The sequence below is a fragment of the Ruminococcus sp. AF31-8BH genome (genome assembly GCF_003460605.1).
Lineage (GTDB): Bacteria > Bacillota > Clostridia > Lachnospirales > Lachnospiraceae > Blautia_A > Blautia_A acetigignens.
The window spans coordinates 115344-173014 of record NZ_QTVN01000006.1 but is presented as its reverse complement, the minus strand read 5'-3'; the positions used below and the strand labels follow the sequence as shown (position 1 = coordinate 173014).

The 57671-nt window shown below is 46.8% G+C and carries 51 protein-coding genes and 1 tRNA gene (2 of these 52 cut by a window edge); 39 read left to right on the top strand and 13 right to left on the bottom strand.

The window, feature by feature from the left end:
- Positions 1–410, bottom strand: partial view of an NAD-dependent epimerase/dehydratase family protein gene (locus DWZ38_RS09525; RefSeq protein ID WP_021925998.1) — the 5' portion only. It extends 676 nt beyond the left edge of the window; 410 of the gene's 1086 nt are visible here — the first part of the coding sequence; the start codon lies at positions 408–410; its stop codon lies off the left edge, out of view.
- A 32-nt stretch (positions 411–442) separates the two neighbouring features.
- Between DWZ38_RS09525 and DWZ38_RS09520 the strand changes: the two genes are divergently transcribed.
- The 5 genes from DWZ38_RS09520 (at position 443) to selB (ending at position 7268) form a co-directional block, all read left to right on the top strand.
- The gene (locus tag DWZ38_RS09520) at positions 443–1210 is read left to right on the top strand and encodes a galactokinase (RefSeq protein WP_117852050.1); all 768 of its coding nucleotides are present in this window, start codon (positions 443–445) and stop codon (positions 1208–1210) included.
- 124 nt (positions 1211–1334) lie between these two features.
- Positions 1335–2069 carry a nucleotidyltransferase family protein gene (locus DWZ38_RS09515; RefSeq protein WP_117852047.1) on the top strand — a complete coding sequence of 245 codons (735 nt, stop codon included), beginning with the start codon at positions 1335–1337 and terminating at the stop codon, positions 2067–2069.
- 53 nt (positions 2070–2122) lie between these two features.
- Positions 2123–3508: an exopolysaccharide biosynthesis polyprenyl glycosylphosphotransferase gene (locus tag DWZ38_RS09510; RefSeq protein WP_117852044.1), complete on the top strand. Its 1386-nt coding sequence runs from the start codon at positions 2123–2125 to the stop codon at positions 3506–3508.
- A gap of 91 nt (positions 3509–3599) precedes the next feature.
- The gene (gene glmS, locus DWZ38_RS09505; protein ID WP_117852039.1) at positions 3600–5438 is read left to right on the top strand and encodes a glutamine--fructose-6-phosphate transaminase (isomerizing); all 1839 of its coding nucleotides are present in this window, start codon (positions 3600–3602) and stop codon (positions 5436–5438) included.
- Between the two features lie 171 nt (positions 5439–5609).
- Positions 5610–7268, top strand: coding sequence for a selenocysteine-specific translation elongation factor (gene selB, locus DWZ38_RS09500; RefSeq protein ID WP_178105309.1), 1659 nt, complete (start codon positions 5610–5612; stop codon positions 7266–7268).
- Positions 7269–7398: 130 nt separating this feature from the next.
- Here selB and DWZ38_RS22225 read toward each other — a convergent pair.
- Positions 7399–7495: transfer RNA gene (locus tag DWZ38_RS22225), tRNA-Sec, on the bottom strand.
- 239 nt (positions 7496–7734) lie between these two features.
- On the opposite strand from DWZ38_RS22225, the gene plsX reads away from it, so the two are divergent.
- The 13 genes from plsX (at position 7735) to queA (ending at position 21469) form a co-directional block, all read left to right on the top strand.
- On the top strand, positions 7735–8778 hold the full coding sequence (plsX, locus tag DWZ38_RS09495; protein ID WP_021925991.1) for a phosphate acyltransferase PlsX: 1044 nt from the start codon (positions 7735–7737) through the stop codon (positions 8776–8778).
- 213 nt (positions 8779–8991) lie between these two features.
- Positions 8992–9675: a ribonuclease III gene (gene rnc / locus DWZ38_RS09490; protein WP_021925990.1), complete on the top strand. Its 684-nt coding sequence runs from the start codon at positions 8992–8994 to the stop codon at positions 9673–9675.
- A 41-nt stretch (positions 9676–9716) separates the two neighbouring features.
- Entirely contained in the window at positions 9717–13277 is a 3561-nt protein-coding gene (smc, locus tag DWZ38_RS09485) for a chromosome segregation protein SMC (protein ID WP_117852033.1), read from the top strand.
- Between the two features lie 14 nt (positions 13278–13291).
- The gene (gene ftsY, locus DWZ38_RS09480) at positions 13292–14233 is read left to right on the top strand and encodes a signal recognition particle-docking protein FtsY (RefSeq protein WP_021925988.1); all 942 of its coding nucleotides are present in this window, start codon (positions 13292–13294) and stop codon (positions 14231–14233) included.
- Positions 14234–14258: 25 nt separating this feature from the next.
- On the top strand, positions 14259–15470 hold the full coding sequence (ilvA, locus tag DWZ38_RS09475; protein WP_117852029.1) for a threonine ammonia-lyase: 1212 nt from the start codon (positions 14259–14261) through the stop codon (positions 15468–15470).
- 20 nt (positions 15471–15490) lie between these two features.
- Positions 15491–16552 carry a tryptophan--tRNA ligase gene (gene trpS / locus DWZ38_RS09470; RefSeq protein ID WP_117852024.1) on the top strand — a complete coding sequence of 354 codons (1062 nt, stop codon included), beginning with the start codon at positions 15491–15493 and terminating at the stop codon, positions 16550–16552.
- Positions 16553–16778: 226 nt separating this feature from the next.
- The gene (gene ylxM, locus DWZ38_RS09465; protein ID WP_117852021.1) at positions 16779–17102 is read left to right on the top strand and encodes a YlxM family DNA-binding protein; all 324 of its coding nucleotides are present in this window, start codon (positions 16779–16781) and stop codon (positions 17100–17102) included.
- A gap of 3 nt (positions 17103–17105) precedes the next feature.
- The gene (ffh, locus tag DWZ38_RS09460) at positions 17106–18455 is read left to right on the top strand and encodes a signal recognition particle protein (protein WP_117852018.1); all 1350 of its coding nucleotides are present in this window, start codon (positions 17106–17108) and stop codon (positions 18453–18455) included.
- Positions 18456–18508: 53 nt separating this feature from the next.
- Entirely contained in the window at positions 18509–18754 is a 246-nt protein-coding gene (rpsP, locus tag DWZ38_RS09455) for a 30S ribosomal protein S16 (RefSeq protein ID WP_117852013.1), read from the top strand.
- Between the two features lie 82 nt (positions 18755–18836).
- Positions 18837–19067 (top strand): KH domain-containing protein, encoded by a 231-nt coding sequence (locus DWZ38_RS09450; RefSeq protein WP_021926512.1) that lies wholly within the window; start codon positions 18837–18839, stop codon positions 19065–19067.
- Between the two features lie 121 nt (positions 19068–19188).
- On the top strand, positions 19189–19692 hold the full coding sequence (gene rimM, locus DWZ38_RS09445) for a ribosome maturation factor RimM (protein WP_021926511.1): 504 nt from the start codon (positions 19189–19191) through the stop codon (positions 19690–19692).
- Positions 19693–19725: 33 nt separating this feature from the next.
- A complete protein-coding gene (gene trmD / locus DWZ38_RS09440; RefSeq protein WP_347519308.1) occupies positions 19726–20457 on the top strand; it encodes a tRNA (guanosine(37)-N1)-methyltransferase TrmD in 732 nt (243 codons plus the stop codon).
- Complete coding sequence (gene queA / locus DWZ38_RS09435; protein WP_021926509.1) at positions 20444–21469, top strand: tRNA preQ1(34) S-adenosylmethionine ribosyltransferase-isomerase QueA; 1026 nt, start codon at positions 20444–20446, stop codon at positions 21467–21469. The genes trmD and queA overlap by 14 nt, the downstream gene beginning before the upstream one ends.
- Before the next feature lie 117 nt (positions 21470–21586).
- Here queA and DWZ38_RS09430 read toward each other — a convergent pair whose 3' ends face one another.
- Entirely contained in the window at positions 21587–22825 is a 1239-nt protein-coding gene (locus tag DWZ38_RS09430; RefSeq protein WP_117852002.1) for a CapA family protein, read from the bottom strand.
- A 144-nt stretch (positions 22826–22969) separates the two neighbouring features.
- A complete protein-coding gene (locus DWZ38_RS09425) occupies positions 22970–24343 on the bottom strand; it encodes a sodium-dependent transporter (RefSeq protein ID WP_021926507.1) in 1374 nt (457 codons plus the stop codon).
- A 391-nt stretch (positions 24344–24734) separates the two neighbouring features.
- Between DWZ38_RS09425 and DWZ38_RS09420 the strand changes: the two genes are divergently transcribed.
- The 3 genes from DWZ38_RS09420 (at position 24735) to DWZ38_RS09410 (ending at position 26263) form a co-directional block, all read left to right on the top strand.
- On the top strand, positions 24735–25568 hold the full coding sequence (locus tag DWZ38_RS09420) for a deoxyribonuclease IV (RefSeq protein ID WP_117852255.1): 834 nt from the start codon (positions 24735–24737) through the stop codon (positions 25566–25568).
- 110 nt (positions 25569–25678) lie between these two features.
- Entirely contained in the window at positions 25679–25945 is a 267-nt protein-coding gene (locus tag DWZ38_RS09415) for a type II toxin-antitoxin system Phd/YefM family antitoxin (RefSeq protein WP_021926505.1), read from the top strand.
- Between the two features lie 3 nt (positions 25946–25948).
- Complete coding sequence (locus DWZ38_RS09410; RefSeq protein ID WP_021926504.1) at positions 25949–26263, top strand: type II toxin-antitoxin system RelE/ParE family toxin; 315 nt, start codon at positions 25949–25951, stop codon at positions 26261–26263.
- A 134-nt stretch (positions 26264–26397) separates the two neighbouring features.
- Here DWZ38_RS09410 and DWZ38_RS09405 read toward each other — a convergent pair whose 3' ends face one another.
- The 3 genes from DWZ38_RS09405 to DWZ38_RS09395 form a co-directional block, all read right to left on the bottom strand.
- Positions 26398–27387, bottom strand: a complete 990-nt coding sequence (locus DWZ38_RS09405) for a 2-hydroxyacid dehydrogenase (protein ID WP_021926503.1) — start codon at positions 27385–27387, stop codon at positions 26398–26400.
- Positions 27388–27950: 563 nt separating this feature from the next.
- Positions 27951–29225: a 3-phosphoshikimate 1-carboxyvinyltransferase gene (aroA, locus tag DWZ38_RS09400; protein ID WP_117851999.1), complete on the bottom strand. Its 1275-nt coding sequence runs from the start codon at positions 29223–29225 to the stop codon at positions 27951–27953.
- A 168-nt stretch (positions 29226–29393) separates the two neighbouring features.
- On the bottom strand, positions 29394–30503 hold the full coding sequence (locus DWZ38_RS09395; protein WP_117851995.1) for a prephenate dehydrogenase: 1110 nt from the start codon (positions 30501–30503) through the stop codon (positions 29394–29396).
- Between the two features lie 356 nt (positions 30504–30859).
- On the opposite strand from DWZ38_RS09395, the gene DWZ38_RS09390 reads away from it, so the two are divergent.
- Positions 30860–32950, top strand: coding sequence for an elongation factor G (locus DWZ38_RS09390; RefSeq protein WP_021926500.1), 2091 nt, complete (start codon positions 30860–30862; stop codon positions 32948–32950).
- Positions 32951–33327: 377 nt separating this feature from the next.
- Here DWZ38_RS09390 and DWZ38_RS09385 read toward each other — a convergent pair whose 3' ends face one another.
- Both DWZ38_RS09385 and DWZ38_RS09380 read right to left on the bottom strand, forming a co-directional pair.
- A complete protein-coding gene (locus DWZ38_RS09385) occupies positions 33328–34884 on the bottom strand; it encodes an ABC-F family ATP-binding cassette domain-containing protein (RefSeq protein WP_117851991.1) in 1557 nt (518 codons plus the stop codon).
- Positions 34885–34966: 82 nt separating this feature from the next.
- Entirely contained in the window at positions 34967–36715 is a 1749-nt protein-coding gene (locus DWZ38_RS09380; protein ID WP_117851987.1) for an NFACT RNA binding domain-containing protein, read from the bottom strand.
- A gap of 367 nt (positions 36716–37082) precedes the next feature.
- Here DWZ38_RS09380 and DWZ38_RS09375 point away from each other — a divergent pair, with 367 nt between their 5' ends.
- From DWZ38_RS09375 to DWZ38_RS09345, 7 genes are all read left to right on the top strand, one after another.
- Positions 37083–37961, top strand: a complete 879-nt coding sequence (locus DWZ38_RS09375) for a YicC/YloC family endoribonuclease (protein WP_021924698.1) — start codon at positions 37083–37085, stop codon at positions 37959–37961.
- A gap of 299 nt (positions 37962–38260) precedes the next feature.
- Positions 38261–38533, top strand: coding sequence for an extracellular matrix/biofilm biosynthesis regulator RemA family protein (locus DWZ38_RS09370; RefSeq protein ID WP_021924697.1), 273 nt, complete (start codon positions 38261–38263; stop codon positions 38531–38533).
- Positions 38526–39152 carry a guanylate kinase gene (gmk, locus tag DWZ38_RS09365; protein ID WP_021924696.1) on the top strand — a complete coding sequence of 209 codons (627 nt, stop codon included), beginning with the start codon at positions 38526–38528 and terminating at the stop codon, positions 39150–39152. The genes DWZ38_RS09370 and gmk overlap by 8 nt, the downstream gene beginning before the upstream one ends.
- Before the next feature lie 228 nt (positions 39153–39380).
- Positions 39381–39728, top strand: coding sequence for a DNA-directed RNA polymerase subunit omega (rpoZ, locus tag DWZ38_RS09360; RefSeq protein ID WP_021924695.1), 348 nt, complete (start codon positions 39381–39383; stop codon positions 39726–39728).
- A gap of 1 nt (position 39729) precedes the next feature.
- Positions 39730–41067, top strand: a complete 1338-nt coding sequence (gene rimO, locus DWZ38_RS09355; RefSeq protein ID WP_021924694.1) for a 30S ribosomal protein S12 methylthiotransferase RimO — start codon at positions 39730–39732, stop codon at positions 41065–41067.
- Positions 41051–41590 carry a CDP-diacylglycerol--glycerol-3-phosphate 3-phosphatidyltransferase gene (gene pgsA, locus DWZ38_RS09350; RefSeq protein WP_021924693.1) on the top strand — a complete coding sequence of 180 codons (540 nt, stop codon included), beginning with the start codon at positions 41051–41053 and terminating at the stop codon, positions 41588–41590. Before rimO ends, pgsA begins: the two co-directional genes overlap by 17 nt.
- 202 nt (positions 41591–41792) lie before the next feature.
- The gene (locus DWZ38_RS09345) at positions 41793–43061 is read left to right on the top strand and encodes a competence/damage-inducible protein A (RefSeq protein ID WP_117851984.1); all 1269 of its coding nucleotides are present in this window, start codon (positions 41793–41795) and stop codon (positions 43059–43061) included.
- Between the two features lie 182 nt (positions 43062–43243).
- Here DWZ38_RS09345 and DWZ38_RS09340 read toward each other — a convergent pair whose 3' ends face one another.
- From DWZ38_RS09340 to DWZ38_RS23450, 3 genes are all read right to left on the bottom strand, one after another.
- A complete protein-coding gene (locus DWZ38_RS09340; RefSeq protein ID WP_021924691.1) occupies positions 43244–43516 on the bottom strand; it encodes a hypothetical protein in 273 nt (90 codons plus the stop codon).
- 138 nt (positions 43517–43654) lie between these two features.
- A complete protein-coding gene (locus DWZ38_RS09335; RefSeq protein ID WP_117851981.1) occupies positions 43655–44017 on the bottom strand; it encodes a hypothetical protein in 363 nt (120 codons plus the stop codon).
- A gap of 32 nt (positions 44018–44049) precedes the next feature.
- The gene (locus DWZ38_RS23450; protein ID WP_334298226.1) at positions 44050–44190 is read right to left on the bottom strand and encodes a DUF6783 domain-containing protein; all 141 of its coding nucleotides are present in this window, start codon (positions 44188–44190) and stop codon (positions 44050–44052) included.
- A gap of 25 nt (positions 44191–44215) precedes the next feature.
- Between DWZ38_RS23450 and DWZ38_RS22220 the strand changes: the two genes are divergently transcribed.
- Positions 44216–44368 carry a hypothetical protein gene (locus DWZ38_RS22220; RefSeq protein ID WP_173767532.1) on the top strand — a complete coding sequence of 51 codons (153 nt, stop codon included), beginning with the start codon at positions 44216–44218 and terminating at the stop codon, positions 44366–44368.
- A gap of 143 nt (positions 44369–44511) precedes the next feature.
- On the opposite strand, the gene DWZ38_RS09330 is transcribed toward DWZ38_RS22220, so the two are convergent.
- Complete coding sequence (locus DWZ38_RS09330) at positions 44512–44802, bottom strand: hypothetical protein (RefSeq protein ID WP_021924689.1); 291 nt, start codon at positions 44800–44802, stop codon at positions 44512–44514.
- Between the two features lie 289 nt (positions 44803–45091).
- On the opposite strand from DWZ38_RS09330, the gene DWZ38_RS09325 reads away from it, so the two are divergent.
- From DWZ38_RS09325 to DWZ38_RS09285, 9 genes are all read left to right on the top strand, one after another.
- Positions 45092–46453: a cell wall hydrolase gene (locus DWZ38_RS09325; RefSeq protein ID WP_021924688.1), complete on the top strand. Its 1362-nt coding sequence runs from the start codon at positions 45092–45094 to the stop codon at positions 46451–46453.
- Positions 46454–46466: 13 nt separating this feature from the next.
- On the top strand, positions 46467–48272 hold the full coding sequence (locus DWZ38_RS22745; RefSeq protein WP_243000216.1) for a DNA mismatch repair protein MutS: 1806 nt from the start codon (positions 46467–46469) through the stop codon (positions 48270–48272).
- Between the two features lie 436 nt (positions 48273–48708).
- Positions 48709–49938 (top strand): tyrosine--tRNA ligase, encoded by a 1230-nt coding sequence (gene tyrS, locus DWZ38_RS09315; RefSeq protein WP_117851978.1) that lies wholly within the window; start codon positions 48709–48711, stop codon positions 49936–49938.
- 122 nt (positions 49939–50060) lie between these two features.
- Entirely contained in the window at positions 50061–52700 is a 2640-nt protein-coding gene (gene alaS, locus DWZ38_RS09310; RefSeq protein WP_117851973.1) for an alanine--tRNA ligase, read from the top strand.
- A gap of 182 nt (positions 52701–52882) precedes the next feature.
- Positions 52883–53059 carry a 30S ribosomal protein S21 gene (gene rpsU / locus DWZ38_RS09305; RefSeq protein ID WP_004222305.1) on the top strand — a complete coding sequence of 59 codons (177 nt, stop codon included), beginning with the start codon at positions 52883–52885 and terminating at the stop codon, positions 53057–53059.
- 63 nt (positions 53060–53122) lie between these two features.
- Entirely contained in the window at positions 53123–54673 is a 1551-nt protein-coding gene (gene cls / locus DWZ38_RS09300; protein WP_117851969.1) for a cardiolipin synthase, read from the top strand.
- Positions 54674–54760: 87 nt separating this feature from the next.
- Positions 54761–55951, top strand: coding sequence for a cysteine desulfurase family protein (locus DWZ38_RS09295; RefSeq protein WP_117851966.1), 1191 nt, complete (start codon positions 54761–54763; stop codon positions 55949–55951).
- 159 nt (positions 55952–56110) lie between these two features.
- On the top strand, positions 56111–57196 hold the full coding sequence (gene mnmA, locus DWZ38_RS09290) for a tRNA 2-thiouridine(34) synthase MnmA (RefSeq protein WP_021924682.1): 1086 nt from the start codon (positions 56111–56113) through the stop codon (positions 57194–57196).
- Positions 57197–57414: 218 nt separating this feature from the next.
- Positions 57415–57671, top strand: the start of a protein-coding gene (locus DWZ38_RS09285; RefSeq protein ID WP_347519288.1) for a DUF1538 domain-containing protein. Its footprint extends 1357 nt past the window's final position; only the first 257 of its 1614 coding nucleotides appear in the window; its start codon is at positions 57415–57417; its stop codon lies off the right edge, out of view.

Below are 57671 nucleotides of genomic sequence, written 5' to 3'. Positions count from 1 at the left end.
CCGTTGTCATAAGAATGACGGCAGGCTTCCAGGATATTGTAGAAACCGATCATGTTGGATTGGATATAGGCGTCCGGGTTTGTGATGGAATAGCGGACGCCAGCTTGAGCACCAAGGTTTACTACAACTGCAGGCTTGTGCTTTGCGAAAATCTGATCGATCATTGCTTTGTCAGCAAGGTCGCCTTTGTAAAACTGGTAAGTAGACTCCGGATGTTCTGCTGCGCATTTCTCAATTTCAGAAAGTCTCCACTCTTTGATGGAAACATCGTAATAGTGGTTCATGTTGTCCAGTCCCACAATGTTGATAGGGGACTGGGTTCTCAAAAGCTCCAGTACCAGGTTGCTGCCGATGAAGCCGGCGGATCCTGTTACAAAAACGGTCTTATTTTTTAAATCAATTTTCTGCATGGTTTCTCTCCTTTCTCAGTGTGCTTTGCAGAGTGAACCAGATTCAGTTGTCTGATCTGGATGTCATTTCCATTGCCAAGCGTGCGGAAAATGAATATGTGGGCGTCTCCTCCGGAAAACTGGATCAGTCCTGTGAGGTGTACTGCAGGAAAGATCACCTTCTTTATTTAGATACAGCAGATGACAGCTATGAGCGGATTTCCGCCAGCGGTGCTATGAAGCCCTACAAAATTGCCATTTTCTTTTCAGGTGTAGAGCGGACACTGGCTGGATCCGGATACAATTTGCGTGTGGATGAGTGTAAGTCTGCGGCTTATGATCTTATGGCTTTTTCGGGCATGGAGTATGGAAAGTATGCGGATGCTGTGCTGAGACAGGTGCCGGCAGAGGTATTTGAGCAGTATAAGGACCGTCTGCCGGAGAATTTCAGAAAGCGTGCGGAGCATTTTTATGGGGAATCCGCCCGTGTGGAGGCCGGGGTAAAAGCGTGGAGAGAAGGCGATATTGAGACCTTTGGCCAGCTGATATCCCAGAGCGGTCATTCTTCCATCCATCTATATGAGAGCGGTTCCGATGAGCTGCGCACAATGTATGAGATTATGAATCGGACGAAGGGAATCTATGGCGGCAGATTCAGCGGTGCTGGATTTAAAGGCTGCTGTATGGCGCTGATCGACCCGGATTATGAGGAAGAAGTCCTTCATCAGGTGACAAGAGAATACTTATCTGCGTTCCCCAAGATGGAGGGAAAATATTCCGCTTATATCTGTGAAAGTGCAGATGGAGTTGTCATGAAATAGATATGAAAATTTAGAGTATGGTTGAAAAAGATTTTTTGCAAGATGTGTGTCACAATTTGTGGGACATTGCAGAAATGATTTTTCAAATATGCCCATAGTAAATAGGAAGAAAGTGAGAAGAAAAATGATTTGTATTGTATTAGCAGCAGGATATGCCACAAGGCTGTATCCTCTTACTGAAAATTTTCCGAAGCCATTGCTATCGGTTGGAGAGAAGCCCCTTTTGAACTGGCTTCTGGAGGACATTGACCAGATTCCGGAGGTGACGGAGTTTGTGGTGATCAGCAATCACAAATTTATCAACCATTTTGAAAGCTGGGCAGCAGAGCAGAAATTTACCAGGCCGATCAGAGTGCTGGATGATGGCTCCACAGACAATGAGAACCGCCTTGGGGCTGTGAAGGATATTTTGTTTGCAGTAGAGACTTTGCAGATTCAGGATGATATTCTGGTGGTGGCAGGAGACAATCTGGTGAATTTTTCTTTTTCCGGTTTCCTGTCTTTCATGCGGGAAAAACAGGCGTCCTGTGTCATGTGCCATGAGGAAAACGACCTGAAGAAGCAGCAGAGGACTGCCATCATTGTGAAAGATGAAAATGACAAAATTCTTTCTTATGAAGAGAAGCCGCAGGTGCCAAAGGGAAATCTTGCAGTGCCGCCATTTTACTGCTATCTTGCAAAGGACGCGGCAAGACTTTCGGAAGCTCTTGATGCGGGCTGCAAGCCTGATGCGCCGGGAAGCTTTGCTGCCTGGCTTAGCAGGAACACCGATGTGTATGCGTGGAATATGCCGGGAAAACGCTATGATATTGGCGACAGAGCCAGCTATGAGGCTGTGAAAGAATTAAAAGTCAGATGATTTGACTGGAGCATGTTTTTTCAGACAGGCTCTAATACTTACCGGAGGAAAAAATGGAAAATCGCGAACGATACAAGAGAATTATTATGTTTTTGTCATCGGTAGTGATTGTTGCTATCGAGACAGCGTTGTTTGCTTATATTTGGTATAATTTTTATTTGTCCAAAGAGGTGATCGGCAGGCTTTTTGTCAGAGGAAATCAGGTGGTGATCGGTTTGTATGTGCTGATGCTGTATTTCTTCTATAAAATCTATGGCGGCTTTAAGGTTGGATATCTGAGAGTATTTGAGGTGATTTATTCCCAGATCCTGTCTGTAGTATGCGTGAATTTTATTACGTATTTGCAGCTGTGCCTGATCGGACGCTGGAGACTGGGGGAGCATCTCACTCCAATGCTGGCTATGACGGGGATTGACCTTATAATCGTGGTGATCTGGGTTGTTGGCATGCGGTTTGTGTACACCCGGCTGTATCCGCCCAGACAAATGCTGATGGTTTACGGCGAGCATAATCCAGGTGACCTGCGAAGCAAACTGGAAACCAGAGAGGACAAATATGCAATTAAGGAAATGGTTCCCATTTCCCTGGGACTTGATGCGATTAAGGAGAAGATTTGCGGATATAAGGCTGTAGTAATAGGGGATATCCCGTCCCATGAGCGAAATGTGCTTTTGAAATATTGCTTTGAGAAGGATATCCGGTGTTATTCTATTCCCAAGCTTTCCGATATTATGCTTAGAAATGCAGATGATATCCACTTATTTGACACAACACTTCTTCTTTCCCGTAATTTGAGACTGACGGCAGAGCAGCTGTTTTGCAAGCGTCTTGTGGATATTGTATTTTCTTTGCTGATGCTGGTGATCGCATCTCCATTTATGCTGGTGATCGCGCTTGCGATTAAGCTTTATGATGGTGGCCCTGTGCTTTATAAGCAGCCTCGTCTTACCAGGGATAAACAGATTTTTATGATTCTGAAATTCCGCAGCATGAAGATGGATTCTGAGGTCAAAGGGGCACAGCTGGCGAAAAAAGAGGATGACAGAATTACCCCTGTGGGCAAAATCATTCGGCGCATTCATTTTGATGAACTGCCGCAGATCTTTAATATTCTCAAAGGGGATATGTCTCTGGTTGGCCCAAGACCGGAGCGGCCGGAGATCGCGGCTGTTTACTGTGAGAAAATTCCGGAGTTTGACTATCGTCTGAAGGTAAAAGCCGGACTTACCGGCTATGCCCAGGTTTATGGCAAATATAATACAACGCCATATGATAAATTGAAACTGGATCTTACTTATATCGAAACCTATTCTCTGAAACTGGATGTGAAGCTTCTTATGCTGACCTTTAAAATCCTTTTCCAGAAGGAAAATACAGAAGGGGTTGAAGCATGGCAGAAGACTGCGGGACAGGAGAAAGAAGAGGAAGACAGGAAGTAAGGAAAAAAATATTTCCTAATTTCTCCATTTTGTGTTATACTTACCCCGATTATAAGTTTTTAGAGGAGATTTTACTGGAGGGAAAAAATTTATGTGTGGAATTGTAGGTTATGTAGGAGATGAGCAGGCGGCACCGATTTTGCTGATGGGACTTTCCAAGCTGGAGTACAGAGGCTATGACTCAGCAGGTATTGCGGTGCGCAATGAAGTGACAGACAAGATCGCCATTGTGAAGGCCAAAGGACGCCTGAAAACTCTGGTGGAAAAGACGGACGGCGGTTCCGCTGTGCCGGGTACCTGCGGTATTGGACATACCCGCTGGGCAACTCACGGGGAGCCTTCTGAGACCAATGCCCATCCTCACTGCACAGATGACAGATCTGTGGTTCTTGTTCATAATGGAATTATTGAGAACTATCAGGAACTGAAGGCGAAGCTCCTTCGTTCCGGCTATACATTTTATTCACAGACCGATACAGAAGTGGCTGTGAAGCTGGTAGATTATTACTATAAGAAAACAGGAACGCCTCTGGAGGCAATTTCCAGAGCCATGCTGCGTATCCGCGGTTCCTATGCTTTTGGCGTGATGTTTAAGGATTATCCGGGCAAACTGTTTGCTGCCCGTAAGGATAGTCCGCTGATCATTGGCCAGAAGGATTCCGGATGCCTGATCGCATCGGATGTTCCGGCTATTCTGGATCAGACAAGAAGAGTTTATTATATTGGCAATCTTGAGATTGCAGAGCTTTCCCGTGATGAGATCCATTTCTATAATATCGACCGCGAGGAGATCCAGAAGGATGTTGTGGAGATCCAGTGGGATGCGGCAGCAGCAGAAAAAGGCGGATATGAGCACTTTATGCTCAAAGAGATCCATGAGCAGCCGAAGGCAGTTCAGGATACTATTGGTGCTTATGTGAAAGACGGACATGTGGATCTGTCTGAGACAGGCCTTACCGATGAGAAGCTGGCTTCTCTTAAGAGAATTTACATTGTTGCCTGCGGTTCCGCTTATCACGTTGGAATGGTTGGCAAATATGTGATCGAGTCCATGGCAGGAATTCCGGTTGAGGTGGATGTGGCTTCTGAGTTCCGTTACCGCAATCCAATCCTGGCAGAGGATTCCATGGTTGTGATCATTTCCCAGTCCGGTGAGACTGCAGACAGTCTGGCTGCTCTTCGCCTTGCCAAGGAGAGAAATGTGCCGGTACTTAGCGTTGTCAATGTGGTTGGCTCCAGCATTGCAAGAGAGAGCGATTATACGCTGTATACTTATGCAGGACCGGAGATTTCCGTTGCGACTACCAAGGCATATAGCACACAGCTGATCGCTATGTATCTGCTGTCTATCCAGAGTGCTTTTGTCCAGGGAAAACTGGAGGAGAGCTGTGTGTCTGAGCTTCTTGCTGAGATGGAGACACTGCCGGATAAGATCAGCAAGGTGCTGGATGACAAAGAGCGTATTCAGTGGTTTGCAAGTAAATATGCAAATGCTCATGATATTTTCTTTATTGGAAGAGGCATCGACTATGCCATCAGCATGGAGGGAAGCCTGAAAATGAAGGAGATCAGCTACATTCATTCTGAGGCGTATGCAGCTGGCGAGCTGAAGCATGGAACCATCAGCCTTGTGGAGGATGGTACTCTGGTAATCGGCGTGATGACCCAGAAGGATCTGTTTGAGAAAACTCTGAGCAACATGGTTGAGGTTAAGAGCCGTGGAGCTTATCTGATGGGACTGACCAGCTACGGCAACTACAGCATTGAGGATACTGCTGATTTCTCAGTCTATGTTCCGAAAACAGAGAAATACTTTACAACCAGCCTTGCGATTGTGCCGCTGCAGCTGATGGGATACTATGTCAGCGTTGCCAAAGGTCTGGATGTGGATAAGCCGAGAAACCTGGCGAAGTCGGTGACGGTAGAATAATATGATGTTAGGGGGCCAAGTTCAAACGCCTTATCATGCAAGCATGAACGGCTTTTTAATCTTTTGCCCCTGATATCATAATATAATATTTGAGCGAAATTTGGTTTCATGGTATCATTATTTGAGATAGTTGATACCATGGGACCATTTTTATTATGGAAGTTGAGCAGTATGAAAAGACATATTATAATCGGCACGGCGGGGCATATTGATCATGGGAAAACTTGGCTGGTGAAGGCCTTGACAGGGACAGATACGGATCGGCTTGCGGAGGAGAAAAAGCGGGGGATTACCATTGAGAATGGATTTGCCTTTTTGAAGCTTCCGAATGGGGAAGAGGCCGGGATCATTGATGTGCCGGGACATGAGAAATTTATAAAAAATATGCTGGCAGGAGCTGGCGGAATCCACATTGCCATGATGGTGATTGCGGCGGATGAAGGGGTGATGCCTCAGACACGGGAACATCTGGATATTCTTTCATTGCTGGGAATTCGAAGAGGCGTAGTGGTGATTACCAAGGGAGATCTGGAATGGAAGCCGGGACTGAGAGAAGAAATTCAGATGTTCGTGGCGGGAACTTTTCTGGAGAAAGCGGCAGTGGTAGTGACCAGTGCAGTGGACGGAAGAGGGATTGAGGACCTTCAGCGAATTCTGTGGCAGATGTGTCTGGAAGAGACGCAAGGAGGAGATTATGCGCAGAGAAATGCTTCTGTGAACAGTTTTCGGCTTCCAATTGACCGTGTGTTCTCCTTAAAGGGTTTTGGCACGATTGGGACGGGGACGTTATTGGATGGGGCACTGGATATGGATTCAAGCGCCATGTTGTATCCAAAGGCCCAGCTGGTGAAAGTTCGAGGAATCCAGGTTCATGGGCAGAATGTAAGCCGTGCTTTTCCGGGACAGCGTGTGGCGGTGAATTTGGCAGGAATTGGGAAAGAGGAGATTTCCAGAGGAGAAATCCTGGCGGCCGCAGATAGCATGGAGAGTACGATGATGGCGGATGTCAAACTGAGATTGTTGAAAAGCGGACATCGGTCTTTAAAAAGCGGCGCGAGGGTACATTTGTACCACGGAGCGGCAGAATTGATCTGCAAGGTGATTTTGCTTGACAGAGAAGTGATGAAACCAGGGGAAGAAGCTGTGGTGCAGCTTCGCATGGAACAGCAGACTGCGATGAAAGCTGGTGATCATTTTGTGATTCGGTTTTATTCGCCGGTGGAAACTATCGGCGGAGGCGTGGTGGAAAATCCAAATGCGTTGAAACGGAAGAGAAGGCGAAAGCTGGGAGCAGAACGTCGTTTTCAAACAAGTTCTGACACCGATTTGAGTAAAGAGATGTCCGGGAATGGAGCAAAGCTTGTTCCGGCACAAATCAATAAAACAAACAGTATAGAAACTGCAGGGAAAAATTACGATCTAAATGATAACAATATTAACAAAAACAAAGAGAATGAATTGGAAAGTACGCCCATATTTATCAAAATTCAGAATCTATATTTAAATTCGGGTTTTATCCCGCCTTTGACAGATGAGGTGAAGTCCGATTTTTCCAGGGAGAAAGAATTTTCAGCAGTTTTTTTCAAAATGGTGCGAAGCGGTGTGCTGGTGCGATATGATGAGAAACATTATATGCATCGGGATATTCGAAAGAAAGCATTGGATATGGCGGTTACATTATATAAGGAAAAGGGCGTGATCAAAACCGGAGAATTTCGTGATCAGCTGGGGATATCCAGAAAATGTGCAATCACGCTGCTGGAAGGCTTTGACAGGGACAGAATTACCAGGATGACAAATGGGGAACGAATATTAATTACTCGTATATAATTTTCAGCTGTTGTCGTTAGTTTGGAATATATTTAATTTTATATTGTGAAAAGACAGCGCAGTTATAATAACAAAAATGTGTTGTGCGACATACAGAAGATCTTTGTGAATGCTTTTTTGCATTTTTATTTGGCGGGAACATATGGGAATCGAACCCATCCGGGACGGGATTAGCGCCCCACACTGGTTTTGAAGACCAGGAGGCACACCGGCACCTATCTGCTCCCGAAGTGAGTATAACCAAGTTAGCCCGCTCAGTCAAGTCACGAAGTGAAGAGTAATCCAAAGTTTGGCATTGACTTACCGGGGGCAGTACAGTAGAATAGTATTATTCGGGATAGTGTAAGATTCTGTGATTTTGCGTGTCCCGATTATAATGGATATTTTCACATTAACGAAGTACAGTGCTGAAGAGATGTTGCTGCCTGGAAAAGATGCAGTAACTGAAATCCAAGAGGAGAAGAATATGGCAGAGACAGTTAGAGTAGTAGTAGATGCCATGGGCGGGGATAACGCCCCGGCAGAGCCTGTGAAGGCAGCTGTAGAAGCTGTTACAGAGAGAGATGATATTGTAGTGATCCTCACTGGTAAGCAGGAAGTAATTGAGAGTGAGCTGAGTAAATTTCAGAATTACCCCAAAGAAAGAATTCAGGTGGTAAATGCCACAGAGGTGATCGAGACTGCAGAACCTCCGGTGGTTGCAATCCGTAAGAAGAAGGATTCTTCCATTGTGGTAGGCCTGAACCTTGTGAAGAAGCAGGAAGCAGATGCTTTTGTTTCCTCCGGAAGCTCAGGAGCGATTCTGGTAGGCGGCCAGGTGATCGTAGGCAGAAGCAAGGGCGTGCAGCGTCCGCCTTTGGCACCGCTGATTCCCACAGAGAAAGGCGTTTCTCTTCTGATCGACTGCGGCGCCAATGTAGATGCAAGACCAGACCATCTGGTGCAGTTTGCCAAGATGGGATCTATCTACATGGAAGACGTTGTGGGAATCAAGAATCCCCGGGTAGCCATTGTAAATAACGGCGCAGAGGAAGAGAAAGGCAACGCCCTTGTAAAGGAGACATTCCCTCTTCTGAAAGAGTGTCCGGGAATCAATTTCATCGGAAGCATTGAGGCAAGGGATATTCCAGCTGGTTATGCAGATGTAATTGTCTGCGAGGCCTTTGTGGGAAATGTGATCCTGAAGTTGTATGAGGGACTTGGAAGTACTTTCATGAAGATGATCAAGAGCGGTCTTATGAAGGATACCCGCAGCAAAGTAGGTGCACTTCTGGTGAAGCCGGCCATCAAGGAGACCATGAAGGCATTTGACGCAAGCGAGTACGGCGGAGCTCCGCTTCTGGGACTAAAGGGACTGGTTGTGAAGACACACGGCAGTGCCAAGGCTGTAGAAATCCGCCACGCCATTTTCCAGTGCGTACAGTTCAGACAGCAGAAGATCAACGAGAAGATCGCAGCGCACATGGTAGAAGAAACACAAAAAGCAGAGACACCAAAAGAAGAGGCATAAAAGCTTTATATGCTGCCAGTGCGCAGTGCATAAGGCAGAAAGTAAAGAGATACTGGCAGCCTGAATATGATACATGATTTTTTTCTGACATCAATTTCACAGCAAAGACCTGCTGTGAGATAGTAAGGAAGTGGCTGCTGGAAACTTTTTTGAGTTTTCCAGACAGCACTGCATCAGAACATATTCGGATTGCCAGAGGGAAGGAAGTTAATTATGGAAAAAAAGTTAAAAGCATTGGAAGCACGGATCGGTTATGAGTTTAAGAACAGGAATCTTCTGATTCTGGCGCTGACACACAGCTCCTATGCAAATGAGAAGAAGCTTGGCAAGGTAGGCTGCAACGAGCGTCTGGAGTTTCTTGGAGATGCAGTTCTTGAACTGATCAGCAGTGATTTCCTTTATAAGAAATACATTCAGATCCCGGAAGGAGAGCTGACCAAGAAGAGAGCCAGCCTGGTATGTGAGCCAAGTCTTGCTTACTGTGCAAGGGATTTTGGACTGCCCCAGTACCTGCTTCTTGGCAAAGGTGAGGATATGACTGGCGGAAGAAACCGTGACTCTATCGTTTCCGATGCAACAGAGGCTCTGCTTGGAGCTATTTATCTGGACGGTGGTTTTGCTAGCGCAAAGGAGTTCGTTCTGAAATTTATCCTGAACGATCTTGAGAACAAGCAGCTCTTTTATGATAGCAAGACCATCCTGCAGGAAATCGTACAGGAGAAGGGAACCCATCTTGTGGAGTACCGCCTTATGAAAGAGGAAGGACCGGATCACAACAAGAGCTTTACTGTGGATGTTCTGGTCAGCGGCCAGGTGATGGGGACAGGCGTTGGCCATACCAAGAAAGCTGCCGAGCAGGAAGCTGCTTATCAGGCAATCCGCAAAATGAAAGCATAAAAGCGGATTTCCTATAACAATAATGACAAGGATTCGAATACATGTATTTAAAAAACATTGAAGTGCAGGGGTTTAAGTCCTTTGCACAGAAAATCAATTTCGAATTTCATAACGGAATTACCGGAATCGTAGGACCTAACGGAAGCGGAAAAAGCAACGTAGGCGATGCGGTCCGCTGGGTTCTTGGCGAGCAGAGTGCCAAGCAGCTGCGAGGCGGGAACATGCAGGACGTTATTTTTTCCGGAACAGAGACCAGAAAGCCCTTAAGCTTTGCCTCTGTGGCCATCACCCTTGACAACAGCGATCACAAGCTTCCGGTTGATTTTAACGAAGTCACAGTTACCAGGCGGCTTTACCGTTCCGGGGAAAGCGAGTACCTGATCAACGGAAGTGCCTGTCGTCTGAAGGACATCAATGAGATGTTTTATGACACCGGTATTGGAAAAGAAGGCTATTCCATTATCGGTCAGGGGCAGATCGACAAGATCCTAAGCGGCAAGCCGGAGGAGCGCCGGGAGCTGTTTGATGAGGCTGCCGGAATCGTAAAGTTTAAGCGCCGCAAGAATACCACCATCAAGAAGCTGCAGGACGAGCAGGCCAACCTGGTGCGTGTAACCGATATTTTAAGCGAGCTGACCAGACAGTTAGGTCCATTGGAGCGCCAGTCTGAGACTGCCAGAATTTATCTTGCCAAACGAGATACCCTCCGGGAACTGGATGTAAACTGTTTCCTTGTGGAAAACGAGAAAACCAGCCAGGAACTGAAGGAACTGGACGGAAAGAACACCCGGGCGGCAGAAGAACTGGAAGAGAACCAGAAAGCCTACGACCAGACCAAGGTGGAGTACGACCGTCTGGAAGAGGAACTGGAGAAGCTTACCAGCCAGATGGACCAGCTTCGGGAGGATACCCAGAATAAGGCAATCCGCAGGCAGCAGCTGGATGGCGAGATTAAGGTTTTAAGAGAGCAGATCCTTGCAGGCGTGCAAAATGAAGAGCACTACAAGAATCGTCTGCAGACCATTGAAGCAGATTTAAAGGAGCGCCAGACTTCTTTAGAGAGCCAGGAGCAGGAGAAATCCCAGCTCCATGCAGCCCTTCTTCAGGCAAAGAAGCGCCAGGGAGATGAGGAGGAGCGCCTTTCCAATATTCAGGCGCAGATTGAAGAGTGCACCCAGGCAGTGGAGAACGGCAAGAATGAGATCATTGAACTTCTCAATTCCCGTGCCACCACAAAAGGAAAAGCCCAGCGTTTCGATACCATGATGGAGCAGATCGATATCCGAAGAGCCGGAATCAGCCAGAGACAGCTTCATTTGAAAACTGAAGAGGCAGAGCAGCACACCGAGATGGAGAAGGCCCGGGAGAAATTCCAGGGAATCACCTCTCTTATTGAAGAAATGAATGCAGAGTGCCAGCGCCTGGATGATGAAGTACATAAGCTGACCAGTGAATTAAAGCAGCAGAACAGCCAGATGGAGATCGGCCAGAGTGCCTATCACCGGGAAGCATCCAGACTGGAATCTTTGAAGAATATTACAGAGCGGTATGATGGATACGGAAACAGTATCCGCCGCGTCATGGAGCAGAAGGACCGTGCACCTGGAATCAAAGGTGTTGTGGCGGATCTGATTCAGGTAAATAAGGAATACGAGATTGCGATTGAGACAGCTCTTGGAGGAAGCATCCAGAACATTGTCACAGACAACGAGCAGACTGCCAAGCAGATGATCGAGTTTCTGAAAAAGAACCGTTTCGGACGCGCTACGTTCCTTCCTTTAAATAGTATTAATACCAAGAGCAGTTTTACCCAGAGAGAAGCGCTGAGAGAGCCGGGAGTGATTGGCCTTGCCAGTGAACTGGTGTCAACAGGGCCGGAATACACTGGTCTTGCAACCTATCTTCTAGGAAGAGTTCTGGTGGTGGATCATATTGACCACGCCATTGCCATTGCAAGAAAATACAGGCACAGCCTGCGCATGGTAACGGTAGAGGGAGAATCCTTCAATCCAGGCGGTTCCATGTCTGGTGGTTCTTTTAAGAACAACAGCAACCTTCTGGGACGCCGCCGTGAGATTGAGGAACTGGAATCCAGCGTCAAAGCATTGAAAAAAGACATGGATGACATGCAGAAATCCATCAATGACAACAGAAGCAAGCGCAATGTAATCCGTGATACCATCGCAGATCTGCAGGAAAAGCTGCGCCAGCAGTACGTTGCTCAGAACACTGCGAAAATGAATATGAACCAGGTGGAAGCCAAGACAAAGGAAATCCAGGCTGGCTATGGCGAGATCCAGAGAGAACAGATGGAGATCCGCCGCCAGATCGAGGAGGCCAAGGCAGACCACAATAAAATTGCAGAAGAATTGAAGGCTTCCGAGCAGGATGAAAAAGAGCTGGAAGCTTTTATCCAGACCAGGCAGAAAGAATTGGAAGAGTGGAAAACAGAGGAGCAGGAGGTTTCAAAGAAACTGGAATCCCTTCGTCTGGAAGCCAGCACCGCACAGCAGAAAGAAAGCTTTGCATCTGAGACTCTGGATCGTCTGAATCATGAGATGGAGGCTCTTCGTCAGGAGGAAGGGGATATTCATGAGACTCTTACCCTTGGCAGCGAGGAGAACCAGAAGAAGCGCCAGTCTGTGGAAGACCTGGAAGCTGTGATCAAAACTTTAGGGGAAGAGGAGACGAAGGCGAGAGCCCAGCTGGAGAGCTGGCAGGCTGTAAAGGATGAGAAGAACACCAGTCACAAAGCCTTTTTCGAAAAGCGTGATGAACTTTCCGGCAAGATTTCCCTTCTAGATAAGGAGTGCTACCGTCTGAAAAGCCAGATGGAGAAGCTGGAAGAGCACAGGGAAGCCCAGATTTCCTATATGTGGAACGAATATGAAATCACGCCAAACAATGCCCTTCAGTACAAAAAGGAAGAGCTTACAGACCTGAACGCCATGAAGCGGGACATTGCCCAGGTAAAGGACGAGATCCGGAAGCTTGGAAATGTAAATGTAAATGCCATTGAAGAATATAAGGAAATTTCCGAGCGTCACGCGTTCCTTTCCGGACAGTATGAGGATCTGAAAACAGCAGAAGCCCAGCTGGAAAACATTATCCAGGAGCTGGATGAGGGAATGCGCAGGCAGTTTACCGAGAAATTCCAGGATATCCAGAAGGAATTTGACAAGGCATTTAAGGAGCTGTTTGGCGGAGGAAAGGGTACTCTGGAGCTTGAGGAGGATGTGGACATTCTGGAAGCTGGAATCCGTATTATTTCCCAGCCTCCGGGCAAAAAGCTCCAGAATATGATGCAGCTTTCCGGTGGAGAGAAGGCGCTGACTGCCATTGCCCTTCTTTTTGCCATCCAGAACCTGAAGCCATCTCCCTTCTGTCTTCTGGACGAGATCGAGGCAGCTCTTGATGATTCCAACGTAGGTCGTTTTGCGGGTTATCTTCAGAAGTTGACGAAGAACACCCAATTTATTATAATAACACATAGGCGTGGTACTATGAATGCCGCAGACCGGCTTTATGGTATTACCATGCAGGAGAAAGGCGTATCTGCACTGGTTTCCGTAGATTTAGTAGAGAACCAGCTTACGCAGTAAAAGGAGGAGAGCAAATGGCAGAGGAAAAGAAAGGCTTTTTTAAAAGACTTGTCAGCGGCTTGACAAAAACAAGGGACAACATTGTGGCAGGATTTGATTCTCTTTTCACAGGCTATTCTACCATAGACGATGATTTTTATGAGGAACTGGAAGAGATCCTGATCATGGGAGACATTGGAATCAATGCCACCACAGCGATTCTGGAGCGGTTGAAGGAACAGGTGAAAATCCGCAATATCAAGGATCCAAGAGAGTGCAAGGAGCTTCTCATTGATACCATCAAGGACCAAATGACGGTGGACAGCACCGAGTATGAATTTGAGAACCGCAAATCCGTGATCCTTGTGATTGGAGTAAACGGCGTTGGTAAAACAACTTCCGTTGGAAAACTTGCAGGCATGCTGAAGGATCAGGGCAAGAAAGTCATTCTTGGCGCAGCGGATACCTTCCGTGCGGCAGCAGGGGAGCAGCTGACTCAGTGGGCAAACCGTGCAGGCGTGGAAATCATCGGCGGCCAGGACGGCGCAGATCCGGCATCTGTTGTTTATGATGCAGTGGCAGCAGCCAAGGCACGAAATGCGGATATTCTGATCTGTGATACTGCAGGAAGACTTCATAATAAGAAGAACCTGATGGAAGAGCTTCGCAAGATTTACCGTATTCTGGAAAAAGAGTACCCGGAGGCTTATCTGGAAACTCTGGTTGTTCTGGATGGAACTACCGGACAGAATGCGCTTGTGCAGGCAAGACAGTTTGCGGAAGTGGCAAATGTAACCGGAATCATTCTTACCAAGCTGGACGGTACAGCCAAGGGCGGTATTGCAGTTGCAATCCAGTCTGAGCTGGATATTCCGGTGAAGTATATCGGAGTGGGCGAGAGCATTGACGATCTGCAGAAGTTTGATGCGAATTCTTTTGTGGACGCGCTGTTTGATATCCACCCGGAGGAAAATTAAGAAATCATTGAGAGGAAAATAAAAAATGCTTACATTAGAGAGTTTTGAAGAAGCGGCAGAAATTGTTAAGCAGGTAACCCAGGAGACCAAGCTGGTGAAAAGCAGCTATTTCTCTGAACTGACCGGAAACAAGGTATTTTTTAAACCGGAGAACATGCAGAGAACAGGCGCATACAAGGTGCGCGGAGCTTATTACAAGATCAGTACTCTTTCCGATGAGGAGAGAAGCAAAGGGCTGATTACAGCTTCCGCAGGAAACCATGCACAGGGTGTTGCCTATGCCGCACATAAATATGGTGTGAAAGCAGTGATCGTAATGCCGACCACCACACCGCTTATTAAAGTAGAGCGCACCAAAGGATACGGCGCAGAGGTAATCCTTCACGGTGATGTTTACGATGAAGCCTGTGCTTATGCACTGGACCTGGCAGAGGAAAAAGGCTATACCTTCATCCATCCTTTTGATGATCCGGCTGTTGCAACCGGTCAGGGAACCATCGCAATGGAGATCATTCAGGAGCTTCCTCTTGTAGACTATATCCTGGTACCAATCGGTGGAGGCGGACTTGCAACAGGTGTTTCCACACTTGCCAAGCTGCTCAATCCTCACATTAAAGTTATCGGTGTTGAGCCAGCCGGAGCAGCCTGCATGAAAGCTTCCCTGGAAAAGGGCGAGGTTGTAACCCTTCCTCACGTAAATACCATTGCAGACGGTACTGCAGTTCAGACTCCGGGATCCCATATTTTCCCATATATCCAGGAGAACCTGGATGGAATCATTACCATCGAGGATGATGAGCTGATCGTTGCTTTCCTTGATATGGTTGAGAATCACAAGATGATCGTGGAGAACTCCGGTCTTCTGACAGTTGCAGCTCTTCGTCATCTTGATTTCAAGAACAAGAAAGTCGTTTCCATCTTAAGCGGCGGAAATATGGATGTGATCACCATGTCTTCCGTTGTACAGCATGGTCTGATCCAGCGTGACAGAATCTTTACCGTATCTGTTCTGATCCCGGATAAGCCAGGTGAGCTGGTACGTGTGGCTTCCATTATCGCAGAGAATCAGGGAAATGTTATCAAGCTGGATCACAACCAGTTTGTAAGCACCAACCGTAATGCGGCTGTGGAGCTGAAGATCACTCTGGAGGCATTTGGTACAGACCATAAGAATCAGATCGTGAAGGCACTTGAGACTGCAGGCTGCAGACCGAAGGTGATCCGCGCAAGCTTATAAAAATAAGGAGTATACCCACTATGAAAAAAGTAATTTTGACAGGTGACCGTCCAACAGGACGTCTTCATGTCGGACATTATGTAGGCTCATTATCTGAGCGTGTAAAACTGCAGAATTCCGGCAATTATGATGAGATTTATATTATGATCGCAGATGCCCAGGCTCTTACAGACAATGCAGAGCATCCGGAGAAAGTACGCCAGAACATTATCCAGGTTGCACTGGATTACCTGGCTTGCGGCATTGACCCGGACAAATCCACTATTTTTATCCAGTCCATGGTTCCGGAACTTACAGAGCTTACCTTCTATTATATGAATCTGGTTACAGTAGCCCGTGTTCAGCGTAACCCAACTGTAAAATCTGAGATCCAGCAGCGTAATTTTGAAGCCAGCATTCCGGTAGGATTTTTCTGCTATCCGATCAGCCAGGCAGCAGATATTACCGCTTTCCGCGCAACGGCAGTTCCGGTTGGGGAGGATCAGCTTCCAATGCTGGAGCAGTGCAAGGAAATCGTGCACAAATTCAACACCGTATACGGTGAGACTCTTACAGAGCCTGAGATCGTGCTTCCTTCCAACAAGGCATGCCTGCGTCTGCCAGGTATTGACGGCAAAGCCAAAATGAGCAAATCCCTTGGAAACTGCATCTACCTTTCTGACGAGGCAGATGAGGTGAAGAAAAAAGTTATGTCCATGTTCACAGACCCGAACCATCTTCGTGTTCAGGATCCTGGAAATGTAGACGGCAACCCGGTATTCATTTATCTGGATGCGTTCTGCAAGCCAGAGTATTTCCCGGAATTCCTTCCAGATTATCAGAACCTGGATGAGCTGAAGGATCATTACAAGAGAGGCGGACTTGGAGATGTGAAGGTTAAGAAGTTCCTGAACAATGTTCTCCAGGCAGAGCTTGGACCGATCCGCGAGCGCCGTAAAATGTGGGAGCAGCGAATCCCGGATATTTACGACATCTTAAGAGAGGGCAGCAAGGTAGCAGAGGCGAAAGCCGCTGAGACTCTGAAGGATGTAAAGGCGTCCATGAGAATCAATTACTTTGATGACGACAATCTGATTCACTGATCATTCGATTACTATTTGGCTGGGAATTGTGCCGGGATGCTATTCCTGAAGAAATCTGGAATGCATTTTGGTTCACAACTGTAAGGTATGAAACAGTTACAATTCCCGGCTTTTTACATGCTGCAGAAAAATTATTTTTGCATGGAAAGTAAAATAATTCAACTTGTAAAGAAAAAACACTTGACACACACCGCGAAATAAGGTATGATACCCAAGGTGATAACGAATGGAAAAGTTTGTAGAACGTACTTTGCTCTATGATTTTTACGGAGAGCTTCTTACGAAGAGACAGCAGCAGATCTACGAGAGTGTAGTTCTGGAGGATTATTCCTTAAGTGAGGTTGCAGAAGAACTGAATATCAGCCGTCAGGGCGTACATGATATGGTCAGACGCTGCGACAGGGCGCTGGAGGGATATGAAGAGAAGCTGCATCTGGTTGAGAAGTTTGTGAATATCCGGGGACAGGTACAGAAGATCCATGAGCTTGCATCCGGGTATCACGCGGATGATATCGTGGCAATATCCAATGTGATTTTAGAGGAGTTATAATTCATGGCATTTGAAAGCTTGACAGATAAACTTCAGAATGTATTCAAGAAGCTTAGAAGCAAAGGCCGTCTGACAGAAGAGGATGTTAAGATTGCTCTTAAGGAAGTTAAGATGGCACTCCTTGAAGCGGACGTTAACTTCAGAGTGGTGAAGCAGTTCACCAAATCTGTACAGGAACGTGCGGTTGGACAGGACGTTATGAACGGACTGAATCCAGGCCAGATGGTCATCAAGATTGTAAATGAAGAGCTGGTTAATCTTATGGGAAGCGAGACTACAGAACTTCCGATCAAGCCTGGCAATGACCTTACCGTGCTTATGATGGCAGGTCTCCAGGGTGCTGGTAAGACCACCACCGCAGCCAAGCTTGCAGGTAAGATCAAGTCCAAGGGTAAGAGACCTCTTCTGGTAGCCTGTGATGTATACAGACCCGCAGCGATCACACAGCTGCAGGTGAATGGTGAGAAGCAGGGCGTAGAAGTCTTTACCATGGGTGATAAGCAGAGCCCGGTGGACATTGCCAAGGCAGCCATTGCACATGCCAAGGCCAATCAGCAGAATGTAGTGATCATTGATACAGCGGGCCGTCTTCATATTGATGAGGATATGATGCAGGAACTTGCTGATATTAAGTCTAATATTGAGGTGGATGCTACAATCCTTGTAGTTGATGCCATGACCGGACAGGACGCAGTCAATGTAGCCCAGACTTTCACAGAGAAGGTTGGAATCGACGGCGTGATCCTGACCAAGATGGATGGTGACACCCGAGGCGGTGCAGCCCTTTCCATCAAAGCCGTAACCGGCAAGCCGATCCTGTATGTAGGTATGGGAGAGAAGCTTTCCGATCTGGAGCAGTTTTATCCGGAACGAATGGCATCCCGTATCCTTGGTATGGGAGATGTAATGAGCCTGATCGAGAAGGCGGAGGCAGCTGTTGATCAGGAAGCAGCCCAGGAAATGTCCAAGAAGCTGAAGAAGATGGACTTTGATTTCAATGACTATCTTACCAGCCTTGAGCAGATGAATAAGATGGGCGGCATTTCCAGTATCCTGAACATGCTCCCTGGTATGGGAAGCAAGATGAAGGATGTGGAGAGTATGATCGATGAGAAAGCAATGGACAGAACCAAGTCCATTATCCTTTCCATGACTCCGCAGGAGCGCTCCAATCCGGGAATCCTCAATGTTTCCCGCAAGAACCGCATTGCAAGAGGCGCTGGTGTGGATGTTGCAGAAGTCAATCGCCTTGTGAAGCAGTTCGAGCAGAGCAAGAAGATGATGAAGCAGATGCCGGGCATGATGAACGGCAAAATGGGTGGTAAAAGAGGCGGCTTTAAGCTTCCCTTTTAGATAAACAAACTAAATTAAACTAATAAAGAGAAATCAACTGGAGGAAAATTAAAATGGCAGTAAAGATCAGATTAAGAAGAATGGGACAGAAGAAAGCACCTTACTATAGAATCGTTGTTGCAGATTCCCGCAGCAAACGTGACGGAAGATGTATCGAGGAGATCGGAACATACGATCCAAACCAGGAGCCAAGCGTATGCAAGGTTGACGAAGAAGCAGCTAAGAAATGGCTTGCAAACGGTGCTCAGCCTACAGAAGTTGTTGCTAAGATCCTCAAACAGGCCGGAATCGAGAAATAAGAAGTATCTCTCAGGGGGTATTTCTGTAACGTCCAGATTAGAGCCTTTTGATATGCTCTAGGACAGATCAGGGAGGTGTGTAATGAAGGAATTAGTAGAAGTAATTGCAAAATCTCTTGTTGAAAATCCGGACGAAGTAGTCGTTACCGAAACAGAAAAGGATGACGCAGTTGTCATTGAGCTGAAGGTAGGACCATCTGATATGGGTAAGGTGATCGGACGTCAGGGCAGAATCGCCAAGGCAATCCGTACCGTAGTAAAAGCGGCTTCTTCCAAAAGCAGCAAAAAAGTGATTGTAGATATTCTGCAATGATAAGCAAGATATAATGGTGCAGGAGCTGTGGAAACATGGCTCCTGTTTTTACATTGGAAGTCTGTTACAGCAATTAAGAAGAACTGGCTTTCCATTATTCAGTTATGCAGAGGAGTTTTGAATGGAAGATTTATTAAAGGTTGGAGTAATTACAACCACTCATGGCGTAAGAGGGGAAGTGAAGGTATTTCCTACCACTGATCCGGAGCGCTTCCTGGATCTTGAATATGTGCTTCTGGATGCCGGCAGAGAGATGAAGAAGCTGGAAATCCGGAATGTGAAGTTTTTTAAGAATCTTGTGATCCTGAAATTTAACGGGATCGATAACATAAATGATATTGAAATGTACAAAGGCAGAGACCTGTGGGTTCCCCGTGAGGAAGCGCAGGAATTGGATGAGGACGAATATTACATTGGCGATCTGATCGGCATGGAAGTGGTTCTGGAGGACAATACACATTTCGGAACCCTGAAGGATGTTATGGAGACTGGCGCCAATGATGTTTACGTAGTAGAGCTTCCGGACCATCAGGAAGTACTTCTTCCGGCGATCAAGGAGTGTATCCTTGACGTGGATCTGGAGAAAAATGTGATGACAGTACATTTGATGAAAGGACTTTTGTAAATGAATTTCCATGTTTTGACCCTTTTTCCGGAAATGATCCAGAATGGAATGAACACCAGCATTACAGGCCGTGCCATTAACGCAGGGATTCTCTCTGTAGAAGCGGTGAACATCCGGGACTATGCTTTTAACAAGCATCAGAAGGTGGATGACTACACATATGGCGGCGGAGCTGGAATGCTGATGCAGGCAGAGCCGGTTTACCTGGCCTATGAGGCCATTGCCCAAAAGGCAGGGAAACGCCCCAGAGTGGTTTATCTCACGCCCCAGGGACAGGTGTTTAACCAGCAGATGGCCCGGGATATGGCAAAAGAGGAGGACCTTGTTTTCCTCTGCGGTCATTATGAGGGAATCGATGAGAGAGTTCTGGAAGAGATTGTGACGGATTATGTGTCCATCGGAGATTATGTGCTCACAGGCGGCGAGCTTCCGGCCATGGTTATGATGGATTCCATTTCCCGTATGGTTCCGGGGGTGCTCAGCAACCAGGAATCTGGCGAGACAGAGTCTTTCGCAGGAAATCTTCTGGAATATCCCCAGTACAGCCGTCCGGAAGAGTGGCATGGGAAAAAGGTTCCGGAGGTTCTCATGTCCGGTCATCATGCAAATATAGAGAAGTGGCGCAGAGAGCAGTCCATTATCCGTACTGCGAAAAGACGCCCGGATCTGCTGAAAAAGGCAGACCTTACCAACAAAGAATGGAATTTTGTGCGGCAGTTGAAAAAGCAGTGGAAAGAGGAGGAATCCAAAGATGAGAACATCTGATTTTTACTATGAGCTCCCCCAGGAGCTGATTGCCCAGGATCCGCTGGAGGATAGAAGTTCTTCCAGACTTATGCATCTTTCTATGGCAGATGGAAGCATTGAACATCGCCATTTCAGGGATATACTGGACTATCTGAACAAAGGGGATACTTTGGTGATCAACGACACTAAGGTCATTCCGGCAAGACTTTACGGACACAAGGAAGAGACTGGCGCTGTGATTGAGATCCTGCTTCTGAAAAGAAGGGAAAATGATATCTGGGAGTGCCTGGTGAAGCCTGGCAAAAAGGCTCGTCCAGGTGCGAAGATCACATTTGGTGACGGCATTTTGAAGGGCGAGATCATTGATGTGGTTGACGAGGGCAACCGCCTGATCCAGTTTCATTATGAAGGGATTTTTGAGGAGATTCTGGATCAGCTTGGCGAGATGCCGCTGCCTCCTTATATTACTCATAAATTAAAGGATAAGAACCGTTACCAGACCGTTTATGCTAAGCATGAGGGCTCTGCAGCAGCGCCTACAGCAGGACTGCATTTCACCAAAGAACTGCTGGAACAGGTGAAGGCAAAAGGGGTAAACATTGCCCATGTTACTCTTCACGTAGGACTTGGAACCTTCCGCCCGGTGAAGGTGGATGATGTGGAGCAGCATCACATGCATTCTGAGTTTTATATAGTGGAAGAGGACCAGGCGAAGCTGATCAACGACACCAAGAAAAACGGCGGCCGGGTGATCGCAGTTGGAACTACCAGCTGCCGTACACTGGAATCTGCCACAGGAGAGGATGGAATCCTGAAGGCTGGAAGTGGCTGGACCGAGATTTTCATCTATCCAGGCTACAAATTCAAGATGATCGATGGCCTGATCACCAATTTCCACCTGCCGGAATCTACCCTGGTTATGCTGGTGTCCGCTCTGGCTGGGAAAGAGAATATTATGCATGCCTATGAAGTGGCAGTGCAGGAGAGGTATCGGTTCTTCTCCTTTGGAGATGCGATGTTGATACTTTAAAAAATAATTTTTTAACGGAATAAGACCCCAGAGCTGCAACTCTGGGGTCTTTTGCTGTTACATATGGCTTTTGGTCTTTGTTGTTTAGCTATATTATAGCATACGTAGTTTATATTTTCAATATGTATTTTCTGTATCAATCCAGGAGCTTCTTTCCTGGATTTTTTCCATGATTCGGGTTTTCTCGTCGCCTTCTGCGGGAGTGGGCTGATAGTTGTTGTAGTCAGAGGCAGAGGAGATGGAGCAGGGGATGATGTTGGTTACGTTATCATCCTGCACGCCATCATTTGTGATAGTGAAGGTCTGCTGGAAGATCATGGTGTCCATGTCGCTTGGGGAGGAATTGCCGCCGAAGCAGAAGTTTCCAAGGCTGTACACAATATTTTTGCCCTTGTACTCCTCAACGCCTTGAAGCACATGAGGATGATGACCGCATACCAGGTCGGCTCCAAGGTCGATGGCAAGTCTGCCCAGGGTGGTCTGGTTGGAATCCGGAACGGTTTCTTTTTCATTTCCCCAGTGGAAAATGACGATAACCAGTTCGGCGCCCTCATCTTTTACCTTATTAATATTGTCCTCCAGCTGCTGTTTACGCTCCAGGTGGTCGTTTAGCTCATAAATTCCTATAAGACCGACTTTCACCCCTTTTACGTCCATAACAGCAGTTTCATCATAGCCAAAGTGAACGATTCCTTCGGCGTCCAGTGCGTCCATAGTGTCCTGGAAGCTCTGCTCGCCGTAATCATGGCTGTGGTTGTTGGCTGTATTTACCGCTTCCACAGAGCTGCAGGAGTAAATTCCGGAAAAGGAAGCAGGGGCCTTGAAGGCGAAGGTTTTGTCCTCGCGGTCATAGCTTTCGGTGAAGGTTCCCTCGTTGTTGGCGATAGTCAGGTCATCGGCCTCGAAAATGCTTTTTACATTCTGGAAAAAATATTCCTTTCCATAGCTTTCGAAATATGCGTTCAGGCTGGTATCGTAATCGAAATTTTCATCTGTGCCAAGGGTGCAGTCACCAACCACGCTGACGGTGAGGGTAACAGGGGTGTCGTGGGAGGCTTTGGCCGTTCCAGCTGCGGAATCTGAATTCTCGCTTTCTCCGTTCGCGGAAGCTTCACTATCAGCAGTACTCGAAGCGGCAGCTTGGGTATCGGAAGTGGTGTCAGCGTTTGCAGCGGATTCGTTTTTGACATTGGAAGAATCAGCGGTCTTAGCCTGTCTGGACATGCAGCCGCGTACGATCAGAACGATTACGACCAGCAGCAAAACGCCGCCAATGGCTGCATAAATTCTCCGCAGCAGCTGCTGACGCCGACGATAATATCTGGATTTTCTGTATAAATTCTTTTTCTTTTGCATACGTTTATCCTTATCTGGTATTTGGTGTGAACCGGAAACTGTGTAAAAAGGTCGCTGGATAGTCAGAAGGGCAAAAATCCAAAGGTTTCTGTAAAATAGTCCGGTGAATTTTTGCCCTGTTGGGTATGGTATTTTGCGGGTATTTTATCTGAAGAACTTATCGTAATAACCCATTACGAAAATCAACAGAACGATAAGCGGCAGTACATAGGTGAGATATGGACGTGCCCATTTTGGAAATTTAACACCGTTTCCAAGATCCGCCTCTTTGATGAAGTTGTCCCATCCCCATCCATAGCGGGTAACGCAGAACAGCAGGTAAACAAGGCTTCCAAGGGGAAGCAGGTTGTTGGAGATAATGAAGTCCTCCAGGTCCTGAATGGTGCTTCCTGCGCCAAGCGGCTGAAAACCGCTCCATACATTGAATCCAAGCACGCATGGCATGGACAGAATGAAAATGGCGATACCGTTTACAGCAACGGCTTTTTTACGGCTCCATCCCCACAGATCCATGGCAAAGCTTAAGATATTTTCAAATACGGCAATGATGGTGGAAAGAGCCGCAAATGTCATGAAAATAAAGAACAATGCGCCCCAGAAGCGTCCTCCCATCATCTGGTTAAACATGTTGGGCAGTGTTACGAACACAAGTCCAACACCCTGTGTAGGACTTACGTTGTAAGCGAAGCATGCCGGGAAAATAATAAGGCCGGCCATCAGCGCTACGAAGGTATCCAGAATTCCGATCTGGATGGATTCGCCCATAAGGCTGCGTTCTTTGTCGATGTAGCTTCCGAAGATCGCCATAGCACCGATTCCAAGGCTCAGGGTGAAGAATGCCTGTCCCATAGCAGCGTAGATACCGGAGAGCAGTCCGTTTTCTTTCAGACGGCCAAAGTCCGGAAGCAGGTAGAACTTAATGCCTTCGATTGCCCCTGGAAGGGTACAGCTCTTGATACAGAGGACTACCATAATGGTAAGAAGACAAACCATCATAACTTTGGTAATACGCTCAACGCCTTTCTGCAGTCCCATGCAGCAGGTGCCAAAGCCAAAAGCGGTTACGACTACCATCCAGAAGGTCATTTCCCCTGGATTGGAAAGCAGGGTGTTAAAGACATTTCCGACACCGTCTGTGTCAAGACCTGTGAAGGTTCCGCTTGCTATTTTGAAAAAGTATGCAAGCATCCAGCCGCCTACTGTGGTGTAGAACATCATCAGCATGTAGTTGCCGAGCATGGCACCGTAGCTGTAAAGGTGCCATTTGGTGCCTTTGGGCTCAAGGAGATGGAAGCTTCTGGCAGCGGATTTGCGGCTTGCGCGGCCGACTGCAAATTCCATAACCATGATGGGCAGTCCCAGGATTACCAGGAACAGAAGATAGATCAGTACGAAGGCAGCACCGCCGTACTGGCCTGTGATGTAAGGGAAGCGCCATACATTACCGATGCCGATGGCGCAGCCGGCTGAGATCAGGATAAATCCCAGCCGGGATGAGAATTTTTCACGTTCTTTCATATCGATTTCCTTCCTCTTTTTGTATGAATGAACTCTGTAAAAATGTGGGACGAACGTGTTTTTACAGATGAACACACCTTTCAATAGTATAAGAAGAAAAAGGGATTTCGTCAATAAATTTCTTGAAAAAGAAGGGAGAAATGGTACAATAAGGTGACTGTTCACTGGTAATGTTCCGCGAGGTGTTTTTTGTGAACAAAGTTCACAGAAAACCCGAGAACTGCGGCGCGAAATCATGCTTTGCATGATTTTTGTGCATCGCGAAGCGTGTTACTGGGCACGGAGTGAACAGTAACCAATAAGGTGACTGTTCATTGGTAATGTTCCGCGGGATTTTTGGCGCAAAGTGTACAGGAACAATGGAGGATATTTGCAGAAAGGGAAAAAGCATATGTTATATATAGGAAATCATACATCTTCTTCTAAAGGATACGCTGCCATGGGGCGGCAGATGGTGAAAAACGGCGGGAATACATTCGCGTTTTTTACAAGAAATCCAAGAGGGGGAAATGCCAAGGCTATTGATCCGGCGGATGTGGCAAAGTTTCTGGAGCTTGCCAGGGAGCATGAATTTGGGAAAATAGTGGCTCATGCCCCTTATACTCTGAATGCCTGTGCAGTGAAGGAGAATCTGAGAGAGTTTGCAAAGGAGACTTTTGCGGATGATCTGAAGCGCATGGAATTTACCCCTGGAAATTACTATAATTTCCACCCGGGAAGCCATGTGGGACAGGGAATCGAGGTTGGAATCCAGAAGATTGCGGAGGTACTGAATGCAGTTCTTACAAAGGAGCAGACCACAACCGTTCTTCTTGAAACCATGTCCGGGAAAGGATCTGAGGTGGGAAGCCGTTTTGAGGAGCTTCGGGCCATTATGGATCTGGTGGAGAAGAAAGACAAGCTGGGTGTCTGTTTGGATACCTGTCATGTATGGGATGGCGGCTATGATATTGTGAATGATCTGGATGGTGTGCTGAATGAGTTCGACCGTATCATCGGCCTCGAACGTCTGAAAGCAATTCATCTGAACGATAGTATGAACGGCCTTGGCAGCCACAAAGACCGCCACGCCAAAATCGGCGAAGGCCAGATCGGTCTCGACGCCCTGGTCCGTGTCATCCGCCACCCCGCCTTGGAAGGCAGACCATTTATTCTGGAAACACCCAATGACGATGAAGGATGGACGAGGGAGATTGCATTATTACGGGCGAAATATGCGGAATAATGCTGAAAACTTGTAATTGCAAATTTTTTGAAAACATTGACTTCGTTGTATGAGATAAGTATAATATAGATAGAATATTACTATCTCAATGATTCCAAGGAGGTGTCAATATGAATATTCGTCCGTCTGCAGCGATTCGCCAAAATTACAACGAGATTGCTGATATGTGCCGCAAAACAGAAGAACCCATATTTCTGACCAAGAATGGTGAAGGTGACTTGGTGGTTATGGATATTGAAACTTACAACCGTTGGGAAAAGATGCTAAAACTAAGGGAGGAACTGCTTGCTGTTGAGGAAGACAGAATAGCAGGAAGAAGCGGATGTACTCTTGATGAACTGGATGCATACCTTGATGATGTGATTGATGAGGTATAGTGTATGGCAGATAAGAGATATAAGGTAATTGTTTCCGACAGAGCAAAGCAGATGCTGGGAGCGCACTTCCGTTTTATGACACAGGTCAATAAAGAAGCTGCTGCTGCCAAAAAGAAAGAACTGATCACAGCGATGCGCTCCTTAGAGCGTATGTCTCAGCGCTTTCCGTTCTTTGAAGAATCTTATATACCACCGAATAAATATCATAAGATGTTCGTGGAAAAGTGGTATCTAGTTCTTTATCAAATCAAAGATCATGCGGTGTATGTGGATTATATTCTTGATTGCCGTAAGGATTATAGCTGGCTTATTCGATAAAATGTATGGCTGATGTAAAAATCGTTGCTTCAACTGGTGGTGCTTTTTACTATAAAGAAACAAAAAAGGTATTTCAAACGCTTTCTGCCTTGAAATACCTTTCATTTATTTTATTGAAATAACAGAGACGCTGCTTATGAAAGTACTTCGTTCTTCAGTTCTTCTCCGTTCATGTAAGCACGCGCATTTTCCATGGTGGTCTCGGCGATGTTGGTGAGGGCTTCTTCGGTGAAGAATCCCTGGTGGGAGGTCATGGTGACGTTCGGGAAAGAGAGGAGACGCTGGATCAGGGAAGTCTGCATAATGCTCTCGGACAGATCCTCGAATACATAATCAGATTCCTCCTCGTAAACGTCCAGTCCAACTGCGAAGAACTTGTGATCGCGGATGCCGGAAATCAGATCCTCTGTCTTGATCAGGCCGCCGCGGGAAGTATTCACAAGAATCACGCCATCCTTCATCTGCGCAATTGTTTTCTCATTGATGATATGCTTGGTCTCATCGGTAAGCGGGCAGTGGAGGCTGATCAGATCACTGGTAGCAAGCAGCTCGTCCAGGGAAACATACTCCAGGAAATCAAGGTTCTTATTCGGGAAAAGATCATAAGCGATGACGCGCATTCCAAATCCCTTGCAGATTCTTGCCATAGCCTGTCCGATCTTTCCGGTACCGATGATTCCAGCTGTTTTCTTATAAAGGTTCACGCCCATAAGACCATTTAAAGTAAAGTTATTCTCACGGCATTTGATGTACGCCTTGTGAGTGTGGCGGTTTGCGGTAAGGGCAAGTGCCATTGCATGCTCTGCAACTGCCTCAGGAGAGTAGCCTGGTACACGCAGAACCTTGATGCCGTATTTCTGTGCTGTTTTCAGGTCTACGTTGTTGTAACCTGCGCAGCGCATAAGGATTAGTTTCACGCCCTGCTGATGTAACTCTTCTATAACTTTCGTACTCAGATCCGCATTTACAAATGCACAGATGGCTTCATAGCCCTTTGCAAGAGAAGCGGTCTCTTCGTGGATATTCGCTTCGATAAATTTAATTTCAATACCTGGGAATTCAGGCAGAAGTTTGTCAAAAAACTGCTCGTCGTAATTTTTGGTTCCGTAAAATAAAATTTTCATTATTTCTGGCTCCTTTCTTTGTACCAGCCGCTCTTTTGTCTGGGCTGATCTCGGTTCGCTTTGTTTGTCTTTTAGTGTTCCTCAACTTACAGTGAGATTATACGTTATTTTTTCCAGGAAAAAAAGGGGAAAACAGGAAGTTTTTCAACTTCGTCGAATGTGTTAAAAAAATATCAATATAAAAATCAGAATAAAACGAATTTTAAAATTGTGCACAAATAAATACATGACAAAATGTGGAAAATACATAATGAAATTAGGAAAACAGAAGAATTATATAGTGAAAGAGACGATTGCATCAAACTAACATTGATTATTATTTAACAGAATGAGGAGGAAAAACAACCATCTCAAAGAGAAAATATTTGAAAAAAGAAAGGTCATTAACCGAACAAACAGCCAGATTTTACCCATTTTGAGAAAGGAGATTTGAAGAAAAAAGATATTGCATAAAAGAAAGCCGAAACTCCATACAGATGCTTTTCTGGAAAATTCCGGCTTTTATTATTTTTGCTTAATTCACTTGCCTCAGATCGCTATGGTAACCTAAGAGGAGGGAAGGGTTATTCGCCTAAACGATACAGATCTTCATAAAATTCCGGATAGGAAATCTTCACACAGTCGCCACCTTTAATGGAAAGCGGACCGTCGCAGAGGAGTCCGGCGATGGCAAATGACATGGCGACACGGTGATCCAGATAAGAATCAATCACGGCGCCGTGCAGCGGCTTGCCGCCATGAATGATCATGCCGTCATCTGTCGGGGTGATGTCAGCACCCATGCGGGAGAGATTCTCTGCCATAACCAGAATACGGTCGGATTCTTTTACCTTAAGCTCCTTGGCATCCTTGATGATGGTGGTTCCCTCTGCGAAAGCAGCCATAACCGCGATCATCGGGATCTCGTCGATCAAAGTAGGGATAATTTCGCCTCCTACAGTGGTACCGTGAAGCGAACTGGTGCGTACCAGAAGGTCCGCAGTTGGCTCGCCGTCCATATTCACATTCAGCATGGTAATGTCAGCACCCATGTCTTTGCAGACGCGAAGAAGTCCGTCTCTGGTAGGATTGATTCCCACGTTTTTCAGAAGAATTTCGCTTCCTGGAACCAGAAGTCCTGCGGCGATAAAGTAAGCGGCAGAAGAAATATCGCCTGGTACAGTGATTTCCCTTGCATGAAGAGAAGGTTCCGGAACAATGGAAGCGGTGGTTCCCTCAGAGGTTACCTGTGCGCCGAAATAATTCAGCATGATCTCCGTGTGGTTTCTGGAAAGGACGGGCTCTGTGACGCTGGTAACGCCGTCACTGTACATGCCTGCCAGAAGCACACAGGATTTCACCTGGGCAGAAGCAACCGGAGAATCGTAGTGAATGGCTTTCAGCGGATGTCCTGCAATCCGAAGGGGAACGCAGTTGTTTCCTTTTATGCTGGTGATGTCAGCTCCCATGGAAAGAAGGGGAGTCATAATCCGTTTCATAGGGCGGCTCTGGATGGAGTCGTCTCCGGTCAGCTCGGACACAAAATTCTGTCCTGCAAGGATACCGGAAATCAGGCGGGTAGTGGTGCCGCTGTTTCCCACATCTAAGATGTCAGTTGGGGAAGAAAGTCCGCGAAGTCCTTTTCCGTGGACCAGGATTTCGCCGTTGTTGTTCTCGATGTCGATGCCCATTTTGCGGAAACAGGAGATGGTGGAAAGGCAGTCCGCTCCTTCCAGAAAATGGGTAATGCGGGTGGTCCCTTTGGCAAGGGAACCGAACATGACAGCACGGTGGGAGATGGATTTGTCGCCGGGGACTGTAATCTCGCCGTGGAGATTGGTTAATTTTTTTATTTCCATAATAATCGTTCCTTAAATGAAAAGTCTAATACAACAAAATGGAGTATCTGCCATAGAAGAATTAGACGAGTCAATATGGCGGTTACTTCATATTTACTGTACTGATACAGTGTTTGTTTGAAAAATTGATTGTAGTGTATCCCTTATAAACAACCGCTGGGGCACAGATTATCGTTCATAAACGATATAATTGCGCTTCTTCAAAAGTGCAATTGCCCGTTCCATGGCGTCTTCCTCATAAAATTCGATTTTCAGAACGCCCTGTTCAAATTCACGGTTGTGGATGATGCCGATATTCTTGATACTGATCTTGTCCATAGCAAGAATGGTTGCGATGGTAGCAATTCCACCGGCCTCATCTGCAATATCCAGATAAAGCACATAAGCCTTGCGGATGGGTCCATTATCTACCACATCGATGGAGTCACGGTAATCCCTGGAGCTTGCAAACATCTGGTAAATGGCGTCTGCTTCCCTGCCGTCAGAAGCGCAGTTGTCAATGGAACAGCGGATCTGGATCAGCATGCGGATGTAGTCATCCAGAACATTGGAAATGTTCTCGTGATTTTCCATGCAGATCTGCTGCCACATTACAGGAGAAGAGGAAGCGATCCTTGTAATGTCCCGGAAGCCGCCGGCTGCGATGGTTTTCATATATTCCGCGTCATTGTCCAGTGTTTTCACAAGATTGACAAGCGCAGATGCGATAATGTGGGGCAGATGGCTCACACCTGCAGTGATGAAATCGTGCTCCTCTGCAGTGAGCACCATAGGAATGGCCCCAAGGGAGCGGATCAGCTCTGTGAAATCTCCAATATATTCCAGCCCAACTTCGCCGCCTGGAGTAAGAATATAGTAAGCGTTCTCCAGAATGCGCTCATTGGAATGGTCGAATCCGGTTTTCTCAGAACCAGCCATTGGATGACCGCCGATGAAGCAGTCTGTCATTCCAAGTTCCTCAACCTTCTGGTGGATGATTCCCTTTACGCTTCCCACATCTGTAATGATGCATCCGTCCTGACGGATCTCCTTTAAGTATGCCAGGCATTCCAGATTGATTTCTACTGGTGCGCAAAGAAATACATAGTCACAGGTTCCAAACCTTGGATCCTTCATTTCCTCGCAGACACCATCTATAATGCCGCTGCTAAGTGCAGAGGCAAGTGCTTCCTTGCTGCGGTTATAGGCCAGAATGTGGTAGTCCGGATGGTACTTCCGGATGGCTTTGGCGATGGAACCGCCGATCAGACCAAGACCGATAAAACCGATTGTCTTCATTATAATATCGTTTCCTTTCCTTCGTTAAAGTGAGAAACGTTACAGTTCACTTTGTTTACAGTAACGCGCTTCGCGATGCACAGAAATCATGCAGGCATGATTTCGCGCTGCTAGTCTCGGATTTTTCGTGAACTTTGTTCACAAAAAATACCTCGCGGAATATTACCCGCGTTTTAAATAAGAAATTACCTTCTGTCATTGTACGAGATTCCTCGCAAATTGTCAATTCCCACGAAAATGACAAAATAATCTAAACTTTTTTGAAAAAAGACCGTCAAAATCCCAGAAAATACTTGAAATTCTTCTGAATATTTAGTAAAATATGAACATATCAGACAAACAGGGAGGTATTACATATGGACGTTTTTAGAACTGACCGAATCAGAAATGTAGTCCTATTAGGTCACGGTGGGGCTGGCAAGACAACTCTGGCAGAAGCAATGGCATATCTGGCAGGATTGACCAACCGTTTAGGCAAAGTGGAAGATGGCAACACTGTCAGTGATTATGATAAAGAAGAGATCAAACGACACTTTTCCATTACTACATCTGTGATTCCGGTCCCGTGGCAGAAGAACAAGGTAAACATTCTGGACACTCCCGGATATTTTGATTTCGTAGGAGAGGTCGAGGAAGCTGTCAGCGCTGCAGACGCAGCAATCATCGTAGTATCTGGAAAGGCCGGCGTACAGGTTGGTACCCAGAAGGCATGGAATCTGTGCGAGAAGTACAAACTTCCGCGTATGATTTTCGTTACCGATATGGACGTGGACGATGTCAGCTATCGTAAGGTAGTAGATCAGCTTACTGAGCTTTACGGCAAGAAGATTGCTCCGCTTCATTTCCCAATTCGTGAGGACGGCAAGTTTGTGGGATATGTAAACGTTGTGAAGCAGGCCGGAAGAAAATATATTGACAAGGGACAGAAGGAAGAATGTGCGATTCCTTCTTACCTGGATGAGTACCTTGAGAAATATCATGATATCCTGATGGAATCTGTAGCAGAGACCAGCGAGGAATTCATGGATCGTTACTTTGAGGGAGATGAATTCTCTGTAACAGAGGTTTCCGCAGCACTTGCAGCCAATATTCAGGAAGCAAGCATTGTTCCGGTATGCATGGGATCCCCGATCAATCTTCGCGGCGTATCCAACTTGCTGGATGATATCTGCGGATATTTCCCAAGCCCGGACAAACGTTCCTGCAACGGTATTTCCCAGAAAACCAATGAAATTTTTGAAGCAAATTACGACTTCGCCAAAGCGAAATCTGCATATGTATGGAAATCCATCGTGGATCCATTCCTTGGCAAATATTCCCTGATCAAGGTTTGCTCCGGTGTTATCAAATCCGATGATACCCTTCTCAATGTGGAGAAAGGTACAGAGGAGCGCCTGAACAAATTATATGTTCTTCAGGGCTCTAAGCCAATCGAGGTTCCGGAGCTTCATGCAGGTGATATCGGCGCCATTGCCAAGCTGGTAAGCGTTCAGACTGGCGACAGCCTTGCTGGCAAAGCCAATCCGGTACTTTATCCGAAGGCAATCCTTTCCACACCTTATACCTATAAGAGATTTAAGGCTGTAAATAAAGGTGATGAGGATAAGATTTCCCAGGCTCTGTCCAAGATCATGAGCGAGGATAAGACTGTCCGCGTTGAGAATGACGGTGCGAACCGCCAGAGCCTTATTTATGGCATGGGCGACCAGCATCTTGACGTTGTTGTCAGCATGCTGAAGGATCGCTATAAAGTAGACGTAGAGCTTTCCAAACCGAAGGTTCCGTTCCGTGAGACTATTCGCAAGAATTCTGATGTAGAAGGAAAGCATAAGAAACAGTCCGGCGGACACGGACAGTATGGTCATGTTAAGATGCGCTTTGAGCCGTCCGGTGATATGGAGACTCCATATGTATTTGAGCAGGTTGTAGTTGGCGGTGCAGTTCCGAAGAACTACTTCCCGGCAGTTGAGAAGGGACTTCAGGAATGCGTTCAGAAGGGACCTCTGGCTGCATATCCGGTAGTAGGTGTGAAGGCTACTCTTTATGACGGATCCTATCATCCGGTAGATTCCTCTGAGATGGCATTTAAGATGGCAACTATTCTGGCATTTAAGAAAGGCTTTATGGATGCATCTCCTGTACTCCTTGAGCCAATCGTTTCCATGAAGGTTACTGTTCCGGACAAATATACCGGTGACGTTATGGGTGATCTGAATAAGCGCCGTGGTCGTGTCCTTGGCATGAATCCGGATCACAATGGAAATACTATCATTGAAGCTGATGTGCCGCTTCTTGAGATTTACGGATATTCCACAGATCTTCGTTCCATGACAGGCGGAAGCGGAGACTTCTCCTATGAGTTTGCACGCTATGAGCAGGCACCTGGAGATATCCAGCAGAAGGAAATCGAGGCAAGAGCAAGCAAGGTTGCTGCTGATGCTGAATAAAAATGGAGGTTAGGGGCAAAATTTTTGCCCCTAATTCAAAACCTTATTGTGCAAGTATAAACGGCTTTTTGAGTTTTTAACCCTGGTATTTAAAAAACGCCGGAGAGTTTGGGTGAACCCTAGAAATCAAACTCTCTGGCGTTTTTTTATTATGAAAGTCCCAGACGGCAGCCAAGAATGAGCCATGCTTGCATGAGCGAATTTTTGGATATCGGATATTCTAGAGCCTTTTTCAAACAGGCTCTAGACCGTATGAGTAAGTAGGGCGATAGTCTGGATTACGAATGTGGTTGGCAGCTGTGGGAGCGCCCATAGGCGCCAAGCAGCTGACTTTCATATATGGTGATGTCGCTGTTAGGTGACATGTCCGTTTTAAATTAAAGTACTTTCGTGGTCCACTTACTGCAGTCCCACACCTGGGAAACCACATCCTGGTAAAACTCCGGTTCGTGGCAGATAAGAAGAACGCTTCCTCTGTATTCTTTCAGCGCTTCCTTCAACGCATCCTTTGCGTCCACATCCAGATGGTTGGTAGGCTCATCCAGAAGAAGTACGTTGGTCTCTTTGTTTACCAGCTTGCACAGGCGCACCTTGGCCTGCTCACCGCCGCTGAGTACCCGGACCTGACTTTCAATGTGCTTGGTGGTAAGTCCGCATTTTGCAAGTGCGGAGCGCACTTCGTACTGGGTGTAGGATGGAAATTCTGCCCAGATCTCATCAATACAGGTGGTTTTATTATCGCCCTTTACTTCCTGCTCGAAATAACCGATCTGAAGATTGTCTCCTAATTCTCTGGTTCCCTTCAGTGCAGGGATCAGTCCGAGGATACTTTTCAGAAGAGTGGTTTTTCCGATTCCATTAGCACCTACCAGAGCAATTTTCTGACCTCTTTCCATGGAAAGCGTAAGAGGACGGGAAAGGGGCTCATCGTATCCGATTACCAGATCCTTGGTCTCAAAAATATATTTGCCAGGGGTACGTCCCTGTTTAAAATGAAATTCCGGCTTCGGCTTCTCGGCTGCAAGCTCGATCACATCCATTTTGTCCAGCTTTTTCTGTCTGGACATTGCCATATTTCGGGTGGCAACACGAGCCTTGTTTCTGGCAACAAAATCCTTCAGCTCATTGATTTCCTGCTGCTGACGGCGATAAGCTGCCTCCAGCTGGGATTTTTTTACCTCGTAAACCTCCTGGAAGTGGTCATAGTCGCCTACGTAGCGGTTCAGCTCCTGGTTTTCCATATGGTAAACAATGTTGATAACATCGTTCAAAAACGGAATATCATGGGAGATGAGAATAAAAGCATTCTCATATTCCTGAAGATAACGCTTCAGCCAGGCAATGTGCTCTTCGTCCAGATAGTTGGTGGGCTCGTCCAGAAGAAGGATGTCCGGTTTCTCCAGAAGAAGCTTGGCAAGAAGAACCTTGGTACGCTGACCACCGCTTAAATCTGTAACATCACGGTCAAGCCCCAGATCCAGAAGCCCAAGTGCGCGGGCAACCTCCTCAACCTTAGAGTCGATTATGTAAAAATCGTGCATGGTCATAGTATCCTGAATGGTTCCAAGCTCCTCCATAAGAGCTTCCATTTCCTCAGGGGAAGCTTCTCCAAGAGAATCGCAGATGGTATTCATTCGCTCTTCCAGCTCAAAAAGCCAGGAAAAAGCGGATTTCAGTACATCGCGGATGGTCATGCCCTGGGAAAGGACAGAGTGCTGATCCAGATAGCCTACCCGGACATTCTTTGCCCATTGGATTTTGCCCTCATCCGGCATTAATTTGTCAGTTACAATGTTGAAGAAGGTGGATTTGCCTTCTCCGTTGGCGCCTACCAGGCCGATGTGCTCTCCTTTGAGAAGGCGGAAGGACACATCCTGAAAAATAGCTCTGTCACCAAAGCCGTGGGTAAGGTGTTCAACGTTTAAAATACTCATAGGTTGCTCCTGTTCTTAGAATAATGTATGTTGTGCAGCAAACATTCCGGTTTGCCGCAAAAAAAATCTGCATTTGCCGCGGTTAGGATAATTGCTCGATTCCTGTAATATCCGGGGAAGCCATCAAAGAATAGTTGGTGTAATAAACCACAAATCCAGGCTTGGCTCCGGCTGGCTTTTTCACATTTTTTTTCTGAAGATAGTCAATTTCCACCTTGGGGGCAGTGCGTCCCTTGGAATAGTAGGCGGCAAGATTGCCTGCTTCCTCGAAGGTGCGGTCCGGCAGGGTGCCGTCTTTGGTTTTTACTACGACGTGGGAACCGGGCATTTTTTTGGCGTGGAACCACCAGTCGTTTCCTATGGCGAACTTGAAGGTAAGCTCGTCGTTCTGGTAGTTGTTTTTGCCTACATAAATATCGTAGCCATCGCTGGAAACATAGTGGAAGGGCTTGGACTTCACCTGCATTTTGGCGCCTTTTTTGTTTCCGTAATGGCGTTTCACGTAGCCGTACTCCATCAGCTCTTCCTTGATCTGGGAAAGGTCGCTTTCCTCAGTGGCAATATCAAGGGCATTGGAAATGGATTCCAGATGCTCGATCTCGCTGGCTGTGTCTGCAATCTGAACCTCCAGGGCTTCCTGGGTACGCTTCAGCTTGCCGTAGCGGTCGAAGTATTTTTTGGAATTCTCCTGGGGAGTGAGGGTAGGGTCAAGGGGAATGGTGATTTCCTCTCCATTATAATAGTTTACAGCTTTAAAGGATTTGCATCCTTCTTCCAGGCCGTAGCCGTAGGCGTTGATCAGCTCGCCGTAGATCTTGTACTTGTCCTTTTTCTCTGTGTCCTTCATCTGCTTCTGCTGAATACTTAACTTCTTGCGGTTGCGGTCAAGGGCGGTCTGGACGATCTTGCGAAGGTCCGCGGATTTCTGGCGGATGCGGGTGATCACGTCACGGGAAGCGTAGTAGGTTTCCAGCATCTCGGAAACGGATTCATACGTCTGGCTGGAGAAGCCTTCTCCATACTGAGCAAAAGGAAAAACGCCGTATTCTACAGGTTCATCTCCTTTGTATACAATAACAGGGGTAAATTCTTCCCTGCGGATCTGCTCCATCATACCGGAAAATTCCTGATATAATTTTTCACGGGCATTTTCCTCAAGGGCTGTGGCCTCATCATTTCCGTCAATGGAAGCGCGGTAGCAAAGCTCCTGTGCCATCACCGGGCTAAGACCGGTAAGAGTCTGGTAAAGAGCCTTGGAAATGGCGGTAGATTTTCCGCAGACTTTTTCCATAAAGTCTTCTTTGGAAATGGTGAGCGGGTCCAGCTTGTCCTGAGTGTGTGGAATAAAGTAGGGGCGTCCGGGAAGAACTTCGCGGACGGAGCTTACGTTGCAGGATACGTGCTTGATGCTGTCCAGGATCATATTCTGGTCATCGCAGAAAATAATGTTGCTGTGCTTGCCCATCAGCTCCATGATCAGAACCTTGTGGCACACGTCGCCCAGCTCGTTGAGATGCTCCAGCTCAAATTCCACTACACGTTCCAGTTCCGGCTGGCGGATGGCTGTGATCCTTGCACTGCCGATGTGCTTGCGAAGAAGCATGCAGAAGTTGGGGGCAGTGAGGGGACTGATCCGGTTCTTGCCTGTGAAATAGATCAGGGGAAGGGAAGCACTGGCTGAGAGCAGCAGACGCTTCTGGCCGTTTGCCCCTTTCCCGGTGATGAGAAGCTCATCGCTCTCTGGCTGGGCAATCTTGTTGATGCGTCCGCCGGAGAGATTTTTATTTAATTCAGAAACCATTGCTGCAATGGTAATTCCGTCAAAGGCCATAGGAATAACTCCTTTCTATACTATGATGTTCGGGTCAAAAAGTCTTTTGCCCCGAACTTGATATCCACGAATTGCTCCGCTGCGAAGCAGCTCCCGCAATTCTCGAACATTCGGAATCCGCTGATTTACTACGTAAATCGCTACTTCCTTATGTTCGGCGGGTCCCAAGTTCAAAAGCCTTATCATGCAAGCATGAACGGCTTTTTGACCTTTTGCCCCTGATATCAGAATATATTATAACAGCAAAAAAATGATTTGACTAGGGTTTTGGAATGAACTATAATAAATCTGTATGCGTAGAAGTGATGTAAGCTGTTTGGGGCTGACATCATTCGGAACAAAAATCAAAATACAGAAAGAGATTACTATGATAAAAAGCATGACCGGCTTTGGAAGAGCCGAGGTGATTACAAAAGATCGGAAAATCACCGTTGAATTAAAATCCGTCAATCACAGATATCTGGATCTGAGCATTAAGATGCCAAGGAAGCTTGGTTTTCTGGAGGGTGCTATCCGGAATCTTATGAAGACATATATGCAGCGAGGCAAGGTAGATGTATTTATTACCTATGAAGATTATACCTTAAGCTGTGGCGCATTGAAATATAATAAAGAGCTTGCATCTGAGTACATGGCCTATATCCGCCAGATGGCAGAGGAGTTTGGCATTGAGAATGACGTGAAGGCAGGGGCTCTTTCCCGTTATCCGGATGTTCTGACTATGGAGGAGCAGTCTGTAGACGAGGAAGAGCTTTGGGCAGTACTGGAAGGCCCCCTTCGCGAAGCCTGTGAGAAATTTGCCCAGGCCCGTGAAAGAGAAGGCGAGCATCTTAAGAATGACCTGATCACCAAGCTGGAGGCACTGGATGAGAAGGTGAACCAGGTGGAGGAGCGTTCTCCGCTGGTTGTGGATTCTTACAGAGAGAAGCTGGAAGCGAAGGTGCATGAGCTTCTTGAGGATTCCCAGATAGAGGATTCCCGCATTGCAGCAGAAGTGATCCTGTTCTCTGACAAAATCTGTAATGATGAGGAGACTGTGCGTCTTCACAGCCATATTCAGGGCATGAAGAGAATGCTGGAGGAGAAAGAGGGGATTGGCCGCAAGCTTGATTTCATGGCTCAGGAGATGAACCGTGAGGCAAATACGATCCTGTCGAAATCCAGTGACCTGGTGATTTCCAACATTGCCATTGATCTGAAAACCGAGATTGAGAAAATCCGTGAGCAGATCCAGAATATAGAGTAACCAGGGGGATTCAAAGTCGGCGGACGCTCGTGCTTGCACGAAAAGGCCGATGACCTTGAATCCTGCTGGGGTATGAGGAAGCAGCGATTTACGAAGTAAATCAGCGGATTCCGAATTGTTGACGGGCTTAAGACGATTGTTAGAGCGGGCTACGGCAACTGAATTCGGGCAGAAGCTCCCACAAAGTGGGGCGTGCAGATTGCAGGAATGATTTTGGGGGCCGGTTCTAGCGCCGCGTCAACTTTTTGAAGAATCATTTTCTTTATAACTAGAAGGTATATTGACAGAAGGGGGAAAACATGGCAAAATTAATCAATATCGGATTCGGCAATGTGGTGAATTCCCAGAAAATTGTAGCTGTGGTGAACCCGGATGCCGCACCGGTGAAACGAATGGTTCAGAGTGTGAAGGGAACCAATTCCCTTGTAGATGCCACCCAGGGCAGGAAGACCAAGTCCGTGATCGTGACATCTGACGACATTCTGATTTTATCTGCAATCCAGCCGGACACCATTGCCCGCAGATTTGCAGAGGTACACGATTTTGAAAGTAAGGGAGAGGGCCATGAGTAGAGGAGTTCTGGTAGTTGTTTCCGGTTTTTCCGGAGCAGGGAAAGGCACCATTATGAAAAGCCTGATGGCGAAATATGACAATTATGCGTTGTCTGTGTCTGCCACCACAAGAAACCCCAGGCCAGGGGAAGAGGACGGAAGAGAGTATTTTTTCCGCACCAGAGAAGAGTTTGAAGAGATGATCCGTCAGGATCAGCTGATTGAATATGCCCAGTATGTTGAGAATTATTACGGCACACCTAAGGCCTATGTGGAAGAGCAGCTTTCACAGGGACGCGATGTGATCCTTGAGATTGAGATCCAGGGCGCGCGCAAGATCAAGAAGAAATTCCCGGAGGCAGTGCTGGTATTTGTGACTGCACCTTCCATGGAAGTGTTAAGAGAGCGTCTTGTGGGAAGAGGCACGGAGACTGCAGAAGTGATCCACCAGCGTCTTGCCAGAGCAGCACAGGAAGCGGAGGGCGTGGACGAGTATGATTACGTTCTGGTAAATGACCAGCTTGATGAGGCAGTGGACAGACTTCACGGCATCATCCAGAGCGAGCATTTTTCCATGAAGAGAAATCTGGATTTCATCCATGAGATCCAGGCGCAGGCAGCCAGATTTACAGAAGAATAACTGGCAGCTTGTCTGGTTTTGGCAGCAGTGCTGCCAGCAGATATCAATTTGTTAATTTAGGTTAGGAACATGTTTTAAATAGAAACCGGTTCCCGGCCTTTATGATAAAATGTTACTATCAAGTAACGAGAAATTACGGCCGAAGCATGTCAGGAAAGGTTTTCTGGTATTTACAGAAACTGGTTCCTGCACGCTGCAAAGGCCCTCAAATTTGAAAGGAGTATATATATGATCCATCCATCTTATTCAGAATTAATCGAAGCAATCAATACAAACAACGAGGACGATGACGAGAGCATGGTGCTCAACAGCCGTTATTCCCTGATTCTTGCAACCAGCAAGCGTGCACGCCAGCTCATCGGCGGAGCGAAGCCTCTTGCAGATAATGTAAAAGGCAAGAAACCGCTTTCCATCGCAATCGACGAGTTATATCACGGAAAGGTTAAGATCCTTCCGGGACAGCACGAGGAAGAGGATTTAAGAGAGATCGCAGGTCTTGCACCGGAGCAGCCGGCAGAGGAAGCAGCTGCAGAAGAAGCAACAGCAGAGACTGTTTCCCAGGAGAGTGCAGAATAATATGAAATTATTGTTCATTTCCCTTGGATGTGATAAGAACCTGGTAGATTCTGAGGAAATGCTTGGAATGCTGGCAGCAGACGGACATCAGATTGTGGACGATGAAGATGAGGCAGAGGTGATTATCGTAAATACCTGCTGCTTCATTGGAGATGCCAAGGAAGAGAGTGTCAATACCATTCTTGAGATGGCAGAGAAGAAAAAGGCAGGCACCTGCAAAGTTCTGATCGTCACCGGATGCATGGCACAGCGCTACAAGAAAGAGATTTCAGAGGAAATACCGGAGGTGGATGCAATCCTTGGAACTACTTCCTACGGCGATATTATCAAAGCTGTTAAGGAAGCTGAGGCGGGCAGGCACTTCGAAGAATACAAGAGCATTGATTTCCTTCCCAATATTTCCGGCAAGCGTATGCTGACAACTGGCGGCCATTTTGCATATCTGAAGATTGCAGAGGGCTGTGACAAGCACTGTACGTACTGTATTATCCCCAAGCTCAGGGGAAGCTACCGAAGCGTTCCTATGGAACAGCTGGTGAAGGAAGCACAGTCACTTGCCGAACAGGGCGTAAAGGAGCTGATCCTGGTTGCACAGGAGACTACTCTTTACGGCAAGGATCTTTACGGAAAGAAATCCCTGCATGTGCTTTTGAAAGAGCTTTGCAAGATTAAAGGAATCCGCTGGATCCGTATTTTATACTGTTATCCGGAGGAGATTTATGATGAACTGATTCAGACCATGAAGGAAGAGAAGAAGATCTGCCATTATCTGGATCTTCCTATTCAGCATGCCAGCGACCGCGTGCTGAAACGTATGGGACGCCGCACCACCAAGCAGGAGCTTGTGGACATTATTGGCAAGCTGCGCCGTGAGATTCCGGATATTTTCCTTCGTACCAGTCTGATCAGCGGTTTCCCTGGAGAGACCCAGGAAGACCACGAAGAACTGATGGAGTTTGTGGACGAAATCGAGTTCGACCGCCTTGGTGTTTTCCCATATTCCGCAGAGGAGGATACCCCGGCAGCGACTATGGAGGATCAGATTCCCGAAGAAGTCAAGGAAGCCAGACGAGATGAGATCATGGAACTTCAGCAGGAGATTTCTCTGGAGAAGGGTGAGAATCGCGTAGGTCAGGTACTGACTGTTATGATCGAGGGCAAGGTATCCGGTGAAAGTGCGTATATTGGACGTACTTACGGAGATGCGCCTAAGGTTGACGGCTATATTTTTGTACAGACAGGCGAACTTCTTATGACCGGAGATTTTGCAAGAGTACGGGTTACAGGTGCTCTGGAGTATGATTTGATAGGAGAGCTGGAGAATGAATACACCGAATAAGCTGACTGTTGCCAGAATGATTATGGTACCGTTTTTTGTATTATTTATTCTGACTGGATGGGGCGGGGAAGCCAACCGTTATATCTGTCTTGTTATTTTTGCTGCGGCAAGCATTACAGACTGGTTTGACGGCAAACTGGCACGTAAGTATAATCTGGTCACCAACTTTGGTAAATTTATGGATCCCCTTGCGGACAAGCTGCTTGTTTGTTCGGCTTTGATCTGCATGATCGAGCTGGACCGCCTGCCTGCATGGATGGTGATTGTTGTGATCGCAAGAGAATTTATTATCAGCGGATTCAGACTGATCGCAGCTGAGAACGGAGTGGTAATTGCCGCAAACTACTGGGGCAAATTTAAGACTGCTTCCCAGATGGTGATGATCATTCTGCTGATTCTGAATTTTGGCGGAATTTTTGAGATTCTGACCAATATTTTTATCTGGCTGTCACTGGCACTGACTGTGATTTCCCTGATCACCTATATTGTGCAGAATAAAAATGTGATTTCCATGCAGGAGTAATCCTGTGCAGGAAAGCTTAGAGCGTGTTTCAAACAGGCTCTAGAGCCTTTCTCAAACAGGCTGTAAGCCTAATATATTGTTGTTTTAATCTATATGACAGAACTTTGAAACCCAAGATTCATAAGATGATATGAAAAAGCCGCAGTTTACCCAGTAAATCAGCGGCTTTTGAAATAATCACAATCAGAAAAGAGGGATACAGATGATTGCAGAACTTGTAGCAGTAGGAACCGAAATATTGCTTGGCAACATTGTAAATACCAACAGTGCCTATCTGTCCGAGCAGATGGCGCAGCTTGGGCTGTCTGTTTATTATGAGACAGTGGTGGGAGACAATCATGACAGAATGAAAGCCGTGATTGCATCCGCTCTGGATCGCTCAGATGTGGTAATTCTTTCCGGCGGCCTTGGACCTACCGAGGATGACCTGACCAAAGAGGTCTGCGCAGAGGTGATGGGTTTGCCCCTTGAGGAGGATCCGCATTCCCGCAAGCGTATTGAGCGCTACATGAAAGAATATGAGAAAAATCACCCGGACAGACGGATCACAACCAACAATTACAAGCAGGCACAGGTACCAAAGGGGGCTCTTGTAATTGATAACCACAACGGTACAGCACCGGGACTGATCCTTGAAAAAGATGGCAAAACCGCTATCCTTCTTCCTGGACCGCCCAATGAGCTGATCCCTATGTTTGAGGAGTCTGTTTTCCCTTATCTTCGCAAGAAACAGCCGGAGATCATCTGCTCCCAGGTTGTGAAGATCTGCGGAATCGGCGAGAGTCAGGTCGCTGCGGATATTCAGGATATGATCGAGGCACAGACCAATCCTACCCTTGCTCCATATGCCAAAACCGGAGAGGTTCATCTTCGGATCACAGCCAAGGGTGAGGATGAGAAGGAATGTAAAAAGCTGATCAAGCCGGTGGTAAGAGAACTGAAAAGACGTTTTGGCAAAAATATTTTTGCCCTTGAAGCTGAGAAGACCCTGGAGGAATCTGTTGTAGATATGCTGCGGGATCAGGGACTGACCCTGTCTCTTGCGGAGTCCTGCACAGGCGGTGCCATTGCGGCGCGTATTGTCAATGTTCCAGGAGCGTCTCAGGTATTTACTCACGGTTTTGTTACTTACAGCAACCGTGCCAAGAGAAAATGTCTGGGCGTGAAGAAGTCCACTTTGAAGACAGAAGGTGCAGTTTCCGCGAAGTGTGCCAAGGAGATGGCAAAAGGCGGCTGCGCAAACTCAGATGCAGATATCTGCCTTTCCATTACAGGGCTTGCAGGCCCTGACGGCGGAACCAAGGAGACTCCGGTTGGCACTGTGTTTATGGGCTGCTGCTACAATGGACAGACCATTACCAGAGAATACCATTTCACCGGAAACCGGACCAAGATCCGCCAACAGGCAGTGGCAAGTGCGCTGGTGCTTCTTCGGGAATGCATCATGGAAGGCATCGAGAAAAATGACTAAAGGGATATGCCGACGATAAACGGAAGCTTCGTAGAGGAACAACACAGTCAGAAGAGACCGCAAAGGATAGAGCCTGGCTGACGATAGGCGGCAGTTTCACAGAGGAATAATGGGCTGTGGAAACATGGCTTATGAAAAAGGAGGACCAGGGGTTCACAAAGAATCCAGGGCCCTCTTTTTCCTTATCGCATCATTTTCATCAGATTTACCACCTGATCCAATTTTGCCCGCTCCTGGGGGCTTTTTCCCATTTTCAGCACTTCGATGATGGTATTGATCTCGTTGGGGTTGAAGCGAAGTCCTGCGCTTTTTCCTTTGGCAGCAGCGTTCATAATGAAGGGAAGCAGGTCGGAGGGGGATTTTCCTGCGCCCTGCTGTGCCATCTGCTGAAGCATGTCAAGCTTGCTTCTGTCCATTCCCGCAAGCTTTGGATTGTCCTGCCAGTTTTCTTCCAAAAAAATCACACCTTTCTGTCTGAGATAAAAATCCTGGACGGCAGTTGATTAGGCCTGCTTAATCCAATTTCTCCTGACGGCAGCCATGAAACATATTTGGGCAGGCGAATTCATGGATATGACCTATAATGACAGCAATTACTGCCGCTCCTCTTCACAGCTGTCCTCTGGCACAGTACTGTTCATCACCTTGATCATTTCTACCATAGCCATCATATTTGTAATCTGATCCAGAGTTCTTCTGGTATTTCCGAAGCAGTATCTGCGCAGGTCGTTGAGAATGTCTACAGGCTGTGAGGCGGAAACCGCCTGCATGCGCATAGGCTGCGCCTGGCTTCCGAAAAGATTTACAGCATTGGAAAATTCCTTTGCCTTGGCGTACAGGGAAAAAAGCTGCTGCTCCCTGGGCGGAAGATAAGGAATCAGTGCTTTTAAAAGCTGACCCTGGTCTGTTCCGACCATCTGATCCAATGCAGTCTGGGCAATAAATTCTGACTCCATAAAAATCCCTTTTCTAATCTATGTTTTTATTATTAAAATATGTCGGGAAACTGCCTTTTGACATATGTTATATTAGAGCGTGTTTGAAAAATCATTCCCGCAATCTGCACGCCCCACTTTGCGGTATATTTCACCCGAATTCGGTTGTCGTAGCCCGCGTGTTTGAAAATCATTCGTGGCATACCAGGAGGGATGATCATGAGAAGAGAAAATGAAAAGCTGATCATAGATGGAAACGCGATTTACGAACTGGATCTGGAATGCGTCCGCAGAAAGAACCAGCAGAAAGACAAAGAGAATGAAGAAAACCAGAGAAAGAAAAATGGCCGGATGTCAGGTCGGCACCAGTAAAAACCTGGAAGGAAAAATGAAAAAATGAAATAAAAGAGAAAACGATTGCTGAAATTGCTTCGGCGGAGAACAGGAAAAAATCCGAAGCGCTTATGAAAAAGGGACAGAGGCCCCGCGCCTCTGTCCCGATTTGCAATGTCACATCAGCATCCGCATCCGTTTCCTAAGCCGCCGCAAAGGAGCAGAAGGATAATGATGATCCAGCAGCAGTCACCATTTCCGTTGCCGCATCCGTTGTTGCATCCGAAACCGTTTCCGCCGCATGCGCAAAGAAGAATAATGATCCACAGAATGTTGCATCCGCAGGAGCCATTTCCCCAGTTGGAAAGTCCGCAGCCGCAGCCATTGTCATTGCCGCATCCACATCCGTTGTTGCATCCGCATCCGGATCTTTCCTCACCACAGCCACAGTTTGTTGCAGCTAAATCACTCATGCCTGAAACCTCCAGAAAATGTTTACAGTTCATCATATGGAAGGGACAGCTCCTGTGTGACAAAGCAGTTGACAGAAAAACAAAAATTAGCTATAATAATTATGAATTTAATATTTTTGTAATCTTTGCAACAAAATTGACACATTCATTTGTCAGAAAGTAACAATCACAGTGAATGTGAAGGTATTGAACAGTTACCAATCACACATTGGGGGTAGAGTGTGCGGCTCCGGGGGGAAAATTGGAGGCACGCTCATGGGGAGTGATTGAAATGGAGAGGACATCTGTTATGAAAAGAGAGAGTAAAAAAGGAAACTGGTTTTCTGTACTGGCGCTTTTGGTTCTGCTGGTTCTTCTTGCCATGCCAATGACATCAAAGGATGTACAGGCTGCTACAGCTGGATTTAAGACCATAAACGGCAAGACCTATTACATAACATCAAGCGGTGCCAAGCACAAGGGTTGGCTGACCCTGAAAGGAAGGAAATATTATTTTGATGCCAAGACGGGCGTTCAGCTAAAGGGCTGGCAGAAAGATACGAAAGGAAGAAACGTCCGCTATTTTACCAGAGGCTCCGGTGCAATGGTCACTGGATTTTTGAAAAGTTCCACCGTTACCAGGTATTTTAATCCTTCCAACGGAAGAATGGTTCGCGGCTGGCTGACCCTGAACAAAAAGAAGTATTATTTCACCAGTGGTTCTGGCGCAATGATAAAAGGTCGCTGGCTTACAGATTCCAAAGGCCAGAAACGTTATTTTAACAGCAATGGTACCATGAAAACAGGCTGGTATAAAGATTCCAAAACCAAATACAGCTATTATTTTAATACAAGCAACGGAATTGCCTACACCGGACTGAAGAAAATAAGCGGAAGCTACTATTATTTTTCCAAGAAAAGCGGCGTGCGCTATGAGAAGGGCTTTGGACATGTAGGTTCCAGACATTATTACTTTAACCCAAGCAACGGTAAGGCTCAGACCGGCTGGCTGACCCTGAACGGAAAGAAATATTATTTCAATACTTCTTCCGCTGTTATGTACATGAATACCACTGCTGCCATCAGCGGCAAGACCTATGTCTTTGACAGTAATGGAGTGGCAACAGAGAAACAGAGCAGTACGACCACAGGCAGCACTTTCACATGGTATGACCAGAAGCACAAACGCAATTATACCATTCTGAGTCAGTTTAATACACATACCGGAATTGCAAATGGAGCAAAATCCAATCTTGACATTCTGGCAGCTGTGTGCGAGACAGAAGCAGGAGATCAGGGACTTGCAGGCATGAAGGCAGTTGCCCTTACCGTTCTGAACAGAACCCTGGATGCAGGTTTCCCGTCTGACGTTCGCTATGTGGTTTATCAGAAAGGACAGTACTCCGTAGTCACAAACGGTTCCCTTCAGAAACGTCTCAACGGACAGTTTGAGGACCGCGCAAGTGCCTACAAGGCAGCACAAGAGGCTCTTGACAGCTTCAATGCTTACGTGCTCAAAGGAACCGCCCGCAAGGTAAGCGGCATGAAGGCCAAGGATTTCAACTACAAGTATTTCATGATGAATTCCGCTTTCGCGAAACAGCCCTTAAATTTCGATAAGGTTGTATATGAAGTTTACAAGGATCACACATTCTTTGTAGACTGGGTATAAGAGAGGAGAAAGGATGAATCCCTATTTATCCGCGATCCTGACAATAGCAGGCTTAGTCCTGCTATTTGTTTTATGGATCTTTTATGAGAATCGGAAGATCAAAAACAACACCCTGGAGCGGATCCGCAGAAACTGGGGAAAGCCCTCCAAAAGACAGTATGAAGCAGGAGACCTGGAGCAGATTTCCCATTATTTTCGCAGAAAAGAAAAAGAGGGTTTTGTTATAGACGACATTACCTGGAATGATCTGGATATGGACCGCCTGTATAAAATGGTGAACCAGACTGTTTCCTCACCGGGAGAAGATGTGCTTTATGATATGATGCGGCGTCCTGTATTTTCCAGGGAAGAACTGGAGGAACGGGAAAAGCTGGTGGAGTTTTTTTCCTCTCATACAAAGGAACGGGAGGAAATGCAGCTGCATCTTTCCAAGGTGGGAAAAACAAGGCTGGGTTCCCTGTCCGATACGGTGCTGGCCTTAAACAGTTCTCCTAAGGTGAAAACAGGGATCCATGTATTCATGCTGACATTGATCCTGCTGGATCTGGCTGTGCTTCTCCCTTTGAATCCGCTGGTGGGATTTTTCATATTTCTGGTGCTTATGGTGGCGAACATTACCATTTATTATACGGGAAATGACAGAAGCCTGATTGAAGCCTATCTGGACTGTTTTACCCATCTGCTTCGCATGCTTTCCGTGGCGGAAGAGATGAAGAATGTAAAATGGCCAGAGGTAAAAGAGCAGATGGAAGCCATCGCGGAGGCGAAGGCGGCCTTTGCAGGACTTAGCCGCAAGTCCTTTTTCCTGACTAGCAAAAATACGGACGGAGGGGATCCCTCCCAGATCGTGATGGAGTATGTCCGGCTTCTGACGCATGTGGATATTCTGGTGTACAACAGTCTGCTGAAAGAAGTACAGGGAAAAACGGAAGCGATTATGAAGCTGATTGACAATATTGGGGAACTGGACGCCTGTATTTCCATTGCCTCTTTCCGGGAAATGCTTTCTCTGTGGTGCCGGCCGGAGTTTGTGGATGGACATCAGAAAAAGGAAAGTTCCAGGCTCCAAGAGAAAGCACATGATACCTGGAAAGCTACCGGGATTTCGGAGAATAGGGCGGGTGAACATACCTGGACTGCTTCCCGGATCCAGATGCAGGTGGAGGACCTTTACCATCCTTTACTTACAGAGGCGGTTGCCAACAGCTTCCAGGTATCCGGCGGAACCCTTGTGACTGGCTCCAACGCATCCGGCAAGTCCACCTTCCTGAAAAATGTGGCAATGAACAGCATTCTGGCCCAGACTCTTGGAACCTGCACCTGCTCTTCTTACCGGGCACCTTTTTTGAAGGTGATGACATCCATGGCTCTTCGGGATGATATGGAAAGCGGAGAGAGCTATTTCATTGTGGAGATCAAATCCCTGAAAAGAATCTTGGATGAGAGCAAAAAGCCAGAGCCGCTTCTTTGCATCGTTGACGAGGTACTTCGGGGAACCAATACCATCGAGCGCATTGCGGCGTCCTCCCAGATTCTGGCATCTCTTCATCAGAACTGGGTGCTTCCTTTTGCGGCAACTCATGATATTGAGCTGTCGTACATTTTAGAGGACTTGTATGACAACTATCATTTCGAGGAAGAAGTAAAGGAAAAAGAAGTGGTATTTTCCTATATCCTGAAAAAAGGACGGGCGACCTCGAGAAATGCCATCCGGCTTCTGGATATGCTGGAGTATGATCTGGGAATCGTGGAAGGTGCGGCGAAAGCAGCCAGAGATTTCGAAGAAAAAGGCGTGTGGGAGTCCTTGAAGCCTGTTTGAAAAAGTATCTTTATAATTGCTGTAATACGTTAAGTTGTGAAAGCATCCTGGTAAATTCCTTGACAAAAACAGACAGCCTTTGTATACTTGCAAGTATTAAAAGACAAAGGCTTTGAAGGGAACAAGTAGCCCTGGGAAGAGCTTACAGAGAGCTGCCGGATGGTGAGAGGCGCATGCAGAACCCCAGAGAAGAATACAGGCGAATACATCCCGGAGCTTTGCACCGAACGGTTTTCCTGTGATAAAGGAATGCAGGAACGTACCAAGTAGGCTGCAACGGAGTGGCATACGTTATCATGCCGGGGTGATTGATACAGTCACTTATCGAGGCAGGAAGTGCGAGCTTTCTGTGAATTTAGGTGGTAACGCGGGACCCGGTTCTCGTCCTAAAGGGACAAAAGGAACCGGGTATTTTTTTATTCAGGAGGAAAATAACATGACAGTTTGGGAAGAACTGAAAGCCAGAGGGCTGATCGCCCAGGTAACTGACGAAGATGAGATTAAGGAAATGGTAAACAACGGTAAGGCTACCTTCTACATCGGATTTGACCCTACCGCAGACAGCCTTCATGTAGGACACTTTATGGCACTTTGCCTGATGAAGCGTCTTCAGATGGCAGGAAACAGACCAATCGCCCTTCTTGGAGGCGGAACCGGTATGATCGGTGACCCATCCGGAAGAACCGATATGCGTCAGATGCTGACCAAGGAAACCATCCAGCACAATATCGACTGCTTCAAGAAACAGATGGAGCGTTTTATTGATTTTTCCGATGGCAAGGCACTCATGGTAAACAATGCAGAGTGGCTGATGAATTTGAACTATGTAGAGCTTCTTCGCGAGGTTGGCGCCCACTTTTCCGTCAACCGTATGCTGACTGCTGAGTGCTACAAGCAGCGTATGGAAAGAGGCTTAAGCTTCCTGGAATTCAATTACATGATCATGCAGAGCTACGATTTCTACATGCTGTACCAGAAATACGGCTGCAACATGCAGTTTGGAGGCGATGACCAGTGGAGCAACATGCTCGGCGGTACAGAGCTGATCCGCCGTAAGCTTGGCAAAGATGCATACGCTATGACCATCACCCTTCTTCTGAACTCTGAGGGCAAGAAGATGGGCAAAACACAGTCCGGCGCTGTATGGCTTGATCCGAATAAGACCTCTCCATTTGATTTCTATCAGTACTGGAGAAATGTAGATGACGCAGACGTGATCAAATGCATGAAGCTTCTTACTTTCCTTCCGTTAGAAGAAATCCAGGAGATGGAGAAATGGGAAGGCAGCCAGCTGAATAAGGCAAAAGAGATCCTTGCATTCCAGCTGACCGAGCTTGTTCACGGAACTGAGGAAGCAAAGAAAGCAGAAGCAGGGGCAAAGGCCCTTTTCGCAGGCGGAGCAGACACAGAGCATATGCCAACTACTGAGCTTGCAGCAGAGGATTTTGATGAGGAAGGAAACATCGACCTGATCAGCCTTCTTGTAAAATCCGCACTGGTAACCACCCGTTCCGAGGGAAGAAGAGCCATCGAGCAGGGCGGCGTTTCTGTAGACGGCGAGAAAGTAATGGACATCAAGCATGTACTTTCCAAGGATGCCCTTACAGGTGACGGCGTTGTCCTCAAGAGAGGAAAGAAGAAATTCAATAAAGTATTTACAAAATAATTTTGACCGTAATAAAGATCTATGATATCATATAGACTATGCAAGCATTTCCGGTGCAGCAGCTGCGGCTTCTGCACCCAAAGAGGAAATGCACTTCTTTATTGCGTAGGAGGAGATTTGAAATGAAGAAATACGGAGTAAACGAACTTCGAAAAATGTTTCTGGATTTCATGGAGAGCAAGGGACATCTTGTACTGAAAAGCTTTCCATTGGTTCCACAGGGCGATAAAAGCATCCTGCTGATCAACGCAGGAATGACACCACTGAAACCATATTTCACAGGAGCAGAGAAACCACCGCGTACAAGAGTAAGTACCTGTCAGAAATGTATCCGTACAGGCGATATCGAGAATGTAGGTAAGACAGCACGTCACGGTACCTTCTTCGAGATGCTTGGAAACTTCTCTTTTGGAGATTACTTTAAGAGAGAAGCTATCCACTGGTCCTGGGAATTTTTAACAGAGGTAGTTGGACTGGATCCGAACCGTCTTTACCCGTCTGTATACCTTGAGGATGACGAGGCTTTCGATATCTGGAACAAAGAAATCGGAATTCCGGCAGAGCGTATTTTCAAATTCGGCAAAGAGGACAACTTCTGGGAGCATGGCGCAGGTCCATGCGGTCCATGTTCAGAGATCTACTATGACCGCGGAGAGAAATACGGCTGCGGCAAGCCAGGATGTACAGTAGGATGCGACTGCGACCGTTACATGGAAGTATGGAACAACGTATTTACCCAGTTTGAGAATGACGGAAACGGTAACTACACAACCCTGAAGCAGAAGAACATTGATACCGGTATGGGACTTGAGCGTCTGGCAGTTGTTGTCCAGGACGTAGATTCTATTTTCGATGTAGACACCATCTGTTCCCTTCGTAACCTGGTAAGCAAGATTTCCGGCAAGGAATACGGCGTACACCATGAGGATGACGTTTCCATCCGTCTGATCACAGACCATATCCGTTCCGCTACATTCATGATTTCCGATGGAATCATGCCGACCAATGAGGGAAGAGGATACGTACTTCGCCGTCTGATCCGCCGTGCAGCAAGACACGGAAGACTTCTTGGAATCGAGGGCAACTTCCTTGCAACCTTAAGTGCAGAAGTGATCAGCGGTTCTAAGGACGGATATCCGGAACTGGAAGAGAAGAAAGAGTTCATCTTCAACGTTCTCACCAACGAGGAGAATCAGTTTGGCAAGACCATCGACCAGGGACTTCGCATCCTGGCAGATATGGAAGAAGCTATGAATGCAGCAGGAGAGAAGACTCTTTCCGGCGAGAACGCATTCAAATTATATGACACCTACGGATTCCCTCTTGACCTGACCAAGGAGATCCTTGAGGAAAAAGGCTATGAGATCGACGAGGAAGGCTTCAAGGCTGCTATGGATGAGCAGAGAGAGAAAGCACGTTCCTCCCGTGAGGTAACCAACTATATGGGTGCTGACGCAACTGTATATGACCAGATCGACACCTCTGTAACCACAGAGTTTGTTGGATATGACCACCTTTCCTTTGAGTCCCCGGTTACTGTTCTCACAACAGAGGATGAGATCGTGGATTCCCTGATGGAAGGCCAGAAAGGCACCATTTTCGTAGAGAAAACACCTTTCTACGCTACCATGGGCGGACAGGTTGGAGATACCGGTGTGATCGAGACTGCAAACGGCAAATTTGTTGTGGAAGATACCATCAAGCTTCGCGGCGGCAAATTCGGCCATGTAGGACATATGGAATCCGGCATGATCTCCAAGGGTGAGACTGTTTCCCTGAAAGTAAACGTTGCCGCAAGAAAAGACATCGAGAAGAACCACAGTGCAACACACCTTCTTCAGAAAGCCCTGAAAGAGGTTCTTGGTTCCCATGTAGAGCAGAAAGGTTCCCTGGTAACTGCGGACAGACTTCGTTTTGACTTCGCTCACTTTACAGCTATGACACCTGAGGAGATTGAGAAAACAGAGAAAATCGTAAATGAGCAGATCCAGGCTGGCCTTGAGGTCCACACAGACATCATGGGCGTTGAGGAAGCAAAGAAATCCGGCGCTATGGCACTGTTCGGCGAGAAGTATTCCCAGAAGGTACGTGTGGTATCCATGGGCGATTTCTCCAAAGAACTTTGCGGCGGTACCCACGTTGCAAACACAAGCTCCATTATGCTGTTCAAGATCGTATCTGAGTCCGGTATCGCTGCAGGCGTGCGCCGTATTGAGGCACTGACTGGCAACGGCGTTCTGGAATACTATAAGAAACAGGAAGCACTTCTTCACGAGGCTGCTAAGGCTCTGAAGACCACTCCTTCTGAGATGGTTGAGAAGATTGCACACCTTCAGGGTGAGATGAAAGCTCTTGCAAGCGAGAACGAGTCTCTGAAGAGCAAGCTGGCTCAGGGATCTCTTGGGGATGTTATGAACCAGGTTGTGGAAGTAAAAGGCGTGAAGCTTCTTGCTGCCAAGGTAGAGGGCGTTGACATGAACGGACTTCGTGATCTTGGTGACCAGCTTAAAGAGAAGCTTGGTGAGGGCGTTGTAGTTCTTGCAGCAGTGAACGAGGGCAAGGTAAGCCTTCTTGCAATGGCTACGGATTCCGCACAGAAAGCAGGAGCACATGCGGGCAACCTGATCAAGGCAGTGGCAGCTATCGTTGGCGGTGGCGGCGGCGGCCGTCCGAACATGGCTCAGGCCGGCGGAAAGAATCCGGAAAAAGCAGATGAAGCCATTGCAGCAGTTGCCGGAATCCTGGAAGGACAGCTTCACTAGAAGATCTGTTCATAACTGCACCCTGGCCTGCGGGAAATTCGTCAAAATTTTTTGTAAAATTAAACCAAAAGTTGTTGACGAACCCCGACTGTATGATATATAATAATGTTCGTGCAAGAAAAATACCCAGACAGTTGTATTTTAGCACAATCTACAACTGGAGGGAGGTTAGGTGTGAGTCTATGTCAAACGTTATCGTAAAAGAAAACGAGACTTTAGATAGCGCTCTTCGCAGATTCAAGAGAAGCTGCGCAAAAGCAGGTATCCAGCAGGAAATCCGCAAAAGAGAGCATTACGAGAAACCAAGCGTTCGTCGTAAGAAAAAATCTGAAGCCGCAAGAAAACGTAAATATAATTAATTGTGCGCAAAAATCCCTGGCTGCATTCAGTCAGGGATTTTTAAATGAGGGAAAGAAAGACTTATGATGATTCTGAAGAAAATTGCCAAGCTTCTGTTTAACCGGATTTTTTATGTGGTATTTGCGATGGCAGTACAGCTTGGCTGGCTGCTGACCATCTTTCTCCGCCTTGCAGGCTATTCCAGATATATGTCTATCGCGTTGGATGCAATCAGTATTCTTGTGGTTCTGGTGATTGTAAACCGAAAGATCAATCCCTCGTATAAACTGGCCTGGACCATGCTGATTTTGTGCCTGCCTGTATTTGGCCTTGTTCTTTATCTGGTATTTGGACGTTCCAGAATTGCGGCTTATATGCAGGAGCGGTTTAATGATATGCTGGCGAAATCCAGCAATCTTTTGCAGACAGAACCTGACCTTCATGAACAGCTAAGAATGGAAGATGCCTCTGCCTGCAATCAGTCGGACTATATATATCGGAATTCCGGCTATCCTGCCCATGGAAACACCACAGCGGAATATTTCCAGGTGGGAGACGATATGTTCCCGGTTCTTGTGAAGGAACTGGAGCAGGCGCAGCATTACATTTTTATTGAATATTTTATTATCCATGATGGGGTCATGTGGAGAACCATTCTGGATATTCTGGAGAAGAAAGTTAAGGAAGGGCTGGACGTCCGTCTGATCTATGATGACATGGGCTGTCTTACCACACTTCCTCATAAATATTATGAAACCATGCGGGCGAAGGGCATCAAGTGTCAGGTGTTCAATCCTTTCCGTCCGATTCTGAACATTATCCAGAACAACCGTGACCACAGGAAATTCTGTATCATTGACGGTTACGTGGGATTTACAGGCGGGGTGAACCTGGCAGATGAGTACATTAACCAGAAGGAGCGCTTCGGCCACTGGAAAGATACAGCTGTCATGCTGAAAGGCGAGGCAGTCTGGAATATGACCGCCATGTTCCTTCACATGTGGAATGTGGTAACCAATAATCGCCAGGACAGCAGCTTGGAGGAATATCTGCCCCATGTATGGCACCCGGAGGCTTTTGAGGGGGATGGATTTATCCAGCCTTTCTGCGATTCCCCTTTGGACAATGAGACAGTGGGTGAGAATGTTTATCTGAACATCATCAATCGTGCCAGAGATTATGTGTACATCTGTACGCCCTATCTGGTTATCGACAATGAGATGATGACTGCCCTTTGCCTTGCGGCGAAGAGCGGTGTGGATGTGCGTCTGATGACACCGGGAATTCCGGACAAGAAGCTGGTATTTCTTCTTACCCAGTCTTACTATGAGCAGCTGCTTGAGGCTGGGGTAAAGATTTATGAGTATCAGCCGGGATTTCTTCATGCAAAGTCCTTTGTGTGCGATGATGAGATTGGCGTGGTGGGAACGATTAACCTGGATTACCGCAGCCTTTATCTTCACTTTGAGGATGGAGTGTGGATTTACTGCAACAAGGTGATCGGGGACATTAAAAAAGACTTTACAGATACCCTGGATTACTGCAATCCAGTGACACTGGAATTCTGCAGAGGCAGAAATATTGCAGTGCGGGCAATGCAGAGCATACTGAGATTGTTTGCGCCTATGTTGTAAATGATTACTGTGAAAGTCCCAGATGGCAGCCAACATGTCCGTTTTATAAGAAAAAATGGGTTTCTAATTAATAGAGGATTTTGAGATATGGACAGAATATATGCAGACAATGCGGCAACAACTAAAATAAGCCATAAGGCTATGGAGGCTATGGTTTCCTCAATGGAAAATACTTACGGGAATCCATCCAGTCTTCACCAGATCGGTATGGAAGCAAATGATGCACTGCAGACTGCAAGAGAGCAGATTGCACGCTGTCTTGGATGTACGCCAAAAGAGATTTATTTTACATCAGGCGGAACGGAATCTGACAATCAGGCAATTATATCTGCGGCTATGCTTGGTGAGAAGCAGAATAAGAAGCATATTATTTCTACTGCGTTTGAGCATCATGCAGTGCTTTACACATTAAGAAAGCTGAAAGAGCAGGGATTTGAGGTTGAGCTTCTGGATGCAGGTGAGGAAGGAAATATTACGGCAGAACAGGTACAGGCGGCAATTCGTCCGGATACATGCCTTGTTACTACAATGTTTGCCAATAATGAGATTGGATCTATTCTTCCTATTGCTAAAATCGGTGAAGTGTGCCGTGCCCATGGAGTACTTTTTCATACAGATGCTGTGCAGGCTGTTGGACATATACCTGTGAATGTGAAAAAACAAAATATTGATCTTTTGTCTCTTTCGGCACATAAGTTTCATGGCCCCAGGGGAATTGGCGTATTGTATGCCAGAAGAGGAATGGAGCTTTGCAGTCTTATGGAGGGCGGCGGTCAGGAACGGGGAAAACGTCCGGGTACGGAGAACGTTCCGGCAATCATGGGAATGGCAGCTGCGCTGAAAGAAGAATGCGTTCTGATGGAGGAAAATGCGCGGAAGATTTCTGCTATGCGGGATCGGCTGATCCAGGGGCTTTCCAAGATTCCGCACTGTATTTTAAACGGTCCGGCAGGAAACCGGCTTCCGGGGAATGTGAATTTCTGTTTTGAGGGAGTTTCCGGAGAAAGTCTTCTCCTTCTTCTGGATAGTAAGGGTATTTGTGCTTCCTCGGGCTCTGCGTGCGCTTCGGGGGCGTTGGACCCGAGCCATGTGCTGCTGGCACTGGGAAGATCCCCGGAAATTGCCCAGGGATCCTTAAGGCTGAGCCTGGATGCATCTAATACAGAAGAAGAAGTGGATTACATGCTGGAGGTGATTCCACAGGTGGTAGAGCATCTGCGGAGAATGTCTGCTGACTGGCAGGAGAAAGTAAAAGGCAGTCGGGAATTTGAGCTGTAAAAACGTGTATGATACAAAACGTAAACTGTAAAAGTCCTGGCCAGCAACTGGAGACGAACTATGCTTGTATAGGCGAATTCATGGATATGGTTCAGACTAAAACGTAGGAGCAAGCAGGGCAATCGCCCGTTTAGAATAATATTCGCGAGGTATAAATATATGGAGTCAGACAACATGAAAAAGGCACTGATCGCTATGAGCGGCGGCGTGGATTCTTCCGTAGCCGCTTACCTGATGAAAGAGCATGGATACGACTGCATTGGCGTGACCATGAAGCTTTTCCAGAATGAGGATGCAGGCGTCAGCCGCAAAAAAAGCTGCTGTTCCTTAGATGATGTGGAGGATGCAAGAAGCGTAGCCCACAATCTGGGAATCCCTTATTATGTTTTTAACTTTACTGCAGATTTCAAGAAACAGGTCATGGACCGGTTTGTAGCTGCTTATGAAAATGGTGCAACTCCAAACCCCTGTATTGACTGCAACCGCTATCTGAAATTCGACAGCCTGTATCACCGTGCAGAGGAGCTTGGCTGCCACTATGTTGTGACTGGCCATTATGCAAGAATCGAGCAGCGTGAGGATGGCAGATACCTTCTGAAAAAAGCCGCAGACCCGGCCAAGGACCAGAGCTATGTGCTCTACTCTCTGACCCAGGAGCAGCTGGCACATACCATGTTCCCGCTTGGGGATATGAACAAGCACCAGACCCGTATGATTGCAGATGAGCAGAATTTCTTCAATGCAGATAAGCCGGACAGCCAGGATATCTGCTTTGTTCCAGATGGGGATTATGCAGGATTTATCCGCAGATTTACAGGTAAGGACTATCCAGCAGGAGATTTTACAGACAAGGACGGCAACGTTCTTGGCAAACATAAAGGAATCATCGGCTACACCGTGGGACAGCGGAAAGGTCTTGGCATTGCAGCTGGCAAGCCGGTTTATGTGACAAAGATCTGCCCGGCAGAGAACCGGGTAATTCTTGGTGACAATGAGGATCTGTTCCATCGGGAACTGGATGTGGAGGACTTTAATTTCATCGCTTTTGACAATCCCCCGGCAGAGTTCCGTGCCAAAGCCAAGGTGCGCTACCGTCAGAAGGAGCAGTGGGCAACCGTAAAAGTCACCGGAGAAAAAACAGTGCACATCATTTTTGACGAATCCCAGAGAGCCATCACCAAAGGACAGGCTGCCGTTTTGTATGATGGAGACGTTGTCATCGGCGGCGGTGTGATTGTGGGCTGAAAAATAGAACGAAAGTAACTGTGAAAGTACGGAACAGTTCTGAATTGAAATATTATAACAGTCAGGGAAGTATAGAATAAAACTATATTTTTTCCCTGGCTGTTTTTGTTTATAAAAAGTTAAGAATATATCTTTAATTTATAGATGACGAACCCTATGGAAAAATGGTACTATAATCCATATCAGCCGCAGCAGAGCATAAAGAATTGGAGGTATATGTGGAAAAAAGAAAATTAATTGGAAGGTTCGGGACGCATCCGTCCGTACTAAAGGAAAATGCAAAAGAAAAGGCAAAGGAATCCATCAGCGCAGTACTGCCCATTGTACTGATCGTTCTGGCGCTTGGGTTTACCATAGCGGCCCTCTCGCCCAGTATTCTGGTGGAATTTCTCATTGGATCGGTGCTGGTGATCATCGGCATGATCTTTTTCTCCATGGGCGCGGAAATGTCCATGACCCCTATGGGAGAGCATGT

Excerpts from the sequence above, each read along its gene's own strand:
- rpsU (WP_004222305.1), top strand. The coding sequence starts at position 52,883 with ATGTCAAACGTTATCGTAAAAGAAAACGAGACTTTAGATAGCGCTCTT.
- tyrS (WP_117851978.1), top strand. The coding sequence starts at position 48,709 with ATGACAGTTTGGGAAGAACTGAAAGCCAGAGGGCTGATCGCCCAGGTA.
- DWZ38_RS09380 (WP_117851987.1), bottom strand. The coding sequence starts at position 36,715 with ATGGCCTTTGACGGAATTACCATTGCAGCAATGGTTTCTGAATTAAAT.
- rpoZ (WP_021924695.1), top strand. The coding sequence starts at position 39,381 with ATGATCCATCCATCTTATTCAGAATTAATCGAAGCAATCAATACAAAC.
- ffh (WP_117852018.1), top strand. The coding sequence starts at position 17,106 with ATGGCATTTGAAAGCTTGACAGATAAACTTCAGAATGTATTCAAGAAG.
- rimO (WP_021924694.1), top strand. The coding sequence starts at position 39,730 with ATGAAATTATTGTTCATTTCCCTTGGATGTGATAAGAACCTGGTAGAT.
- DWZ38_RS09430 (WP_117852002.1), bottom strand. The coding sequence starts at position 22,825 with ATGCAAAAGAAAAAGAATTTATACAGAAAATCCAGATATTATCGTCGG.
- cls (WP_117851969.1), top strand. The coding sequence starts at position 53,123 with ATGATGATTCTGAAGAAAATTGCCAAGCTTCTGTTTAACCGGATTTTT.
- DWZ38_RS09395 (WP_117851995.1), bottom strand. The coding sequence starts at position 30,503 with ATGAAGACAATCGGTTTTATCGGTCTTGGTCTGATCGGCGGTTCCATC.
- mnmA (WP_021924682.1), top strand. The coding sequence starts at position 56,111 with ATGGAGTCAGACAACATGAAAAAGGCACTGATCGCTATGAGCGGCGGC.
- DWZ38_RS09345 (WP_117851984.1), top strand. The coding sequence starts at position 41,793 with ATGATTGCAGAACTTGTAGCAGTAGGAACCGAAATATTGCTTGGCAAC.
- DWZ38_RS09420 (WP_117852255.1), top strand. The coding sequence starts at position 24,735 with ATGTTATATATAGGAAATCATACATCTTCTTCTAAAGGATACGCTGCC.
- DWZ38_RS09510 (WP_117852044.1), top strand. The coding sequence starts at position 2,123 with ATGGAAAATCGCGAACGATACAAGAGAATTATTATGTTTTTGTCATCG.
- DWZ38_RS22745 (WP_243000216.1), top strand. The coding sequence starts at position 46,467 with ATGAATCCCTATTTATCCGCGATCCTGACAATAGCAGGCTTAGTCCTG.
- plsX (WP_021925991.1), top strand. The coding sequence starts at position 7,735 with ATGGCAGAGACAGTTAGAGTAGTAGTAGATGCCATGGGCGGGGATAAC.
- DWZ38_RS22220 (WP_173767532.1), top strand. The coding sequence starts at position 44,216 with ATGAGAAGAGAAAATGAAAAGCTGATCATAGATGGAAACGCGATTTAC.
- queA (WP_021926509.1), top strand. The coding sequence starts at position 20,444 with ATGAGAACATCTGATTTTTACTATGAGCTCCCCCAGGAGCTGATTGCC.
- DWZ38_RS09405 (WP_021926503.1), bottom strand. The coding sequence starts at position 27,387 with ATGAAAATTTTATTTTACGGAACCAAAAATTACGACGAGCAGTTTTTT.
- rnc (WP_021925990.1), top strand. The coding sequence starts at position 8,992 with ATGGAAAAAAAGTTAAAAGCATTGGAAGCACGGATCGGTTATGAGTTT.
- alaS (WP_117851973.1), top strand. The coding sequence starts at position 50,061 with ATGAAGAAATACGGAGTAAACGAACTTCGAAAAATGTTTCTGGATTTC.
- aroA (WP_117851999.1), bottom strand. The coding sequence starts at position 29,225 with ATGGAAATAAAAAAATTAACCAATCTCCACGGCGAGATTACAGTCCCC.
- DWZ38_RS09375 (WP_021924698.1), top strand. The coding sequence starts at position 37,083 with ATGATAAAAAGCATGACCGGCTTTGGAAGAGCCGAGGTGATTACAAAA.
- DWZ38_RS09335 (WP_117851981.1), bottom strand. The coding sequence starts at position 44,017 with ATGGAGTCAGAATTTATTGCCCAGACTGCATTGGATCAGATGGTCGGA.
- DWZ38_RS09330 (WP_021924689.1), bottom strand. The coding sequence starts at position 44,802 with ATGAGTGATTTAGCTGCAACAAACTGTGGCTGTGGTGAGGAAAGATCC.
- ftsY (WP_021925988.1), top strand. The coding sequence starts at position 13,292 with ATGGCAGAGGAAAAGAAAGGCTTTTTTAAAAGACTTGTCAGCGGCTTG.
- DWZ38_RS09325 (WP_021924688.1), top strand. The coding sequence starts at position 45,092 with ATGAAAAGAGAGAGTAAAAAAGGAAACTGGTTTTCTGTACTGGCGCTT.
- pgsA (WP_021924693.1), top strand. The coding sequence starts at position 41,051 with ATGAATACACCGAATAAGCTGACTGTTGCCAGAATGATTATGGTACCG.
- DWZ38_RS09415 (WP_021926505.1), top strand. The coding sequence starts at position 25,679 with ATGAATATTCGTCCGTCTGCAGCGATTCGCCAAAATTACAACGAGATT.
- DWZ38_RS09385 (WP_117851991.1), bottom strand. The coding sequence starts at position 34,884 with ATGAGTATTTTAAACGTTGAACACCTTACCCACGGCTTTGGTGACAGA.
- ilvA (WP_117852029.1), top strand. The coding sequence starts at position 14,259 with ATGCTTACATTAGAGAGTTTTGAAGAAGCGGCAGAAATTGTTAAGCAG.
- glmS (WP_117852039.1), top strand. The coding sequence starts at position 3,600 with ATGTGTGGAATTGTAGGTTATGTAGGAGATGAGCAGGCGGCACCGATT.
- rimM (WP_021926511.1), top strand. The coding sequence starts at position 19,189 with ATGGAAGATTTATTAAAGGTTGGAGTAATTACAACCACTCATGGCGTA.
- DWZ38_RS09370 (WP_021924697.1), top strand. The coding sequence starts at position 38,261 with ATGGCAAAATTAATCAATATCGGATTCGGCAATGTGGTGAATTCCCAG.
- DWZ38_RS09450 (WP_021926512.1), top strand. The coding sequence starts at position 18,837 with ATGAAGGAATTAGTAGAAGTAATTGCAAAATCTCTTGTTGAAAATCCG.
- DWZ38_RS23450 (WP_334298226.1), bottom strand. The coding sequence starts at position 44,190 with ATGATTTTCAAACACGCGGGCTACGACAACCGAATTCGGGTGAAATAT.
- ylxM (WP_117852021.1), top strand. The coding sequence starts at position 16,779 with ATGGAAAAGTTTGTAGAACGTACTTTGCTCTATGATTTTTACGGAGAG.
- trmD (WP_347519308.1), top strand. The coding sequence starts at position 19,726 with ATGATCCAGAATGGAATGAACACCAGCATTACAGGCCGTGCCATTAAC.
- DWZ38_RS09390 (WP_021926500.1), top strand. The coding sequence starts at position 30,860 with ATGGACGTTTTTAGAACTGACCGAATCAGAAATGTAGTCCTATTAGGT.
- rpsP (WP_117852013.1), top strand. The coding sequence starts at position 18,509 with ATGGCAGTAAAGATCAGATTAAGAAGAATGGGACAGAAGAAAGCACCT.
- DWZ38_RS09515 (WP_117852047.1), top strand. The coding sequence starts at position 1,335 with ATGATTTGTATTGTATTAGCAGCAGGATATGCCACAAGGCTGTATCCT.
- trpS (WP_117852024.1), top strand. The coding sequence starts at position 15,491 with ATGAAAAAAGTAATTTTGACAGGTGACCGTCCAACAGGACGTCTTCAT.
- selB (WP_178105309.1), top strand. The coding sequence starts at position 5,610 with ATGAAAAGACATATTATAATCGGCACGGCGGGGCATATTGATCATGGG.
- DWZ38_RS09295 (WP_117851966.1), top strand. The coding sequence starts at position 54,761 with ATGGACAGAATATATGCAGACAATGCGGCAACAACTAAAATAAGCCAT.
- gmk (WP_021924696.1), top strand. The coding sequence starts at position 38,526 with ATGAGTAGAGGAGTTCTGGTAGTTGTTTCCGGTTTTTCCGGAGCAGGG.
- DWZ38_RS09410 (WP_021926504.1), top strand. The coding sequence starts at position 25,949 with ATGGCAGATAAGAGATATAAGGTAATTGTTTCCGACAGAGCAAAGCAG.
- DWZ38_RS09425 (WP_021926507.1), bottom strand. The coding sequence starts at position 24,343 with ATGAAAGAACGTGAAAAATTCTCATCCCGGCTGGGATTTATCCTGATC.
- smc (WP_117852033.1), top strand. The coding sequence starts at position 9,717 with ATGTATTTAAAAAACATTGAAGTGCAGGGGTTTAAGTCCTTTGCACAG.